Annotated in this window: 53 protein-coding genes, 1 tRNA gene and 1 other RNA gene (1 of these 55 cut by a window edge); 40 read left to right on the forward strand and 15 right to left on the reverse strand. The window is 63.3% G+C overall.

Annotation, left to right across the window (positions count from 1 at the left end; genetic code table 11):
- Window positions 1-34: 34 nt before the first annotated feature.
- Window positions 35-2,080, reverse strand: a complete 2,046-nt coding sequence (locus ABD283_RS00760) for a DUF6541 family protein (protein WP_344223166.1) — start codon at window positions 2,078-2,080, stop codon at window positions 35-37.
- A gap of 135 nt (window positions 2,081-2,215) precedes the next feature.
- On the opposite strand from ABD283_RS00760, the gene ABD283_RS00765 reads away from it, so the two are divergent.
- From ABD283_RS00765 to ABD283_RS00820, 12 genes are all read left to right on the forward strand, one after another.
- Window positions 2,216-2,881 (forward strand): glycosyltransferase family 2 protein, encoded by a 666-nt coding sequence (locus ABD283_RS00765; protein WP_223286442.1) that lies wholly within the window; start codon window positions 2,216-2,218, stop codon window positions 2,879-2,881.
- Window positions 2,882-2,897: 16 nt separating this feature from the next.
- Window positions 2,898-3,344 (forward strand): DUF2304 domain-containing protein, encoded by a 447-nt coding sequence (locus ABD283_RS00770; RefSeq protein ID WP_223286443.1) that lies wholly within the window; start codon window positions 2,898-2,900, stop codon window positions 3,342-3,344.
- 94 nt (window positions 3,345-3,438) lie between these two features.
- Window positions 3,439-3,879 (forward strand): DoxX family protein, encoded by a 441-nt coding sequence (locus tag ABD283_RS00775; protein WP_344223167.1) that lies wholly within the window; start codon window positions 3,439-3,441, stop codon window positions 3,877-3,879.
- Window positions 3,880-4,086: 207 nt separating this feature from the next.
- On the forward strand, window positions 4,087-5,391 hold the full coding sequence (locus ABD283_RS00780) for a TadA family conjugal transfer-associated ATPase (RefSeq protein WP_344223168.1): 1,305 nt from the start codon (window positions 4,087-4,089) through the stop codon (window positions 5,389-5,391).
- A complete protein-coding gene (locus ABD283_RS00785) occupies window positions 5,388-6,245 on the forward strand; it encodes a type II secretion system F family protein (RefSeq protein ID WP_016997525.1) in 858 nt (285 codons plus the stop codon). The genes ABD283_RS00780 and ABD283_RS00785 overlap by 4 nt, the downstream gene beginning before the upstream one ends.
- The gene (locus tag ABD283_RS00790) at window positions 6,242-7,189 is read left to right on the forward strand and encodes a type II secretion system F family protein (RefSeq protein WP_016997526.1); all 948 of its coding nucleotides are present in this window, start codon (window positions 6,242-6,244) and stop codon (window positions 7,187-7,189) included. The genes ABD283_RS00785 and ABD283_RS00790 overlap by 4 nt, the downstream gene beginning before the upstream one ends.
- An 86-nt stretch (window positions 7,190-7,275) precedes the next feature.
- Window positions 7,276-7,461, forward strand: coding sequence for a hypothetical protein (locus ABD283_RS00795; protein WP_223286447.1), 186 nt, complete (start codon window positions 7,276-7,278; stop codon window positions 7,459-7,461).
- Window positions 7,433-7,834, forward strand: a complete 402-nt coding sequence (locus tag ABD283_RS00800; RefSeq protein WP_223286444.1) for a TadE/TadG family type IV pilus assembly protein — start codon at window positions 7,433-7,435, stop codon at window positions 7,832-7,834. Before ABD283_RS00795 ends, ABD283_RS00800 begins: the two co-directional genes overlap by 29 nt.
- Before the next feature lie 73 nt (window positions 7,835-7,907).
- The gene (locus tag ABD283_RS00805; protein WP_344223169.1) at window positions 7,908-8,291 is read left to right on the forward strand and encodes a hypothetical protein; all 384 of its coding nucleotides are present in this window, start codon (window positions 7,908-7,910) and stop codon (window positions 8,289-8,291) included.
- On the forward strand, window positions 8,288-8,803 hold the full coding sequence (locus tag ABD283_RS00810) for a pilus assembly protein TadG-related protein (RefSeq protein WP_344223170.1): 516 nt from the start codon (window positions 8,288-8,290) through the stop codon (window positions 8,801-8,803). Before ABD283_RS00805 ends, ABD283_RS00810 begins: the two co-directional genes overlap by 4 nt.
- A 25-nt stretch (window positions 8,804-8,828) precedes the next feature.
- Complete coding sequence (locus tag ABD283_RS00815) at window positions 8,829-10,070, forward strand: glycosyltransferase (protein ID WP_016997531.1); 1,242 nt, start codon at window positions 8,829-8,831, stop codon at window positions 10,068-10,070.
- Between the two features lie 125 nt (window positions 10,071-10,195).
- Window positions 10,196-11,629 carry a glycerophosphodiester phosphodiesterase family protein gene (locus ABD283_RS00820; protein ID WP_344223171.1) on the forward strand — a complete coding sequence of 478 codons (1,434 nt, stop codon included), beginning with the start codon at window positions 10,196-10,198 and terminating at the stop codon, window positions 11,627-11,629.
- A 65-nt stretch (window positions 11,630-11,694) separates the two neighbouring features.
- Here the strand turns inward: ABD283_RS00820 and ABD283_RS00825 are convergent, their stop codons facing one another.
- Window positions 11,695-12,513 carry a DUF4352 domain-containing protein gene (locus tag ABD283_RS00825; protein WP_344223172.1) on the reverse strand — a complete coding sequence of 273 codons (819 nt, stop codon included), beginning with the start codon at window positions 12,511-12,513 and terminating at the stop codon, window positions 11,695-11,697.
- Between the two features lie 306 nt (window positions 12,514-12,819).
- Between ABD283_RS00825 and ABD283_RS00830 the strand changes: the two genes are divergently transcribed.
- Entirely contained in the window at window positions 12,820-13,503 is a 684-nt protein-coding gene (locus ABD283_RS00830; RefSeq protein ID WP_344223173.1) for a hypothetical protein, read from the forward strand.
- Window positions 13,500-13,856: a GntR family transcriptional regulator gene (locus ABD283_RS00835; protein WP_344223174.1), complete on the forward strand. Its 357-nt coding sequence runs from the start codon at window positions 13,500-13,502 to the stop codon at window positions 13,854-13,856. Before ABD283_RS00830 ends, ABD283_RS00835 begins: the two co-directional genes overlap by 4 nt.
- A gap of 104 nt (window positions 13,857-13,960) precedes the next feature.
- Here the strand turns inward: ABD283_RS00835 and ABD283_RS00840 are convergent, their stop codons facing one another.
- Window positions 13,961-15,133 carry a glucose-1-phosphate adenylyltransferase family protein gene (locus ABD283_RS00840; protein ID WP_344223175.1) on the reverse strand — a complete coding sequence of 391 codons (1,173 nt, stop codon included), beginning with the start codon at window positions 15,131-15,133 and terminating at the stop codon, window positions 13,961-13,963.
- Window positions 15,134-15,215: 82 nt separating this feature from the next.
- Between ABD283_RS00840 and prfB the strand changes: the two genes are divergently transcribed.
- The 4 genes from prfB to ABD283_RS00860 all read left to right on the forward strand — a co-directional run bounded on the left by prfB (window position 15,216) and on the right by ABD283_RS00860 (window position 18,359).
- Window positions 15,216-16,334 carry a peptide chain release factor 2 gene (prfB, locus tag ABD283_RS00845; RefSeq protein WP_016997539.1) on the forward strand — a complete coding sequence of 373 codons (1,119 nt, stop codon included), beginning with the start codon at window positions 15,216-15,218 and terminating at the stop codon, window positions 16,332-16,334.
- Between the two features lie 109 nt (window positions 16,335-16,443).
- Window positions 16,444-16,932 carry an SsrA-binding protein SmpB gene (gene smpB / locus ABD283_RS00850; protein ID WP_344223176.1) on the forward strand — a complete coding sequence of 163 codons (489 nt, stop codon included), beginning with the start codon at window positions 16,444-16,446 and terminating at the stop codon, window positions 16,930-16,932.
- Window positions 16,933-17,015: 83 nt separating this feature from the next.
- Window positions 17,016-17,383: a transfer-messenger RNA gene (gene ssrA / locus ABD283_RS00855) on the forward strand.
- Between the two features lie 181 nt (window positions 17,384-17,564).
- Window positions 17,565-18,359 carry a hypothetical protein gene (locus ABD283_RS00860; protein WP_344223177.1) on the forward strand — a complete coding sequence of 265 codons (795 nt, stop codon included), beginning with the start codon at window positions 17,565-17,567 and terminating at the stop codon, window positions 18,357-18,359.
- A gap of 120 nt (window positions 18,360-18,479) precedes the next feature.
- Here ABD283_RS00860 and hisN read toward each other — a convergent pair whose 3' ends face one another.
- The 4 genes from hisN to ABD283_RS00880 are packed head-to-tail and all read right to left on the reverse strand — an operon-like array spanning window position 18,480 to window position 22,314.
- Window positions 18,480-19,283 carry a histidinol-phosphatase gene (hisN, locus tag ABD283_RS00865; protein ID WP_344223178.1) on the reverse strand — a complete coding sequence of 268 codons (804 nt, stop codon included), beginning with the start codon at window positions 19,281-19,283 and terminating at the stop codon, window positions 18,480-18,482.
- A 5-nt stretch (window positions 19,284-19,288) separates the two neighbouring features.
- The gene (gene rsgA, locus ABD283_RS00870; RefSeq protein WP_344223179.1) at window positions 19,289-20,419 is read right to left on the reverse strand and encodes a ribosome small subunit-dependent GTPase A; all 1,131 of its coding nucleotides are present in this window, start codon (window positions 20,417-20,419) and stop codon (window positions 19,289-19,291) included.
- A complete protein-coding gene (gene aroA, locus ABD283_RS00875; protein ID WP_344223180.1) occupies window positions 20,409-21,761 on the reverse strand; it encodes a 3-phosphoshikimate 1-carboxyvinyltransferase in 1,353 nt (450 codons plus the stop codon). The genes rsgA and aroA overlap by 11 nt, the downstream gene beginning before the upstream one ends.
- A gap of 16 nt (window positions 21,762-21,777) precedes the next feature.
- Complete coding sequence (locus ABD283_RS00880; RefSeq protein ID WP_344223181.1) at window positions 21,778-22,314, reverse strand: DoxX family protein; 537 nt, start codon at window positions 22,312-22,314, stop codon at window positions 21,778-21,780.
- A gap of 218 nt (window positions 22,315-22,532) precedes the next feature.
- Here ABD283_RS00880 and ABD283_RS00885 point away from each other — a divergent pair, with 218 nt between their 5' ends.
- Together ABD283_RS00885 and rsrA are read left to right on the forward strand one after the other, a co-directional pair.
- On the forward strand, window positions 22,533-23,213 hold the full coding sequence (locus tag ABD283_RS00885; protein ID WP_344223360.1) for a sigma-70 family RNA polymerase sigma factor: 681 nt from the start codon (window positions 22,533-22,535) through the stop codon (window positions 23,211-23,213).
- A 4-nt stretch (window positions 23,214-23,217) separates the two neighbouring features.
- Window positions 23,218-23,484 carry a mycothiol system anti-sigma-R factor gene (rsrA, locus tag ABD283_RS00890; protein WP_095797376.1) on the forward strand — a complete coding sequence of 89 codons (267 nt, stop codon included), beginning with the start codon at window positions 23,218-23,220 and terminating at the stop codon, window positions 23,482-23,484.
- 79 nt (window positions 23,485-23,563) lie between these two features.
- On the opposite strand, the gene ABD283_RS14355 is transcribed toward rsrA, so the two are convergent.
- From ABD283_RS14355 to ABD283_RS00900, 3 genes are all read right to left on the reverse strand, one after another.
- The gene (locus tag ABD283_RS14355) at window positions 23,564-23,638 is read right to left on the reverse strand and encodes a 50S ribosomal protein bL37 (RefSeq protein ID WP_098054049.1); all 75 of its coding nucleotides are present in this window, start codon (window positions 23,636-23,638) and stop codon (window positions 23,564-23,566) included.
- Between the two features lie 105 nt (window positions 23,639-23,743).
- Window positions 23,744-24,343, reverse strand: coding sequence for a GDSL-type esterase/lipase family protein (locus tag ABD283_RS00895; protein WP_344223182.1), 600 nt, complete (start codon window positions 24,341-24,343; stop codon window positions 23,744-23,746).
- A 117-nt stretch (window positions 24,344-24,460) separates the two neighbouring features.
- Window positions 24,461-28,369, reverse strand: coding sequence for a multifunctional oxoglutarate decarboxylase/oxoglutarate dehydrogenase thiamine pyrophosphate-binding subunit/dihydrolipoyllysine-residue succinyltransferase subunit (locus tag ABD283_RS00900; protein ID WP_344223183.1), 3,909 nt, complete (start codon window positions 28,367-28,369; stop codon window positions 24,461-24,463).
- Window positions 28,370-28,634: 265 nt separating this feature from the next.
- Here ABD283_RS00900 and ABD283_RS00905 point away from each other — a divergent pair, with 265 nt between their 5' ends.
- The 4 genes from ABD283_RS00905 (at window position 28,635) to ABD283_RS00920 (ending at window position 33,142) form a co-directional block, all read left to right on the forward strand.
- Window positions 28,635-30,092: a GuaB1 family IMP dehydrogenase-related protein gene (locus ABD283_RS00905; protein WP_344223184.1), complete on the forward strand. Its 1,458-nt coding sequence runs from the start codon at window positions 28,635-28,637 to the stop codon at window positions 30,090-30,092.
- A gap of 131 nt (window positions 30,093-30,223) precedes the next feature.
- On the forward strand, window positions 30,224-31,258 hold the full coding sequence (locus ABD283_RS00910) for a metal ABC transporter substrate-binding protein (RefSeq protein ID WP_344223185.1): 1,035 nt from the start codon (window positions 30,224-30,226) through the stop codon (window positions 31,256-31,258).
- Between the two features lie 7 nt (window positions 31,259-31,265).
- Window positions 31,266-32,171, forward strand: a complete 906-nt coding sequence (locus ABD283_RS00915; protein ID WP_344223186.1) for a metal ABC transporter ATP-binding protein — start codon at window positions 31,266-31,268, stop codon at window positions 32,169-32,171.
- A complete protein-coding gene (locus ABD283_RS00920; RefSeq protein ID WP_344223187.1) occupies window positions 32,168-33,142 on the forward strand; it encodes a metal ABC transporter permease in 975 nt (324 codons plus the stop codon). Before ABD283_RS00915 ends, ABD283_RS00920 begins: the two co-directional genes overlap by 4 nt.
- Here ABD283_RS00920 and ABD283_RS00925 read toward each other — a convergent pair.
- Window positions 33,047-34,012 (reverse strand): diacylglycerol/lipid kinase family protein, encoded by a 966-nt coding sequence (locus ABD283_RS00925; RefSeq protein WP_344223188.1) that lies wholly within the window; start codon window positions 34,010-34,012, stop codon window positions 33,047-33,049. The genes ABD283_RS00920 and ABD283_RS00925 overlap by 96 nt on opposite strands.
- A 2-nt stretch (window positions 34,013-34,014) precedes the next feature.
- Complete coding sequence (locus ABD283_RS00930; protein WP_344223189.1) at window positions 34,015-34,434, reverse strand: Fur family transcriptional regulator; 420 nt, start codon at window positions 34,432-34,434, stop codon at window positions 34,015-34,017.
- A gap of 81 nt (window positions 34,435-34,515) precedes the next feature.
- Here ABD283_RS00930 and ABD283_RS00935 point away from each other — a divergent pair, with 81 nt between their 5' ends.
- Together ABD283_RS00935 and ABD283_RS00940 are read left to right on the forward strand one after the other, a co-directional pair.
- Window positions 34,516-35,172, forward strand: coding sequence for an MBL fold metallo-hydrolase (locus tag ABD283_RS00935; protein WP_344223190.1), 657 nt, complete (start codon window positions 34,516-34,518; stop codon window positions 35,170-35,172).
- A gap of 51 nt (window positions 35,173-35,223) precedes the next feature.
- Window positions 35,224-35,649 carry an HIT family protein gene (locus ABD283_RS00940; RefSeq protein ID WP_344223191.1) on the forward strand — a complete coding sequence of 142 codons (426 nt, stop codon included), beginning with the start codon at window positions 35,224-35,226 and terminating at the stop codon, window positions 35,647-35,649.
- Window positions 35,650-35,724: 75 nt separating this feature from the next.
- Here the strand turns inward: ABD283_RS00940 and hrpA are convergent, their stop codons facing one another.
- Window positions 35,725-39,849, reverse strand: a complete 4,125-nt coding sequence (gene hrpA, locus ABD283_RS00945) for an ATP-dependent RNA helicase HrpA (protein ID WP_344223192.1) — start codon at window positions 39,847-39,849, stop codon at window positions 35,725-35,727.
- A gap of 161 nt (window positions 39,850-40,010) precedes the next feature.
- Between hrpA and ABD283_RS00950 the strand changes: the two genes are divergently transcribed.
- The 4 genes from ABD283_RS00950 to ABD283_RS00965 are packed head-to-tail and all read left to right on the forward strand — an operon-like array spanning window position 40,011 to window position 43,183.
- Complete coding sequence (locus ABD283_RS00950) at window positions 40,011-41,000, forward strand: ABC transporter substrate-binding protein (protein ID WP_344223193.1); 990 nt, start codon at window positions 40,011-40,013, stop codon at window positions 40,998-41,000.
- Window positions 41,001-41,006: 6 nt separating this feature from the next.
- On the forward strand, window positions 41,007-41,966 hold the full coding sequence (locus tag ABD283_RS00955) for an ABC transporter permease (RefSeq protein WP_344223194.1): 960 nt from the start codon (window positions 41,007-41,009) through the stop codon (window positions 41,964-41,966).
- A 3-nt stretch (window positions 41,967-41,969) separates the two neighbouring features.
- The gene (locus ABD283_RS00960) at window positions 41,970-42,803 is read left to right on the forward strand and encodes an ABC transporter ATP-binding protein (protein ID WP_344223195.1); all 834 of its coding nucleotides are present in this window, start codon (window positions 41,970-41,972) and stop codon (window positions 42,801-42,803) included.
- Between the two features lie 5 nt (window positions 42,804-42,808).
- Entirely contained in the window at window positions 42,809-43,183 is a 375-nt protein-coding gene (locus ABD283_RS00965; protein ID WP_344223196.1) for a hypothetical protein, read from the forward strand.
- A gap of 126 nt (window positions 43,184-43,309) precedes the next feature.
- On the opposite strand, the gene ABD283_RS00970 is transcribed toward ABD283_RS00965, so the two are convergent.
- A tRNA-Arg gene (locus ABD283_RS00970) sits at window positions 43,310-43,382 on the reverse strand.
- Between the two features lie 122 nt (window positions 43,383-43,504).
- On the opposite strand from ABD283_RS00970, the gene argS reads away from it, so the two are divergent.
- The 9 genes from argS (at window position 43,505) to ABD283_RS01015 (ending at window position 55,761) form a co-directional block, all read left to right on the forward strand.
- Window positions 43,505-45,175: an arginine--tRNA ligase gene (argS, locus tag ABD283_RS00975; protein WP_344223197.1), complete on the forward strand. Its 1,671-nt coding sequence runs from the start codon at window positions 43,505-43,507 to the stop codon at window positions 45,173-45,175.
- A 4-nt stretch (window positions 45,176-45,179) separates the two neighbouring features.
- A complete protein-coding gene (gene lysA / locus ABD283_RS00980) occupies window positions 45,180-46,619 on the forward strand; it encodes a diaminopimelate decarboxylase (RefSeq protein ID WP_344223198.1) in 1,440 nt (479 codons plus the stop codon).
- Between the two features lie 23 nt (window positions 46,620-46,642).
- Window positions 46,643-47,959, forward strand: coding sequence for a homoserine dehydrogenase (locus tag ABD283_RS00985; protein ID WP_344223199.1), 1,317 nt, complete (start codon window positions 46,643-46,645; stop codon window positions 47,957-47,959).
- An 82-nt stretch (window positions 47,960-48,041) separates the two neighbouring features.
- Window positions 48,042-49,151, forward strand: a complete 1,110-nt coding sequence (thrC, locus tag ABD283_RS00990) for a threonine synthase (RefSeq protein WP_344223200.1) — start codon at window positions 48,042-48,044, stop codon at window positions 49,149-49,151.
- 8 nt (window positions 49,152-49,159) lie between these two features.
- Window positions 49,160-50,137: a homoserine kinase gene (gene thrB, locus ABD283_RS00995; protein WP_344223201.1), complete on the forward strand. Its 978-nt coding sequence runs from the start codon at window positions 49,160-49,162 to the stop codon at window positions 50,135-50,137.
- A 298-nt stretch (window positions 50,138-50,435) separates the two neighbouring features.
- Window positions 50,436-52,598 carry a transcription termination factor Rho gene (gene rho, locus ABD283_RS01000; RefSeq protein ID WP_344223202.1) on the forward strand — a complete coding sequence of 721 codons (2,163 nt, stop codon included), beginning with the start codon at window positions 50,436-50,438 and terminating at the stop codon, window positions 52,596-52,598.
- Between the two features lie 48 nt (window positions 52,599-52,646).
- On the forward strand, window positions 52,647-53,741 hold the full coding sequence (gene prfA / locus ABD283_RS01005) for a peptide chain release factor 1 (protein ID WP_344223203.1): 1,095 nt from the start codon (window positions 52,647-52,649) through the stop codon (window positions 53,739-53,741).
- A gap of 6 nt (window positions 53,742-53,747) precedes the next feature.
- Window positions 53,748-54,647 (forward strand): peptide chain release factor N(5)-glutamine methyltransferase, encoded by a 900-nt coding sequence (gene prmC / locus ABD283_RS01010; RefSeq protein ID WP_344223204.1) that lies wholly within the window; start codon window positions 53,748-53,750, stop codon window positions 54,645-54,647.
- A 10-nt stretch (window positions 54,648-54,657) separates the two neighbouring features.
- Window positions 54,658-55,761, forward strand: a complete 1,104-nt coding sequence (locus ABD283_RS01015) for an L-threonylcarbamoyladenylate synthase (RefSeq protein ID WP_344223205.1) — start codon at window positions 54,658-54,660, stop codon at window positions 55,759-55,761.
- Between the two features lie 76 nt (window positions 55,762-55,837).
- Here ABD283_RS01015 and ABD283_RS01020 read toward each other — a convergent pair whose 3' ends face one another.
- Window positions 55,838-56,806 (reverse strand): NAD-dependent epimerase/dehydratase family protein, encoded by a 969-nt coding sequence (locus ABD283_RS01020; RefSeq protein WP_344223206.1) that lies wholly within the window; start codon window positions 56,804-56,806, stop codon window positions 55,838-55,840.
- Between the two features lie 155 nt (window positions 56,807-56,961).
- On the opposite strand from ABD283_RS01020, the gene ABD283_RS01025 reads away from it, so the two are divergent.
- Window positions 56,962-57,671, forward strand: the 5' portion of a protein-coding gene (locus tag ABD283_RS01025) for a glycosyltransferase (protein WP_344223207.1). The gene runs 217 nt beyond the window's last position; 710 of the gene's 927 nt are visible here — the first part of the coding sequence; the start codon lies at window positions 56,962-56,964; the stop codon falls past the right edge of the window.

Here is a 57,671-nt window from a genome sequence, read left to right on the forward strand (position 1 = left end):
TGGTCTCGCAGCGCCGTCGTCATGACCGGGACCGTTATTGGCCGCAGCCCACGATCTCGTAGAGCTTGGCGTCCGGGCCTTCTTGGTCGATCAGGATGAACCCGTTCTCGGGTCCGAGCTCATCGCTACCGGCCGCGTTGAAGTACGCGTAGGGATTGACCTGCCGGGTGCCGAAACCCAGGACGAACCGCACATTGTGTTTCTCCAGCGCGGGGCACACTTCCGGATTGGTGGGGAGATCCTCCAGATGATGAACGATCGTGGATGCCTCCCCGTCCGCAATCAATCCGTTGTGCGGAATCAGCACCTCGGTGTCGGTGATCGCGTAGGCCAGGGAGGTGCCGGTCAGCGGGTTGCCGAAGACCACCTCGTCCTCCGCCACATGTTCGGGAAGACGTTCGATGAGGGAGGCCTCATCCTTGGAAAGCAGCGGCATGGAACGGTTCATGCCGTATTCACTGCGTCCGTAGTTGACCACTTCGGTCATGGCTTCACCTTGCAGGGCCAAGAAGCCGACAATCACCGCAATGAGGCCACCGGCAGCGCCGGCCACGCGGGAATGGCGCACGCGCTGCGCGGGGGTTGCGGAAGGCCCCTCACCCGCGGTGGCAGCGGCGGTCCGAGCCGGGGTTATACGGTCGATCAGGGTCAGTAGCTTACGGGCGACCCACGTGACGATGGCCGCACAGCCAGCCGCAGCCAGGGGCACGGCCGCGAGGGGAATCAATGCGAGAAGACGGTTGGAGTCGTTGTACCAGACACCGGTCCAGTCGTATCGGAATGTGGTGTCCAGGGACGAGGCGACCAGGACATACATCCACACCAGCATTGCCCAGGCACCCACGATCCAGCGCGCACGGGTGCGCAGCACCACGGAGGCACCCAGGAGAGTGACGATGACAATTCCCCACGGCAGGTGAGAGGAACCGGGGAAGACCGGCCCCAATGCTTCCCCCAGGGCTCCGGAGGAGGTGATGTGGGTTTGCCACGTGGAGGCATCCTGGCTGGCTCGTGCGGAGAACCAGATCTGCTGCAGCACGAAAGCACCTAGAACCAACCCAACGGCGCCCAGCCCGATCAGCCACCAAGGGCGGTGACCGGCCACGGCACGCCACCAGACGGTCAGCAGCATGATCAACACGATCAACAGTGCCAGCAAAACGCTGGAGGGGTGAGCCAGACCGGTGGCACCGATGACCAGCAGGGTCCCGAGCCACAGGGGCGTGCGTGCTTCGTTACGTGATTCGTGGGCGAGCCCCAAGGCCTCGCACAACATGCCCAGCAGTACGGGCAGGAACGCGATGGACATGGTGTTGGGGAACAGGTTGCCGTAGAAGCTGAGCAGGAACGGGAACGCAGGGAAGCATGCCGCGACCAGGCCCGTGGACACGGTGATCACGGGACGGTAGCCGAATAACCGAGTGGCTAGGTAAAGGCATCCCAGGGTCCACACCAGCGCGCAGAACACGAAAGTCATGGCGTTGGCGATGATCCAGGGGGAAATCTCTGTCACCGTGGCCACCATGGCCGCGGCGTTGTGCCAGGCCGCGGGATAGAAGGTGGCTTCAGGGGTGACGCCCAGCCCGCCCAAGGTCAGCGATGACGCGTTGCCGGTGTCGTGGATGTACTGGACGGCGTTGTAGTGGAAGTTCGCGTCGTAGGTCTGCGAGATGGCATCCGGGGTTTCCAGGATGAGCTTGAGCCGGTGGGCGATCAGACCCGCCCCCACGATGAACGCGCACCACAAAGCGATGCTCTGGGAGGTCATCTGCTCACGGAGCGCTCCCCACCTGATCTGGCCCAATCGAGGGCGAGGGTGCCGCCGGCGGACGGGGATCAGAACCGCCCAAAGCCCCGCGCCCACGACCACGAAAGCAATGGCCACAGTGAGCGGGTTCCACGGAATTCCCACCAGACCGAAGATCACGGCGGACGCCGCAAATCCGGCCACCGTCAGCGGAACGGCCATGGCTGCTCTCAGTAACCCCCGCAGATTCAGGGCGAATGTGAGTAGCAAGCCCGGGAGTACCAGGACGAGCATCACCAGGAAGTACAGGGGAATGGCTTCGAGCCAGCTCAAGACATCAGAGCTCCAGAAAATAGACGCGCGGTGGCGGGGGAAGGTTCTTGTGGAAGTTTAGTCGCTCGTCATAGTGCTTACCGGCACACAACGGTCTACAGGGTTCGGTCGGTTGCTTGTGGGAGAATACTTCGCGTGAGTCGTGCGTGGATCGTGATGCCTGTGTACAACGAAGGCCAAGTGGTGGGAGAAGTCCTGGAGAACCTCCGGAAGACTTTTCCCCACGTGGTCTGCATTGACGACGGTTCATCCGATGACTCCGCCCGGATTTGCCGTGAGGCCGGTGCCGTCGTGGTCAGCCATCCCATCAATCTGGGGCAGGGTGCTGCACTGCAGACCGGTTTCGAGTACGCGCTGCAGGACCCGGACATGGACTGTGTGGTGACCTTCGACTCAGACGGTCAACATCGCGTGGTGGATGCCTACGACATGGTCCAGCGCATTCGCTCCGGCGAGGCTGACGTGGTGCTCGGTTCCCGCTTCCTGGATGACCGCACGCAGGTCTCCAAGCTCAAGCGGCTGGTGCTGCGCACAGCGGCATTCGTGTCCAAGTTCACCAGCGGCATGGACCTCTCCGACGCCCACAACGGGCTGCGCGCCATCAACCGCAAGACACTGCAACAGATCGACCTCAAGCAGAACCGCATGGCCCACGCGTCTGAGATCGTGAACCAGTTCGCGGAAATCAAACCGCACTGGGTGGAGCATCCCGTGGAGATTATTTACACGGACTACTCCAAGGGCAAGGGTCAGTCCCTGCTCAACGGCGTGAACATCCTGACCGAACTGTTCGTGAAGTAACCGGGGGCTATCCACAGTGACGATTATTGTTCAGTTACTTCTGGTGCTTGCCGTGGGCTACGGCGCGCTCACGCTGGTGCGCGGGGGAGTCAACGCCAAACACCAGGCCATTCGCCGCCTGGTCGGTCTTGCGTTCTTCGTGTTCGCCGCACTATCCATTTTCGTGCCGGACATGGTGACCCATATGGCGCGCTTTCTGGGTATCGGCCGCGGTACTGACCTAGTGCTCTACGGGTTGATCGTGTTGTTCATGATCACCCAGTTCACGAGCGCGCATAATCGCCGCATCCAGGAAACCAATACCACGCGCTTGGCCCGTCACATCGCCATTTCCGAGGCCGAGAAACCCTGGCAACCCACCCGTGATCACTCCGACCGCCGTTCGGTGCGCGCCTTTAAACACACCTCGCCTTTGGGACCGCCACCCGCCGAGGCCGCTCGCACCGGTTCCACGGCCGTCTGAGCCGGGGTTCCCGGCTGGCTTGTACGGCCGTGTCCAGGGAAATCAGAGGCTATCGACCCACGTCGTTAACATCTGACCGGTAGCTTTGTTCGTCATGAACTCTTCGCGAAAAACCCGTACCTCCGTCAATTTTGGGCTGCTGATTCTCCGCGTAGTCGTGGGCATCACCTTTGTGATGCACGGCTGGCAGAAGTTCAACGAGTGGACCATTAGCGGCACCACCTCCAACTTCGCCGAGATGGGTGTTCCCCTGCCGGAGATTGCCGCGCCCTTTGCCGCTTTCACCGAGCTGATCGGAGGTATCGCGCTGATTGTGGGACTGTTCTCCCGCATTGCCGGCCTGTTGCTGGCGGTGGTGATGGCCGGCTCCATCTACTTCGTGCATGCACCCGCGGGCTTCTTCGTCTCCGACGGTGGCTTCGAGTTCGTCATGGTCCTCGGTGCGGCTGCGCTGGCCATCGCGTTCGCCGGTCCGGGACGTATCGCCCTGGGTGGTGGGCTGACCCATCGCCGGGGCCTGAGCGTCTTCGCGTAGTGGTCACAGGCAGCGTCCGAACTCTTACACAGGTGTATGCGTTTTCATTTTTGGTCAGTAGATGACAGCCCAAAGAGGCTGATTTTGTCCTGAATGGGCGGGTTTTCCACAGGTTCCAAGCCCTGGAATAACGGCTCGCGGAGTTTTCCCCTAGGTTCGATTACGAACTAGCCACTCAGTTGGGTTCGGGGAACCCCAGGGGGAATCATGGTCACAGTGGTAGCTGAAGACGCTATTGGGTTGATCGAGGCGGACGTCAGGGAGCAGATTCGCAGGAGCGGGCTGGACCCGCTGCACGAGGTTGAATCCACGCGCCGCATTGTCGATGCCGCCGTCGAGGACTACGACCTACGTTCGGCCCGCGCGGGACTTCCACGCGTTGATGACCTTGCCGCCGTGCGCAAAAATGTGCTGGACCTTGTGGCTGGTTACGGGCCACTTCAGCCGTATCTCGATGACCCCGACATCGAAGAAATCTGGATCAACGGTCCGGCAGAGATTTACGTCGCCCGGGCTGGTGAGTCGGAGCTCACCAGCTTGGTGCTGAGCGAAGCACACGTACGCACTCTCGTTGAACGGATGCTCAAATCCTCCGGGCGCAGGCTGGACCTCAGTTCACCGTTCGTAGACGCAGCGCTTCCGGACGGTTCCCGTCTCCACGTGGTGATTCCGGATGTGACCCGCAAGCACTGGGCCGTCAACATCCGAAAATTCGTCGCCCGTGCTCGCCGCCTTCAGGACCTGGTTGCCCTGGGTTCACTCAGTACTTCCGCGGCCAAGTTCTTGGAAGCCTCGGTCGCCAGCGGACTCAATATTCTGGTCTCCGGCGCGACTCAGGCCGGAAAAACCACGATGCTCAACTGCCTGTGCTCGTCCATAGGTCCGCGGGAGCGGGTGGTCACGGTGGAAGAGATCTTCGAGCTCAAGGTGGCGTTGCGCGACGTCGTCGGCATGCAGTGCAGGCAAGCGAATTTGGAAGGCGCGGGAGAGATTCCGCTGCGGCGCCTCGTGAAGGAAGCGCTGCGCATGCGTCCGGATCGCTTGATCGTCGGTGAGGTTCGTGAGGCCGAGAGCTTGGACATGCTCATTGCGCTGAACGCTGGGCTCCCGGGGATGTGCTCCTTGCATGCCAACTCTGCTAGGGATGCAGTCACCAAGATCTGTACGTTGCCCCTGTTGGCCGGCTCGAACATCAGTACCGCGTTCGTGGTTCCCACCGTGGCCTCGTGCTTCGACATGGTCGTGCATTGCCACCGCAACAACAATGGACATCGGTTCGTGGCCGAGATTCTGGCCGTGGGCAATCGAGTGGAAAACGGCATCATCGAGACGTATCCGCTGTTCCGCCACATCGACGGTGAACTGGTTCCGGTTGCTGCGGAAGTCCCGTCGCCGGACAAATTCTTGAGATCCGGATATCAGCCATCCACCCTTCTCGAGGGAGCTCCCGCTGCCAATAGGTCCTCCCAAGGGCGGACGCAATCGAAGAAGACTCGAGCGAAAACCTCATGAGTGCGCTGTTGGGGGTCCTGATGGGCGCCGGGGCCTTTCTCATGTGGTGGTCGTTCTGGAACCAGCCGGCCACCAAAAAGACTCGGCATGCGCGCACTGGCCGATTGAAGATTCAGCTGCTGCGCGCAGGTCTTCCCAACATGGCCCCGGCGACATTGGTGGCCGTGAGTATCGCGGTCGCTGTAGTGACGGGGCTGGCGGTCACCGCACTGACATCGGCCCCGGCGTTCGGACTCTGCGCGATGCTGGTTGCTGGCTACATTCCGCTCTGGTTCGTCAAACGGCGCGGGGACCGTCGTTCCGCGGTGCTGCGCGAGGTATGGCCCGATGTAGTGGACCACTTGCGATCAGCCATCCGTGCGGGCATGGGATTGCCTGAAGCACTCATGCAGTTGCAGTACCGCGGTCCCGAGGTTCTCCGCCCCGCCTTCGGGCAGTTCGCGGCGGATTACCGGGCCAGCGGTCAGCTCCACGGTTCGCTGACGCTGCTGAAGAACCGCCTGGCGGATCCGGTGGCGGACAACATCGTGGAGGCCCTTCGTGTGACTCGCGAGGTGGGCGGCACCGATCTGGGCAAGCTGCTGGGAACCTTGTCATCGTTCCTTCGAGAGAACGAACGGACCCGAAGCGAGCTCGAAGCCAGGCAATCCTGGACCGTGAACGCCGCCCGACTCTCAGTCGCAGCCCCCTGGCTCGTGCTGGCGTTGATGTCTACGCAGCCGGCCGCCATCGAGGCCTATAACACTCCCACCGGCGCGTTGGTGATGTTGGGCGGACTGGCGATTTCCGTTGCTGCCTACCGACTGATGCTGCGACTCGGGGCCCTGCCTACCGAGCGGAGGGTCCTGCGATGAACACATGGACCACGGGAGTCCTCATCGCTCTTGTGCTCGCCGGCGGACTGTGGCTCATGCTCAGTGCTGCTCGGGCTGTGGGCGCGCCCAGCTTTGCCGATCGAATCGCGCCCCAGCTGCGTATGGTTCACGTCAGTTCGGCCATGAACAGACGCGGAGTCGTGAGAGCCAGCCGATCAGCGGGTAACGACCGCATCGGACCCGCCCTCCGGCAAGCATTGACATGGGCTACCGACAAGATTGCTCCCTTCGCCGGAAGCGCTTTAGTCCTTGAGCGTCGACTCATTCGAGCCGGACAGGAGAAATCGGTAGTCGACTATCGAGCGGAGCAGGTGGTCTTTGCAGTGCTCGGTGTCCTGTTCGGCAGTGTGCTCAGTATCGGGCTCATTCTGCGGGGAAACGTCAGTGTCGCGATCGTCATGGTCGGTGCCGTCCTGGGTGCCTTCTGCGGTGTATGGGTCAGGGATTTCCTTCTCAAACAACGCATCGCCAAACGGGAAAAGCTCATGCTCGCTGAGTTCCCCGCGGTGGCCGAGCTCATGGCCTTGTCAGTGGGAGCGGGGGAGAGCGCCGTCGGCGCACTGGAGCGGGTGTGCCGCGTCGCGGAAGGTGAGCTCGTGGATGAATTCCGGCAAGTACTGGCGCAGACCCGCGCTGGTTCCGGACTGGTCACGGCGCTACAGGATTTCTCTTCCCGCACCGATGTGATCCCGCTGGGGCGGTTCGTGGACGGCATCATCGTGGCCATCGAACGCGGAACACCGTTGGCTGAAGTCCTGCGCGCTCAGGCCCAGGACGTTCGCGACCACGACAAACGCGTACTCATGGAGATCGCCGGCAAGAAAGAAATCGCGATGCTGATTCCCGTCGTATTTTTCGTCCTTCCGCTCAGCGTTGTCTTCGCTGTGTTCCCTGGACTGGCCGTGTTGGAAATGGGCTTTTGACCGCGACACCCATGAAGAAGAGTTAGCAAATATCAAAGGAGCTAGACATGAAGAACTATCTATTCCTCACCGCACCGTTGCTGGCCATGTTGACTTTGAGCAACGCCGTGCGCTCGAGGTTGAGCGACGAGGACCGCGATCGCGGCGACGTGCCCGGCTGGGTCATGCTGACACTGATGTCCGCGGTCCTCGTGGCCGGATTGCTGCTCATCGCCCGCCCCGCACTCGAAGGCCTGTTCCAGGATGCGATCAACCGAGTCTCCGGTCTCTGAGGACTCTCGGGACGCAGGTAACGCCATCGCCGAATACGTGATGGTCCTGGCGCTCGCCGTGATTATTTTCGCCGGCATCCTGCAATTGGGTTTTGCTTTGCACGTTCGCAACACCCTAATTGACGCCGCGGCAGCCGGCGCGCGGTACGCCAGTTTGGCGGACCGCACCGACGGCGACGGCGTGGCTCGCGCCCGCGGCATCATTGCCAATTCGGTGGGGGAGAGCTACGCCCAAGACATCAGCATCTCCCGAACCCAAGTGGGGTCGTTGCCAGCCGTCGAAGTCACGGTTGTCGCGCCTCTACCCGTGGTGGCAATGTTCGGGCCCCCGGAAGCATTGAATGTGAGTGGTCATGCAGTGGCCATGGACTAGCGGTGTACCACTGGGGCAGAAGGCCCGGAAGACGGCCGGGGAGCCGGATCATCCGGATCGGGGCAGTGCCATCGTGGAATTTGTCGCATTGGGTTTGCTGCTACTCATCCCGGTGATCTATTTGGTGGTCACGGTGTCCCGCGTGCAGGCGGGTTCTTTCGCCGTTGTCGCGGCGTCGGAGCAGGCGGGTCAGGCAATCTCGGTGATGGAAGCGGATAACTTCAATCAGGCTGCTATTCATGAGATCGCCGCGGTCGCCGCGCTGGATCACGGGTTCGATGCGCAGGACCTTGCCCTCGAGGTGAGCTGTTCTGATGGCTCGTGCACCTCACCCGGTGCTGTCGCGACGGTTCATGCACGACTCACCGTGGGGCTGCCCGCCGTTCCGGGCTTTGTGACGGCCAACGTGGCCACGCTCAATTCGGACGTGACGGTTGTGTCCGGGAGGTATTCATGAAGATGCTGCATGGACTTGAACGCCCATCATCCGTCACGAGCACTGTGGCGGGGCTGTGGCGGCGGTTTCTCGGGGATTCTCGTGAACGGGATTCCGGACAGACCACCATCGTCCTGCTGGGTTTCACCCTGGTGACGCTGTTGCTAGTCATTACGATCATGGCCATCACGAGCGTGTATATCGGGGAGCGGAAACTTCAGTCGCTGGCCGATCGCGCATCCAGTGCTGCTGCGGATACCTTCACCGACCTGGATCGGACGGAGGTCGCGGCGCCGTCGCCAATCCTGACGCACGACGGGGTGGCGGGCGCGGCGTCGAGCTACCTTGGAACCGTGGGAGCATTCGACGAGGTGCAGCAGCTATCGCTGGGTGCACCGACCGGAACCCCCGACGGGCTCACTGCGCAGGTCACCTTGAACGCCGTGGTCCATCCGCCGGTGGTCAATTACATAATTCCCGTGGGCGTGCCGATCACTGCCACCGGTGACGCTCGAGCGGTGATGGGCCGCTAGTAAGGAGTGGAGGGAAGGAAGGCCTATGGCGCGCATTCTATTTGTCCCTGAAACGTTCAACCTTGGTGAAACTACGCGCGCCATTGAAATCGCCCGAGCAGTGCGGAGGCTCGGACACGACGTCCACTTCGTGGGCTACTCCAGGCGATTTTCCTCGCGGGTGACTAATGCGGGATTCTCGTTCGACCTGCTCAACCCGGAACTGTCCGAGGCGCAGGCCGACATGTTGATCGCAGCCGACCAAGGGCGTTCCATCCGGCACCCTTTTACTACGGCCATGCTCAGGCAACGAGTGGCCAGCGAGCGGGCCGTTTACGACCAGTGGGAACCGGATGGGGTGGTTATCGGTTCCACGTTCAGCACGTTCATTTCCGCCCGCGCAGCAGGCATACCGCTCATCTATGCGAAGCCGTACGCCATGAGCCTGGGGCATCTGGGCACTCTGCGGAGTTATCCGCTGTGCGCGGAGACCAACCGCGCACAGCGGCTGGTGAACCAGGTCGCTGGCTCTGTCACCCGGATGATGGCTGATTACATGACCTGGAAACCCAGAGCGTTCCGGCAGATAGCCCGAGAGAACGGTGTGGAGCTGCCGCGTCGTACCATCGACGCGATTTCGGCTGACCTGAATCTGGTGTGTTCGCTCCAGCCTGTACTATTCAGTGCCCCGATGGGACCACGCGAAGCCCCCGTAGGCCCTGTGTATTCCCGGAGCGACGAGGAGCTCCCGACCGACATCCTCGACCTCGCGAGGAAGCGAAGTCGGCCTATCGTCTACGTGGGAATGGGGTCCTCCGCGAGACCATATCTGGTGAAGTCCGTACTTGAGCAACTGAGTGCTTTGAACGTAGACGTCATCGCTGCGGTGGGCAAGTATTTCGGTGAAGGCCAATTACCCGAGCTACCAGCGAATGTTCGAGTTTGGGATTTCCTACCCGCGCAGAAATTGGCGGGAATCATCGATGGTTCGGTCATCCACGGGGGAGAAGGAACCGTGCAGACTGCCTGTGCTTCGGGAGCGCCCTTTGCTGGCATGGGCCTACAGGCTGAGCAACGGTGGAACGTTGAGATGTGTGTGAAATTCGGAAACGCTGTCAGCTTCAATCAGCGGTCGGTGAAGAGAAACGAGCTGCCCCTACTCGTGACTGAGATGGTCCAGGACAGTGACCTTCGAACTGCCGCACAGAGGATGAAGGAGCACATGGATCAGCTGAACGGCGCGGCTGAGAGTGCGCGTCTAATCATGGATTTTATTGACGGCGGTTGACGTTGTGTGGCGCTTGCCTACAGGCATCTGAGCAGGAATCCGGCACACCCTTCTTCATGAAGAAGATTCCCCAGGGTCACCTGATGGTTCAACTCTCCTCACCGCCCCAGTTTAGGTTGTGCCCTATGCGAAATAACTTTCTGAGCAGCGCCGTTGCTGCCTCCGCCGCAGCCGCCTTTTGCTTCTCTTCAGTCTTCACACCAGCCAACGCAGCCCCCGACAACCCTCCGAGCCCTGCGAACATCGGCCAGGAGGAACAACACCTCCAACTTCCCCAGTCCGACAAGGCCTACCCCTGGATCGCCTCACACCGTGGTCAGTGGCGCATCGCACCGGAGAACTCCATCAAGGCCGTTACAACCGCCATCAACGACGGCGCCGAAATCGTTGAAATTGATGTCCGACGTACCGCAGACGGTCACTTGGTACTCATGCACGATGAAACCGTGGACCGGACGACCAACGGGTCTGGCAAAGTCTCCGAGCTGTCCCTCGCCGAGATCAAAGAACTTCGTCTTCAGGAAGGACTGGGCAACGGTCCGGCGCCCCTGACAGACCACCAGGTTCCGACGTTTGAGGAGGTGCTGGAAGCTGTCGAGGGCAAAAACGTGCTTCTCAACCTGGACAAGGGTTGGGACGTTCGCGAACAGATGTACGAGGAACTTGCCGCGCGGGACATGGTCGACTACGGCGTGTTCAAGGGGGCACCCAATGTGGAAGAGGCCAACGAATTCATGGCCGCACACCCCGAGGCCCACTACATGCACGTGGTCAACGACGCTCAGGCAGGGGATTTCGAGCAGTTCACCTCCCACATGCCGGTGGCCTTCGAGCTGGTTTTCGATAACCCGAACGATCTCCAGGCTCAGCAGGAGTACTGGGACAAGGTCGACGCCGTCTCGGACATCTGGATCAACACGATGTGGAGCTCTCTTGCGGACGGGAACACGGATGAGGCCGCCCTCCGCGGCTCAACCAAGGGCTGGCAGGCCATGGTCGACCGTGGTGCCGACATGCTGCAGACCGACAACGTCCGCACCGTGAATGCTTGGCGTGAGGGGCGTGACGTCACGAAGCTCGGTACCAAACCTTCATCCATCCGAGTGCAGGCCGAGGATTACATCGACGATCCCGCGCTGTACCACGATGCGAATCCGCGCAATGAGTGTGGTACCCGTGCGATCCGCAGTAGCTCCAGTCCCGTGGACGCTTGCGATTTGGACGGTGCTCACATCATTCAGTACATCCGCGACGGCGAGTGGTTCACCCTTCCCGTCACGGCCACTCAGCCAGGGAATTACCGACTGAGCATCCGCCATTCCTCGGATACGGAACCCGGCGGTACCGTGTCGGTGGATACGGGCAAGGGTTTCGGAAAACCGATTGCTCTACCCAACACCACTCACAATCGAGCGTTCCAGGTGACCGACCTGGGCAAGTTCAAGCTCGACCGCGGGACCCAACAGATCAAGCTCAAGTTCACCCATGCGGACTACGCATCCGTGGACTGGATTCAGCTCAACCGGGGTCAGCGGGCCGATGTCGAACTTATGAGGTAATCAAATAATGGGTGGAGGGGCGGAGCCGACTGAGATCGACTCCGCCCCGAAAAATGGACAGTAATTCAGTCGCCGATATACTCACCCGTTACTGCGTCAACAGTGCCTGCCTGAATACCCTCGCATTGAGACACCCCGCCATCCGTCGTCGGTATGTAGTTCTCGCAGAAGGCCTCGTAGTAAGGCATACCGCCTTCCCACGCAGCATAGGCCTCGGCGTAGGTGAACTTGTCGCCACCACTTTCACCCGGTGCGGACGGTGCGCTCGGGGGTTGCTGGGCTGAGGCTGGGGACTTTGGGGCCGCGGCGGGAGCGGGGATTTCGTAGATTGCCTGTCCGAAGCCCAATACTCCCGGCGAGAAAATGAGCTCCCACTGCTTGTGATCCGAGCTCACCGTGTAAGCGAGTTCCCCTCGCATCGAGCGACCCGGACCGAGTTCTCCGTCCAGGCTCCCGCGCTCATCACCCGTCATTGCGATGTCGACACTGCGGTTCTCTGGATCGTTCAGAGTCCACATCATGACCGAAGAGATAGCCTGTGAATCAGACGAATTGTTGGTGACCTCAACGTCCAATACGAGCCATTGTGTCCCTGACTCGGGAGACATTATTTCGTCGCCCGAAGAGTACCGAACTCCGTGCACCGTATGTTCGAGATCGCCCATCGTGACGGTGTCTCCGACTTGATGCAGTGTGGAATCGGAGTCCGGCGTAGCCGCGGCTGAGGGCTGAGAGCTTGAAGAAGTCGGCTGATCATTTGTCGTTTGCTCAGGGGTGTTGGTGCTGGGTGAGCCGCACCCGGTAGCCAATGACACGCATAGGAGCGCGGCGCCAGCCCGGGCGATTATTTTCCAATGTTGTCTAAGTGGGGGATTTTGCGACATGTGATCTAGCCCTTTGCAGAGGTGTGTCAGGAGACGATGTGAATAGAGACGGCCCGACAAGGGACCGCATTCGAAGACCCCCGTTTCATCGGGATAGTCATATTCACAGCGCTGAGGTAGTAATCGGATTCTCTCCCAAACTCGAGTCAAATAGCTGGAATGTACATAGTTTCTCGACACAAGTTGGAGAACCAACAGTCTTGCTCTGCTACCCGCCCGCCCTTGACTTGCAACGACGTCACGGAAAGACTCTTCCTACATCATCTGTATCAGTACAGCTGATACAGAGTGAGGGAAGGTTTCGAGATGCTTGTCGTTGTCACAGCAGTCGTCGCGTTGGCGGTGCTCTACTTCTGCACCTGGCGGATCTGTCGCAAGGCGGAGAACGCGCTCGGTCATGCGAGGGACCCTTCGGAGACGGATGGTCTGAGATACGAGAAACCCGTCATCTGGAGCTTCATCCTCAGCCTTGTGCTGCTCGCGCCCATGGTGATCCCCTTGGGGCAGTACACAGGAGTGCGCGGAGGACAGCTTCCGGCCGAGTTCCAGTTCTTCACCAATGACTTCACGCTTCAGGCTCTGGCTGTGGTGATTTCCAACAAGGCCATGCTCATTACAGCTGCGATTTCGGGAGTGCTTTGCCTCGTTATTCCGGCCGTCTCCTACATCGCAGCGCGGTCGGTGCTCAACTACTTTGTCCCAGTAGCGGATCGAGACACCGCCGAGGTGGGGGAGTTCTACAAAGCCAATTCGGTCAATGCCATGCTGGCGTTGTCGCTGGCCGTATCCGGCGCGGCGCTCGTCGTGACGAGCAGTATGTTGGTTGGATCGGCCAGTGAATTATCGGAGTTATTCGGCGCTGGGTTGTTCGTGGCGGTGACATTCACACTCGGGTTCGTCATCGTGGCCGTGTATGCAGTCCGTCTGTCGGAATCGAGCCGGTTGGCGTACTTGAGGTCGATCCGCACCGAGTCCGTACCGCAGTCATGATCGAAATCTCTCAGGCAAGTTCACTGCCCATTTACGTACAACTCATCAACGGGGTACTTGATGAAATCCGCAACGGTGAGTTGACCGCGGGGGACAAGGTCATGTCGATCAGGAGTCTGGCCTCCCAACTAGAAATCGCACCCAACACGGTGGCACGCGCCTACGGGGACCTGGAGAAACTGGGCCTCATCGTTTCGCGGGGGCGTAAAGGTTCCTTCGTCACGGGTGATGCCAAGGTGACAGCAGAAACTGTCAGTAACGAGGCACTCCTTTTCGTGGAATCGCTGTCCAACGTTCCTGACGCGACCAGAACGGCTGTGCTGGCACAGATCGTCCGTTTACTGGGCGGATAAACGCGTGAACGAGAAGTCCGGCTCACCGAAGCGATCTACGGTGCCTCAAGATCAATACCTATTAGGGTCTGCAGCTCAACGACTCCGACAACCCATGAAACAACTCAGTACTTCTCCCACCCCCGCGGCAGCGCCGCTTCGTGATCGAACTCATCCCGCTGGCTGACCTTGCCCTCGCGGTCGATCAGCGTGATTGCCTGGGACGATCCGCGCTGAGTACCACCGGTAATTTCCGCGCCTGAGTCGGCCACCACGTTGATCAGTTCCACCGTGGATCCCACGTGCACGTCGTCCAGTAGCACGCTGTTGCGCACTACGGCACCGGCTTCGACCACGCAATTCTGGCCGATTACCGAGTGCTCCACCGTGCCGGCCACGCGCGCGCCGGGAGCAATGAAGGAGTTGGTGACAGCGGCGTCGTCGTTGACGAAACCGGGCAGGAGCGGAACCTGACCGGTCCAGATGGGCCACCCGAGGTCGTCGAGAGTGGCGCCGTTGCCATCGATCAGCTGCATCTGGGCGGTCCAGTAGGACTGCACCGTGCCCAGGTCCATCCAGTAGCCCAGGTGGCGGTGCTCGAACACCTTGTGGTGCTCCATGAAGTAGGGGATCAGGTCCTCGCCGTAGTCGGCGAGCTGACCGAGCTCGTCCTGCAGGGTGTCCAGGGCGGAGAGCAGCTTGTCCGTATTGAAGAGGAACATCTCACCGGCCACGATCTGGCTGGCCGGCTCCTCGGGTTTGTACGCGAAGGAGGTCACTGTTCCGGACTCTTCAGTGGTCACCACGCTGTAGCGAGAGGTGTCCTCGTCCACGTGGGTGGTGACCATGGTCAGATCCGCTCGCTTGGTCAGGTGAGTGTCGATCACGTCGCGGAAATCTACCGTGTAGAGATGATCGGCGGAAAGCACGAGCACCAGGTCCGGGTCGGCCTCACGAATCAGCTCGGTCTGGCGGTAAATGGAATCCGAATTGCCGGAGGCAAAACCCTCACCGTTGCGGCCCTCGAACGGCGGAAGGATCTGTAATCCACCGTGGGAGCGGTCCAAGTCCCAGGGGCGGCCGTTGGCCAGGTACTTGTTCAGGCTGTGGGGGAGGTACTGCTGCACCATCCACACGTCAGGGATGTGAGAGTGGGCCAGGTTGGACAGTGAGATGTCGATCAACCGGTAGGTGCCACCCACGGGGAGAGCGGGCTTCACCACGTGATCCGTGAGCGCCCCCAACCGCGATCCTTTACCTCCGGCAAGAACAAGTGCAAGAACCGTGGGACGATCCATAGTCACCCTCCTGATTGATTGTGGCTATCCACCAGAATAACGGCACTGAAGGACCCGCACGTATGCCGTAAAGTGGTGTCCCATGGCCTCTATTGATTTTGCAGCTGAAATTCGCGATCTGCGCTCCACCTATGCGTCCGTGGAGGCCGTCACAGACGTTGCCGCGCTCGAGCGGGAAATCGCCGAGCTCTCGCAGCAGGCCACGGCCCCGGACCTCTGGGACGATCAGGACCGTGCGCAGAAAGTCACCTCGCAGCTGTCCCACAAGCAGTCCAAGATGGACCGCCTCAAGAAGCTCAACGAGCGCATCGATGACCTTGAGGTCATGGTGCAGTTGGCCGAAGAGGAAGACGACCAGGACACCCGCGACGGCACGGTGGAAGAGCTTGAATCCATCCGCAAGGCGCTGGGTCAGCTCGAGGTCCAGACCTTGCTGGCTGGCGAGTACGACGAGCGCGAGGCTGTGGTCACCATTCGCTCCGGCGCCGGTGGCGTGGATGCCGCTGACTTCGCGGAAATCCTCATGCGCATGTACCTGCGCTGGGCCGAGCGCCACGGCTACCCGACCAAGGTGCTGGACACCTCCTACGCGGAAGAGGCGGGCCTGAAGTCCGCCACGTTCGAGGTCAAGGCCCCGTACGCGTTCGGCACGCTCTCGGTCGAGGCCGGCACCCACCGACTGGTGCGCATCTCGCCGTTCGACAACCAGGGCCGCCGCCAGACATCGTTCGCTGCGGTGGAAGTGATTCCGCTGATCGAATCCGATGACACCATCGAGATTCCGGAAGCTGAGCTCAAGGTGGACGTGTTCCGTTCCTCGGGCCCCGGTGGGCAGTCGGTGAACACCACGGATTCGGCGGTGCGCATGACCCACATCCCCACGGGCATTGTGGTGTCCATGCAGAACGAAAAATCGCAGATCCAGAACCGCGCCGCCGCCCTGCGTGTGCTGCAGTCCCGACTGCTATTGCAGCGTCAGGAAGAAGCGGACGCCAAGAAGAAGGAAATGGCCGGGGACGTCAAGGCATCCTGGGGCGATCAGATGCGCTCCTACGTGCTCAACCCGTACCAGATGGTCAAGGACCTGCGCACCAACTACGAAGAGGGCAATCCCTCCAACGTGTTCGACGGTGGCATCGACAAGTTCATCGACGAAGGCATTCGCTGGCGTGCCGACGCGCGCCAGCACGACGAAGACTAACGAGCTCTCGTCCAACGACGACGCCGCCGCGCCCAGCAGGTGCCCCAGGGCACCAGGGCGGGGGAGCGGCGTCGTACTGGGTGAGACCCGCTGAAGGAAGTAACGGCCCATGGCCAAGAAGAAGAACGATGACGGCCGCCAGATCGTGGCCAACAACAAGAAAGCCCGGCACGACTACAACATCTACGACACCTATGAGGCCGGTCTGGCGCTCATGGGCACCGAGGTGAAGTCGCTGCGCATGGGGCGCGCGTCCCTGGTGGATGCGTTCTGCCAGTTCGACCGCAGTGGTGAGCTGTGGCTGGAGCACGCGCACATCCCGGAGTACCTACAGGGTTCGTGGACCAACCACTCGGCCCGGCGCCGCCGCAAACTGCTGCTGCACCGCTCCGAACTGGACAAGATCGCGGGCAAGACCCGCGAGGCCGGCTACACCATCATTCCGCTGTCCCTGTACTTTGTGGACAACAAGCGCGTGAAGGTGGAGATCGCCGTGGCCCGGGGTAAGCGCGAGTACGACAAGCGCCAGACCCTGCGCGAGAAGCAGGACAATCGCGAGGCCCAGCGGGCCATGCGCTACCGCAACATGGGGATATAATGCCGCCTGTTGACGCGTAACAACTAGCAGGCGTAAGCTGATGTGTCCGCGACCGAGAGGGAGCGGATTTGGTAATTGCATACGGGGATGATCGGTTTCGACGATGTGAGTTGAGACAAGGGAAGCGGGTCGAGGACGCAGAGTTATCTCGTAAACGCTCTCTGTAAAACAATAAGTGCCAAATCCAAGCGCACTGACTTCGCTCTCGCTGCGTAAGTAGCGACAGCAGTCTGGCAGCCCAGGTTCACCTTCGACCTGGATCCTGCCATCAGCTAGAAGGTCACTGCTGCGAACGCAGGTTACGGGCGTTCGTGGGACTTTTACGTAACTGAGTTCGGCGGTCACTTGTGTGCGAGATGACCGGAACTGAGAAACCTATTAGCACACTGCACCCGGAGAAGCCTTGACAATGCTGCATCGGACGGGGGTTCAATTCCCCCCATCTCCACAAATTTCCCGTATCGGGAGAAAGCCTCGCGTTATATACGCGGGGCTTTTTTCATGAGCTGTCGCCACGCTTGCACGCTGATAGAAAACGATCAGGCGGAAGCACTGAACCTATCGGCGCCCTGTGGAAGACTTGGCAGCAGATCCCACGAACAGTCAGCTAGACAGACAGGTAGGTGCATCCCATGGGTGATCGTCCCAACGAGCCGCAGTCCGGTTCTTCCTCCGCTTCCGGACACACCTCGGGCAACAACCAGCCCGAGTACGGTCAGCGCGTGGAGGGCAACGACCAGGCCTTCGGCCAGAACGCCTACGACCGGTCGCAGCAGAACTACGGCTCGCAGCAGCCCGAGTACGGCCAGTACGGAGATTCCCAGCCCAACGGTCAGCAGTACGGTAACGACCAGTACGGCAACCAGGGCTACGGCAACCAGCCCCAGTATGGCGACCAGCAGTACGGCCATGACCAGTACGGCTACCAGGGCCAGCAGGGCTACGGTAACCAGGGCTACGGCAACGATCAGTACGGCAACCAGGCGTACGGCCCGGGCGGGGCGAACAACGCCACGTACTACCAGAACGATTACAACCAGCAGCCCTACGGGGACCAGAACTACTACGGCAACGGCAAGCCCGCGGGTAACGGCCTGGGCATCGCGTCCCTGGTACTGGGCATCATCGGGATCCTGACCTTCTGGTTCTTTGGTTTGGGTGGCCTGATCGGTTTGGTCGGTCTGATCTTGGGTATCGTCGGGCTGGTCAAACTCCGCAAGACTCCCGGATCCTCCAAGGCGCTGCCGATCGTGGGTATCGTGCTCTCGATCCTGGCGATCATCGGCGGCATCGTGATGGCCTTCGTGTTCTTCTGGGCCTTCGACATGGTCAGCGAGTGCGTGCCGCTGCTCGAGTCCGGTTCCCAGACCGCTTACGAGCAGTGCGTGAATGACGCCGTCAACCAGAACATGGGCCTCGACAGCTAACGCGCCCTCCACAGCATCGTGCCCCGGCACAGTCGACGACGCCGCTCCACGCGGTGGTCTCGTCCGTCCGGGGCACGAGTTGGTTAAGACGAGCGCATCAGTCCCGGCTGAGGCTTGGCACTAGGAACCTTCGCGAGTGCCCAGGACGTCCAGAGCGGCGTCGTGGAGCACGCCGTTACTCGCGACCGCGTTGGCACCGAAGGGGCCGTCCTGGCCCTTGAGTGAGGTGAAGCGGCCGCCGGCCTCGGTCACGATGGGCACCAGGGCCGCCATGTCGTAGAGGTTGAGCTCGGGCTCGGCTGCGATGTCCACGGCGCCCTCGGCCACCAGACAGTAGGACCAGAAGTCGCCGTAGGCGCGCGTGCGCCACACGGAATCGGTCAGTTCGATGAATTGGTCTCGCACACCCAGGTCTCGCCAGCCGGTCAGGGACGAATAAGACAGCGACGCGTCGGAGAGCTGATTCACGGATGACACCGACAGCCGGGTGGCCTGCGACAACGAACGGCCCGTGAAGGCACCAGAACCCAGGGCGGCCCACCAGCGACGGTTGAGCGCGGGAGCGGAGACGACGCCGGCGACCACCTGGTCGTCCTCGACAAGGCCGATGAGGGTGGCCCACACGGGGACACCGCGGACAAAGTTCTTGGTGCCGTCGATCGGGTCGATCACCCATTTGCGGGAACCGGATCCGGACGTGCCGAACTCCTCGCCGATCACGGCGTCGCGGTTACGCACTCGACCCAGCTGCGCACGGATCACCGATTCGGCCTCGCGGTCCGCGTCCGTGACGGGGGTGAGATCCGGCTTGGTCTCCACATGGAGATCCTGGGCCTTGAACCGACGCATGGTCAGCCCGTCCACAGAATCGGCCAGGATGTGCGCGAGACGGAGGTCATCCGTGTAATTGCTGGGTGATCGCATGAGCTTTACGTTATCGCCTGTCCTAGTTGCTTTTCGTCGGCACCCGACTGTGTTTCCCCGCGCGACGCCCCCAGTAGCCTGCGTAGCGACTCGAGCCTGAGCGGGGCGGCAGGGGAAGCCTCAGGGCGCTGTACCCACTCGTCCAGTGCGCAGCCGGGGGAATCCTGGGTGTGCAGACAGCCGCGCGGGCAGTCTGCGGTTGCAGGCACCAGGTCCGTGAACGAGTTGAGGAGTTCTTCCTCGCTCACATGGGCCAAGCCCAAGGAGCGGATGCCTGGCGTGTCGATGACCCACGTCCCGGGGGAGGTGTCCGGCATGCGGAGGGCGCGGGCGGAGGATGAGGTGTGTCGGCCGCGGCCCGTCACATCATTGACGCCGCCGGTGGCCCGCTCAGACCCGGTGAGTGCGTTGACCAGTGTGGATTTTCCGACCCCGGAGGGGCCCAGGAATACACTGATGTGCCCGTCCAGGATCGTGCGCAACCGATCGATGGAGGCGTTCGATATTGCCAGCGATTCTTCGTGAACCCCCGCCGCAGGGCGACCGCCATGGGTGTCAGAGGGCTCGGTGCTCACGGTTTGAACGTCCAGAGCCTCCACGTAGGTCAGGAATTCGGCCGGGTCCTTGAGGTCTGTCTTGGTCATACAGATGACCGGGGTAATGCCCGCGTCCGACGCCGCCGCGAGACCGCGGTCCACAAAGCCGGTGCGGGGCGTGGGGGATTCGGTGGCCAGGACCAGCACGAGCCGGTCTGCATTGGCAACGATCACTCGCTCGACGGGATCGGTGTCGTCCGCGCTACGACGCAGGACGGTGGCGCGGGGTTCGATGCGCACGATCCGGGCGAGGGTGTCCGGGTCTCCGCTGACATCGCCGACGACGCCCACCTGGTCGCCGGGGACGATCGGTTTGCGGCGTAGTTCCTTGGCCCGGATGCACACGACGGTTCGCTGATCGTCGCTCTGTTCATTGACCACACAGGTGTACCGGCCGCGATCCACCGCGATCACGCGAGCAATGACGGCGTCCTCGTGGCGCGGGCGCTGCTTGGTGCGCGGGCGGGAGCCCTTCTTATTGGCCCGCACCCGGACATCCGACTCGTCCCACTGCCGCTGTGCGCTGGAATTACGCGCCATGGCTGACCAGGGTGGTCCACATCTGGGGGAAATCGGGCAGCGTCTTGGACGTGGTGCCGATGTTCTCCACGCTTACGTCGGGCACCTTCAGACCGATGATGGCGCCTGCGGTAGCCATGCGGTGATCCTCGTAGCTGTGGAACAGCCCGCCGTGCAGCGGAGCGGGAGTAATGACCAGACCGTCCTCGGTCTCTTCCGCGTTGCCGCCCAGCCGGTTGATCTCTGTGGTCAGAGCTGCGAGGCGGTCAGTTTCATGTCCCCGCAGATGCGCAATGCCACGCAGTTGTGACGGGCCGCTGGCCAAGGCGCACATGGCCGTCACGGTGGGAGCGAGTTCGCCGGCCTCTGAGAGATCGAGGTCCACCCCGCTCAGCTGAGCGGGGCCGGTCGCGGTCAGCACACCGTCCACCACATCAACGTTGCCGCCGAACTGCGGCAGGATGCTCCGCCACTGATCACCGCCCTGTGTGGTGCTGGTGGGCCAATCAGGGATGCTGACGGTCCCGCCGGTGACCATGGCAGCCGCAAGGAACGGGCCCGCGTTGGAGAGGTCTGGTTCCACGGTGACATCCAGTCCGGGCGCGGCGGTGGGTTCCACCCGCCACTCGGTGTCGCTCACGCGCGTGGCGTTCACCCCGGCTTCGCGGAGCACTTCAACGGTCATGGCAACGTGCGGCAGAGACGGGACACCAGCGGCGTCGGACTCGTGTTTGAGGACGAGCGGTGCCTCGAAACGCACGGCAGAAAGCAAGAGCGCGGAGACGAACTGGGACGAGCCGCTCGCATCAATGCTCACGGAACCGCCGGCCACGCGACCGGTTCCGGACACGGTGAGTGGCAAGGTACCCCGACCGTCGTCATCGACCGTGACGCCCAGATCGCGTAAGCCTTGGATCACGGGGCCCATGGGGCGCACGCGAGCGTGCGGATCGCCGTCGAACCGGGTGTCTGCGTTAAGGAGCGCGGCCACGGGTGGCACGAAACGCATGACTGTGCCGGCCAGGCCGCAATCGATGTCGCGGGGCACAGGACGGTGAACGTCAGCTGCGGGACCCGCGGGAATGGGAATGATGGTGAGATCCGAACCGAACGGACCGGGCACTCCGGTGGGTTCGATCACCGCGCCCAGCTGTTGGAGCGCGGTGATCATGAGTTCACTGTCGCGTGAATACAACGGCTTGCGCACCGTCGAGGTCTCGGAGGCCAAGGCCGCCAGGACCAAATATCGATTGGTCAGCGATTTGGAACCGGGAATGGCCACGGTTCCGTTCACCGGGCGATCACCCGTGAAGGGTGCAGCCCACTGGGATTCGGGGTGCGACAAGCCGTTGTCTGTATTCACTGTGTGCTTGACCCTCTTAGTGGCTGACAGCGTCCTGCACGGCCTTCTCAGCCTGGGCGAACTTCTTCTTGGTGTCCTTGGAAACCTTGGCGGCGTTCTTGCGAACGTCGTCCGCCAGGTGGCTGGCGCGCCACGCGAGGGAGGGGTTACCGGCGGTGTCCACAGAAGCGATCATGACAGCGCCCACCAACGAGAGGTTCTTGAACACGTTGTTGCGGCGATTGGACTTGGCTTCCTTGGTGGAAGCATCCGCGGACTGGTACTGCACGTAAGTGTTGATCGCGGTGGTGCCCAGCAGCACGGACGCGGAAAGACGGGGCAGCTTGCTCAGCGCGAGGGCGGAAGCGGCCAATACCTGCGCCGCAGCAATGCCCTGAGCCACCTGGGCGCGGTTGGCGGTCACGGGACGGACCTGCGGCAACACCTGCTCCACCTGCTTCAAGACCGGATCCAACTTCTCGGCGGTGGCCGAGGAATTGCGGAATGCTTCGACACCGCCGGCAACGTAGCCGGTGGCGAGCAGGGGACGGGCGAGACGACGAACGATGCTCATGGTTCCTCCTTATGGTCCCGGCATTTCCGGGAGGGCACGTCTTTCATCCTAACGGGGTGCCGCTGAGCCGCGCACGGGAATAGGGGAGCGGGTCCGGCGTGTTATTTACCAATAGAAAGGAAGCGCCACACAGGTGGCTCCCAAGTTGGACGGCATCGCGACCCACGGAAGGCAGGTAGAGCATGACGAGCACCGCCCCGACCGTAGACTGGGCCGTGATGAACGATCACGATGAGCCTGAGCTGCAGGAGCAGGACACTGCCGAACCCGCGGACGTCAGCAAGGAAACCACCCAGCAGCGCCGTGCGCGCTTCGAACGCGATGCCATGCAGTACGTGGACCAGCTGTACGCGGCGGCCCTCCGCATGGCACGGAATCCGGCGGACGCCGAGGACCTGGTCCAGGAGGCCTACACCAAGGCTTTCTCCGCGTTCCACCAGTACAAGCCCGGGACCAACCTGAAGGCTTGGCTGTACCGAATCCTGACCAATACCTACATCAACCTGTACCGCAAGCGGCAGCGCGAACCGCGCCAGGCCAACACGGACACGGTGGAGGATTGGCAGCTGCATCGCGCTGAATCCCACACGTCCAAGGGGTTGCGCTCAGCCGAGGCTGAAGCCCTGGACCACCTACCGGATTCGGACGTGAAACGGGCGCTTCAAGAACTTCCCGAAGAGTTCCGGCTCGCCGTGTACTTCTCCGATGTCGAGGGCTTCGCCTACAAGGAGATTTCCGAGATCATGGACACGCCCATCGGCACCGTGATGTCGCGGTTGCACCGAGGCCGCAAGCTGCTCCGGGAGAAACTGGCCGACTACGCCACCGAGCGGGGTTTCGACACCTCCAAGGGGACCAAGAAGTCCAAGGGCGAGACAACATCGAAGGACCGAGGCTGAACCAATGGCTGACAACGACTGCCAGAACGGCTGCACCGACGAACGCATCCGTCGCATTTACGAATACCTTGACGGCGCGCTGACCAAAGAGGATCTCGAAGAGATTCACGCGCACCTCACGGACTGCCCCGAGTGCGAGCGGGAGTACAACCTGGAGTGCGTGATCCGCACCGTGATCAAGCGATCCTGCACCGAGACTGCACCCGCGCAGCTCAAGCAGTCGATCCTCACGCGCATCGAGGCGCAGTGTAGTGATCACCCGGCGGCCTGATCCCCACCGCCATCTCACGGCTTAAACAACAACGCCCGCAACCGAAAAGGTTGCGGGCGTTGTTCACGCTGCACAGAGCTCAGGAGTTGGGCCGCTTTCCGCGGTTCGCTGAGTTCTTGCGGCGGTCCTTGCGCTTACGTCCACGCTTGCTCATGGTGTACCTCCTGCGTTGATTCGTCTGGGCACCGTCCGCCAGTATCTCATAATCTTGCGTTTACTCCGAGTTGACCGGATCGCAAGGGCCGACGGCGCTTGCGGGCTATCGGGGCTCGGGCAGGTTCAGCCAGTTGTACCAGCCGCGATGGAGAACCAACCATGCCATCAGGCCGTAGCCTGCCTGGCCGGGGTGACCGTGGTTGGCCGCCAGATCCTTGCGCCACTGCTCGTGATGCTGCAGCGGATTGAAGGTGTCCACGTACACGTGCTGACGGCGGGTGGTGACATCACCGAAAGCGGCCGAGAGATCCGCGATCTTGCGGTTACGCTCCGGGTCCAACGTGGGCGGGGGACCGACCACCAGAACCTTGATATTGTTCTGGGTGGCCTGATCCACGATGTTCGCCATGTTCAACCGCGAGCGTGCCGAGGTGATGTCCAGATCCACGTCCATGGCGGACGGGGCAATGACCAAGCGGTTGTCGCACATGGAATCGAAACGGCGGGAAGCCTCGTCGAACCACCGTTCGTTGAGGGTCTCGCTGCCCTCACCGGGCGCGGCCAGGTTGTAGGCGTCCACCGGCACGATGTCCCGCGGAGTGCGGGCCAGAACTCGACCGAACCAGCCCAGGGCACGGGGGTCTTCCACACCGGCTAGCAGTTCGTCACCGACGGCCACAATGCGGATCCTGCGTTGGTCCACTGTTCCTCTTCCTTTGCTCATAACGTGTCTCGGTGGCCACCGTAAACCACGATGACCACCGAGGGGAAAACGTGCGGGTTGCGGCCCCGAATCACGGGGCCGCAACGTGGTGATGGATTACTCGCCGCGGTCGAAGGCCTGCTGGACCAAGGTTTCCAGTTCCTTGGCGTGCCGCTTGGCGGAACCATTGGCCGGGGAAGCCGACGCCGGACGCGAGGCCAGAGTGACCGGACGGTCCAGCTGCGGCACCAGGTTAACGGCCATGAACGGCCACGCACCCTGGTTGGCCGGCTCGTCCTGGGCCCAGATGACGCGTGCCTCGGGGTAACGGGCCAGTTCCTTCTTGATCTCGTTCTCGGGCAGCGGGTAGAGCTGCTCGACACGGATGATCGCGGTGGAGTGGTCCTCGGACTTCTCACGCTGTGCCGCGAGATCGTAGTACAGGCGACCGGACACCAGGATCACGTCCGTGACCTTGGAATCATCCAAGTTGCCGACATCCGGAATGACCTGCTGGAACGTGCCCTGCGTGAAGTCCTCGATGGGGGAGGCCGCAGCCTTGAGGCGCAACAACTGCTTGGGCGTGGCCACGATCAGCGGACGGCGCGGGCGCGAGTAGGCCTGACGGCGCAGCAAGTGGAAGTGGTTGGCCGGGGTGGACGGATTAACCACGGTCATGTTCCGCTCGGCGCACAAGGTCAGGAACCGCTCGATTCGTGCCGATGAGTGGTCCGGGCCCTGTCCCTCGAAACCGTGGGGCAGCAGCAGTACCAGCGAGGATCGCTGGCCCCACTTCTGCTCGGCCGAGGAAATGAACTCGTCCACGATGATCTGGGCACCGTTGGTGAAGTCACCGAACTGCGCCTCCCACACGGTGAGTGCCTCCGGGCGTTCCACCGAGTAGCCGTACTCGAAGCCCAGCACCCCGTACTCGGAGAGTAACGAGTTGTAGATGGACAGCTTGGCCTGGTCACCGGACAGGTTGTTCAGTGGTGCCCACTCAGTGCCGTTCTCGGCGTCGAAGAACACTGCGTGGCGCTGCGTGAAGGTACCGCGGCGCACGTCCTGGCCGGAGAACCGGACCGGGACACCCTCCATGAGCAGCGAACCGAAGGCCATGAGCTCGCCCATGCCCCAGTCCACGCCGCCCTTCTGGGTCATCTCGTTGCGACGGTTGAGCAGCTTCTCCAGCTTGCGGTGGGTAGTGAACCCGTCGGGGGTGTCCACGTGAGCCTCGCCGATCCGCCGAGCCACTTCTTCCGTGATCGCGGTGGATTTGGGGATCGAGACGCCCGAGTCCGCCTGCTGAGCGGAGGGACGCTCGATGTTGGCGATAGCGGCGGCGTCGCCGGTGACCAACGGGACCGTGGAGGTTTGGGCCTCGTGGGACTCCGCGAAGACCCGCTCGAGACGTTCCTGGTAGTCCTTGAGCGCGCGGTCGGCCTCTTCCTGGGTGATGTCACCGCGACCCACGAGGTTCTCGGTGTAGATCTTGCGGGTCGAGCGCTTGCCGTCGATCAGGGAGTACATGAGCGGCTGGGTCATCGAGGGATCGTCGCCCTCGTTGTGACCGCGGCGGCGGTAGCAGACCAGGTCGATCACGACATCCTTGTGGAATCGCTGACGGTACTCGAAGGCCAGCTGACCCACGCGGGTCACGGCCTCGGGGTCGTCCGCGTTCACGTGGAAGATCGGCGCCTGAACGGTGCGGGCCACATCCGTGGAATACGTGGACGTGCGTGCACCGGAGGGCGAGGTGGTGAAGCCGATCTGGTTGTTGACCACCACGTGGATGGTGCCACCCACCTTGTAGCCCTCCAGCCCGGACATCTGCATGACCTCGTACACGATGCCTTGGCCGGCCATGGCGGCGTCGCCGTGGACCTGGATGGGCAGCACGGGGAAGGAGCCGTCACCCTCGGGGCCGGCGCCCAGGACATCGGTCTTGGCGCGGGCGATGCCCTCGATCACGGGATCGGCTGCTTCCAGGTGGGACGGGTTAGCGGCCAGGTAGACCTGGGTCTCGTTGCCGTTGTCGGAGGTGAAGACACCTTCCGTGCCCAGGTGGTACTTCACGTCACCGGAACCCTCGATGGACTTGGGATCCTGGCTGCCTTCGAACTCGCGGAAGACCTGAGCGTAGGACTTACCGGCGATGTTGGTCAGCACGTTCAAACGGCCGCGGTGGGCCATGGCGATGCCCACACCGGCCAAGGACTCGTCAGCGGCATCGGAGATGATCGCGTCGAGCAGCGGAATCAGGGACTCGCCGCCCTCCAACGAGAAGCGCTTCTGACCCACGTACTTGGTCTGCAGGAACGTCTCGAAGGCCTCGGCCGCGTTCAGGCGGCCCAGGATGCGGAACTGTTCCTCGCGGGCGGGCTTCTGGTAGTCGTGCTCGAGCTTGTCCTGGAACCACTCGCGTTCTTCCGGGTCCTGCAGGTGCATGTACTCGATGCCCACGGTGCGGCAGTAGGCATCCCGCAAGCGACCCAGGATCACGCGCAGGGTCAGTAGGTCCTGGCCGCCGAAACCGCCGGTGGGCCACTCGCGTTCCAGATCCCACAGGGACAGTCCGTAGCTGCGAATGTCGAGGTCCGGGTGCTTGCGCATCACGTACTCGAGCGGGTTGGTGTCCGCCATGAGGTGACCGCGCACGCGGTACGCGTGGATCAACTGCTGGATGCGCGCAACCTTGTTGATCTGAGTTTCCGGGTTGACCTGGTTGTCCACGGCCCAGCGAACGGGCTCGTAGGGGATGCGCAGGGCTTCGAAGATGTGATCGTAGAAGTTGTCGCCGCCGAGCAGGTAGTGCTCCACGAGCTTGAGGAACTCACCCGAGCCGGCGCCCTGAATCACGCGGTGATCGTAGGTGGAGGTCAGGGTGATGATCTTGGAGACACCCATGCGTGCGGTGGTGCGGGGTGAAGCACCCTTGTACTCGGCGGGGTAGTCCAGCGCACCCACGCCCACGATGCAGGCCTGGCCCTTGGACAGACGCGGCACGGAGTGCACGGTGCCGATACCACCCGGGTTCGTCAGGGAGACCGTGGTGCCCTGGTAATCATCCATGGTCAGCTCACCGGAACGACCGCGCTTGACCACGTCCTCGTAGGCGGTCCAGAACTGCATGAAGGACATGTCCTCGGCGCCCTTGATGTTGGGGACCACCAGGTTGCGGGAACCGTCCTTGTTGGGGATGTCGATCGCAATGCCGAAGTTCACGTGGGCCGGCTGGATCGCGGCGGGCTTGCCGTCCACTTCCCCGTAGACCACGTTCTGCGACGGGTAGTTGGACAGTGCGCGGATCACCGCGTAGCCGATCAAGTGGGTGAAGGACACCTTGCCACCGCGGTTGCGGGACAGATGGCTGTTGATCACCAAACGGTTGTCGATCAGGAGTTTGGCCGGCACAGCACGCACGGTGGTGGCGGTGGGCACGGTCAAGGACGCATCCATGTTGGCTGCCACGGCCTTTGCGGGGCCGCGCAGCTTGGTCACCTTGTCCTCAGCTTCGCCCTGCTCCTGCTGTTCCTTGGCCTTGGGCTTGGCAGCACCCTCGGGCTGTGCCCGAATGGGTCGCTTGGTGGCCGAACCGTCGGAGCCGTTGGACTCCTGGTCCACGCCCTCGGGCTTGCCCTTGGCCTTGGAACCCCCGGTGGTTGCCGATGGCGCTGCGGCGCGCTTGGGTTCGTCGGACTCGGAGCGGGGCTTGGCTTGGGCCTTGGCCGCCGGGGCGGTCTTTTGCTGGGTCACCTTGGGCTTGCTCTCCTGTGTGGATGAAGAAGCAGCCGCCTTGGACGGGGCGGCTGCGGATTTCTTGGGTGCAGCACCGTTCGAGTTCGAAGCGGTCTGCGAAGGGGAAGCGGAGTCGGAGTCAGAGCCCTTGCTCATTTCCTCGAAAATGGGCCACCACTTCTTGTCCACGGAATTCTTGTCGTCCTGGTACTTCTCGAACAGCTCGTCGACGAGCCATTCGTTACCGGCGAATTCTTCGGGGATCAGGTGGTGTGGCTGCTCTGGCACGGGAGATACGCCTCTTCCATATGAACGGTGTGCTCCGGTGGTTGCTCGGTAGACCACCACCGGTCGGTGGTGCCCGAGGAATGTCTCTCCGCGGGCGGACGTGGTGGCCTTATTCCCATAAGGCCGTACTGTGTCAATAGTCTAATGAGGCGGGCAGCACCTGGCCAGTCCACCCCGACCGCTCGGTAGGTTTTTTGTGCCGCTCATGACAGGCCCTCAGTGGAGTACCTGACGAGCTCTCTGCGGGCCCGTAGTATGGGGTCTCGTGCGATTCCTCACGACTCCTAATACAGACCTGACGTACAACGACGTCTTCCTGGTTCCCTCCATCTCCCGGGTGACATCACGCTTCCACGTTGACCTGTCTCCGGCGGATGGTACGGGCGGCACCATTCCGCTCGTGGCCGCCAATATGACCGCGGTGACCGGCCGCCGAATGGTTGAAACCATGGCGCGCCGCGGAGGATTGGGCATTCTGCCGCAGGACATCCCGCTGGACGTCATCTCCAACGTGACCAACTGGGTCAAGAGCCGCTCACCCCAGTACGAGACGCCGGTGGCGCTGCACGAAACGGACACGGTACACGACGCCCTCGGGGTCATGCACAAGCGTCCCCACGGGGCCGTGCTCGTCACGGACGCCGACGACAACTACCGCGGTCTGGTGCTCGCCGCGGATTGCCAGGACGTGGATCGGTTCACCCAGCTCGCGGACGTGATGCGCACGGACGGCCCGGTCTTCCAAGTCACGGACTTCGACGGCCAGGATGCCGACACTGCAATGCGTGCCGCATACGACAAGCTCGCGGCATCGCGGCTCAATGCGGCACCCGTGCTGCGGGACCGCACGATCGAAGGGGTCCTCACTCAGAAGGGAGCGGTGCGCTCCACGCTTTATCAGCCCGCGCTCGACAAGCAGGGGCGCCTGCAGGTCGGTGCCGCGGTGGGAATCAACGGCGACGTGGCCGCGAAGGCCGCGGCGCTGCTCGACACCGGGATCGACGTGCTCGTGGTTGACACCGCCCATGGTCACCAGATCAAAGCCATGCAGGCACTCGAGGCCGTGCGCGCCCAGGACCCGCAGGTCCCCATTGTGGCCGGCAACGTGGTCACCGCCGATGGCGTGCGCGACCTGATCGGGGCCGGGGCGGACATCGTGAAGGTGGGCGTGGGCCCCGGCGCCATGTGCACTACCCGCATGATGACGGGGGTCGGCCGCCCGCAGTTCTCGGCGGTCGTCGAGTGCGCTGAAGCTGCGGCGGATCTCGGCAAGCACATCTGGGCCGACGGCGGTGTGAAGCACCCGCGCGACGTGGCCTTGGCTCTGGCGGCCGGTGCGAGCCAGGTCATGATCGGCTCCTGGTTCGCGGGCACTCACGAAGGACCGGGCGACCTCAACATTGACGCCAACGGGCGCGCCTACAAGGAGAGCTTCGGCATGGCTTCGGCGCGAGCCGTGCGCCACCGCACCCGCGGTGAGGATGAGTTCGCTCGTGCCCGCAAGGCCTTGTTCGAGGAGGGCATCTCCAACTCCAAGATGTACCTGGACCCCCAGCGGCCGGGAGTCGAGGACCTGGTCGACCACATCACCTCCGGCGTGCGCAGTTCCATGACCTACGCGGGTGCTACCTCGCTGGCGCAGTTCGCGAACCGTGCGGTCGTGGGAATCCAATCGCAGTCCGGCTATGACGAGGGGCGTCCGCGCTCGGAATCCTGGAGCTGACAAGGTCTTTCCTCGGGGGTTTTCTCGCCGGGGCTTATTGAGAATGATTAGTGATATGCTCTCCGCAGATCACATGCAATCCATTCTCAATAAGCCCCGTGTGTTGAGAATGACCCGAAGGAGATGATTCCGTGTCCGCACGCGTCCAGGGCGTATCCGCCCGCCCGTTCGTCCGTTCCGCCGCTGCCGTCACTGCGTTGAGTGCTCTGGTGCTCACGGGCTGCTCGGCGAACTCGGGCGATGTTCAGGAAGGTGACGCCGCGGCGTCGGACGGGGACAAAGTCATCGTGGTGACCTCGACCAACGTTTATTCGGATCTCGTGAAGCAAGTCTCGGGGGACCAGGTGGAGGTCACGCCCATCATCGACTCCGCTGCGCAAGATCCCCACTCGTACGAGGCCTCCCCGCAGGATCGCCTGACCATCGAGAAGGCGGATGTGGTGATCCTCAACGGCGGCGGCTATGACGCGTTCATGGAGGACATGACCACGGATTCGCAGAAGGTCGTCAACGCCGTGGATGTGTCCGATCTAAAGGGCAAGGACGAGGCCGCTGACGAGCACGACCACGCCGAGGAAGAAAAGGGCCATGCCGAAGAAGAAGGCCACGCCGAGGAGGAAGAGGGCCACGAGGGCCACCACCACGAACCCGGTGGTTTCAACGAGCACGTCTGGTACGACCTGGACACGGTTCAGAAACTGACGGACCGCATTGCCGAACAACTGGGCGAGGTCGACCAGGACAATTCCAAGCAGTACACCGACAACGCGGCCAACCTCAACGGCGAGCTGTCGGGAATGAAGGAAGACCTTGATGCGTTGGAGGCCTCGGGTGGTTACGTGGCCACCGAGCCGATGCCGGGATATCTCTTGCAGGACGCGGGACTGCACGATGACACCCCCGCTGACTTCATGACCGCCATCGACTCGGAATCGGACGTGGCCCCCGCCGTCATGAAGGAAACTACGGACCTGGTCACGAGCGGTCACATTGATCTGCTCGCGTTCAACCAGCAGACGTCAACCGGACAGACCGAACAATTGCGCAAGGATGCCGAGAATTCGGGCGTGAGCGTGGTGGAATTCTCCGAGACCCTTCCTGACGGCAAGAACTACCAGGAATGGATGCGGGACAATATCGACCGCGTCTCCCAGGCAGTGAAGTAATCGCCGTATGACCCTTCCCACCAAGGTGGCACGAACCATTCACACTCCAGAGGCCCAGCCCGCCACTCACACCGCGCCGTGGTCCGCACCCGCGGTTGCCGGGCAAACGGACAAAGCGGTGGTTGAACTCCGGAACGCGGAACTCACCTTCGGGGACCGCGTCCTGTGGCGTGACCTCGACCTGACCATTCGCGAAGGGGAGTACTTCGCCGTGCTCGGTTCGAACGGGACCGGCAAGACCAGCTTCCTCAAAGTGCTTCTCGGCCTACTTCCGCTGACGCGGGGGACGGTCTCCGTGACGGGTGAGCGCCCCGGTGTGGCGTCGCGGCACGTCGGGTACGTCCCCCAGCAACGCGGTTTCTCACCCCGCACTCCGTTGCGCGCCAGAGATCTGGTGGCACAGGGCATCGACGGGCACCAGTGGGGCATCAGGCTCCGTCGCCGTGCCGTCAACGAGCGCGTGGACGAACTCCTCGAAAAGGTTGGGGCCAGCGATTATGCCAACGCGCCGGTCGGGTTGCTCTCCGGCGGTGAGCAACAGCGACTGCGCATTGCCCAGGCCCTGGCCACGGACCCGCAAGTCCTGCTGTGTGACGAGGCGCTGCTGTCGCTGGATCTCAATCACCAGTACATCGTGAGCGAGCTGGTCAATCAGCAGCGGGTCGACTCGGGCAGTGCCGTGGTGTTCGTGACCCACGACATCAATCCCATCATCGATCACGTGGACCGCATCCTGTACCTGGCCGGCGGTTCTTTCAAGATCGGCACTCCCGATGAAGTCATGCGTTCCGAGGTGCTCTCCGAGCTCTACGGGGCGAAGATCGAGGTGCTGCGCAGTAACGGTCGCATCATCGTGACGGGCCGCCCGGACAACACCCACCACATTTCGTCCCAGGAAGGTCTCATCCCGTGATCCCCGCAGCCGTTGATTGGGATTCGATCGTCAGCTCCGTGTTCGTCTTCGACAACTACGGTGAGCTGCTGGTCCTGCTGAGCAACTCGTTGTGGGCCGGCGCCCTCCTCGGATTGGTGGGTGGGTTGGTCGGCACGTTCGTGATGATGCGCGACCTGGCCTTCTCCGTGCACGGCATTGCGGAGCTCTCCTTCGCGGGAGCGGCCGCCGCACTGCTGATCGGCGCGGACATCGTGACCGGTTCCCTGCTGGGCTCGGTCGTGGCGGCGCTGATCATTGGGTTCATGGGTTTGCGCGCCCGGGACAGCAACTCGTTCGTGGGCGTGCTCATGCCCTTCGGACTGGGTCTGGGCATCCTGTTCTTGTCCCTCTACGAGGGCCGTTCCTCCAATAAGTTCTCCCTGCTGACCGGTCAGATCGTGTCCGTGTCCCCGGTGCAGCTGACGTCCATGATCGTGCTGTCCATCGTGGTGGTGGTCGGGCTGTTGATCGTGTGGCGCCCGCTGACGTTCGCCAGCACCGATCCGGTGGTTGCGGAGGCCCGCGGGCTCCCCGTGCGCACCCTGTCCATCGTGTTCATGGTGCTGCTGGGCATTTCAGTGGCCATGTCGGTGCAGATCGTGGGGGCGCTGCTCGTGCTCGCCCTGTTGATCACCCCGGCGGCGGCCGCCATGAATCTCACGGTGGCTCCGGCGAGGATCGTGGTGCTGTCGGTGGTGTTCGCGGAGCTGTCCATCGTGGGCGGCATCCTGTTGGCGCTGGGTGGATCCATTCCGATCAGTCCCTACGTGACCACCATTTCGTTTGCGATCTGGCTTTTGACCCGCGTGATTCGCGGCATCAAGGAACGCGGTTCCTCCTACCGTCCCGGCAACTCAGAAAAGCACCCGCACGGCGGCGGGCAGAATCCGAACCTGCACGGGCAGGGGGCCCAGGGGCTCCCCGTCTCCGTGAGCAACGTGCGCGGGTAAATCCTCTGACGGGGTCTCGTGCGGGATCACGGTCACCGAGGTGACGGGTTCAAGCGCGACCTCCGCGAGGTTCTCGTGAGTCTTCAGCAGTAATCGCGGCAACAGGAACAAGAGCCGCAGCGGGCGCGCATCGGATACGGCAAACAGTTCGGCCTGTCCGTCCCGATGGTTCGCACGCGGCACGATGGTGAGGCCGCCCCCGTACGAGGACGTGTTGGTCACCGACAAGAACGTGGCCCGGCGATCGATCAGGCTCCGAGCGCCGTCGGCGGTGGTGTAGTCGATGGTGTAGTCACGAGAGGTGAGCCGCAGAATTTCCCACACGAGGGCCACCGCGTATTTGGCGGAGACACGGATTCTGCTCCAGCGGTTGGCTCTGGCATTGACGCGCGCGTCCAGGCCCAGGCACACGGTGGTCGCGCACACGTGCGAGGTGCCGTCCGCGCAGTCCACAGCCAAGAGATCCATGTGCTCGGGCGAGGTTTCCAGGCCGCGCAACACCCTGCCGGCGGCGCGTTCGGTGTCCCGGGTGGGAATCCCGCAGAACCTGGCCAGATCATTGCCGGAACCGGCGGGGATCAGACCGAAAGCGACGTCCACGCCCTGTGCACCCACGGCGCGCAGCACCTGAAGAACCAGGTGGGCCATCCCATCCCCACCCACCGCCACCACGGCGGCCACGTGCAGCGCCCTGGATCGCAGTGTGTCAGTCAGCCGCTCCGAAAGTTCCCGCGCGGAGGGGGCATCAAGATAGACGGTGGTGCAGCCGTCCGCCGCGAAAATGCCGCGGGCGCGATCACAGGCTTCGCGAGCCAGGGGAGAGGCCCCGTTGCGGACCAGAAGGATGTCGCGGGGACGGTCGTCTACCACCGTCAGCGTGACTCGCGCGCGCAGTTACCGCAGATGCCGGTGATCTCCACCGTGTGGTCCACATCCGTGAACCCGTGCTCCGCCGCGGTGTCATCGGCCCACTGCTCGATCGCGGGCGCTTCCAGTTCCACGGCGGCACCGCACGAACGGCACACCAGGTGGTGGTGATGGTGTTCGGCCTCGCACCGGCGGTAAATGGCCTCGCCCTCAGCGTTGCGCAGGACATCCACCTCGCCCGTGTCGGCCATGGACTGCAGAATTCGGTACGTGGTGGCCAGGGACACGGACTGGCCCTCATCCTGCAGACGGCGATGCAGATCCTGGGTGGAAATGAAATCCTCGAGGCTCCGCAGTGCCCCCGCAATGGCCCGGCGCTGCTTGGTATTGCGCACCTCGGGTTGCCCGGTGGTTTGTGTGCTCACGCCCGTCCCTTCCACGTGCTTGCTTCTTCAACCATGCTAACGGTTCGCATCTACGGGCTGTTCCCGGGCTAGGCTGAAGACATGTTGTTGACCAAGTTCACACACTCGTGCGTCCGGCTGGAGAAGAACGGCACATCCCTGGTGATCGACCCCGGGTCCTTCTCTGAAGTTGAGGAAGCCCTGGAGGGCACCCACCTGGTGCTCATCACCCACGTGCACCCGGACCACTACGACGCCAAGCGACTGACCGCGGCGCTCGCGGGAGACCCCGAGCTGAACATCTACGCGCCACAGTCGGTCATCGACGAACTCGCGGAGGCCTCGGGGGAGGCCGCCGGTAGGTTGCACGCCGTCACCGCGGACTCCACGCTGTCGCTGGGCCCGTTCGAGGTAAAAACCTTTGGCGGCCAGCACGCCCTGATCCACCCGCTGATTCCCACGGTGGACAACGTGGGTTTCGTCATCGACGACGCCGTGTTCCACCCCGGCGACTCCTTCACCGTTCCGCACGGGCTCACCGTGCCCACCGTGCTGGTTCCGCTGCATGCCCCGTGGTCCAAGATGTCCGAGGTCATTGATTTCATCATCGCCACCCGGGCCACCCACGTGTACCAGATCCATGACGCGCTGCTCTCCGACATCGGGTTCGGCATTGTGGAGAAGCAGGTGGCCAAGTTCTCCGAGATGTACGGCACGCAGTACCGCCACCTGGAACCCCGCGAGTCCGTGGAGGTCTAGTCGGTTTCGCCAACCCACAGGACCGAGAAGTTCGATCGAAAGGAAGTCACCGTGAGTTCAGTTTTCACCAAGATCATCGAGGGCGAACTGCCCGGCCGATTCGTGTGGTCGGACGATCAGTGTGCCGGGTTCCTGTCCATTGCTCCGCTCGCGCAGGGACACGTCCTGGTGGTGCCCAAGGAAGAGATCGACTCCTGGCTGGACCTGCCCGATGAGTTGGCAGCGCACCTGATGACCGTGTGCAAGACCGTGGGCCAGGCCATTGACGAGATCTTCTCACCCAGGCGAGTGGGCCTCATGATCCAGGGCTTCGAGGTGCCCCACGCGCACCTGCACGTGTGGCCCACCAACACGATCGAAGAATTCGATTTCGACCGGGTGGACAAGGATCCGGACCCGGAGGTCATGGAAGAGACGGCCCGCAAGGTTCGGGCCGCACTCGTTGCCGCCGGCCACGAAGCCAACGTGCCCGAATAACAGCGCCACCGGTGTCGTGCCGGGCCCCTCGGCGCCCGGCACGACACCCTGGTGAAGTCACTCTGGCGGGTTCGCTCAGCGCTGCGTCACATCGCGCAGCGCTTTGCGGACCCGCTTTTCCGATACCGTGCGCGCGGTGCCCAGCTCCTGGGCGAATAATGACACGCGCAGTTCTTCCAGATCCCAGCGCACCCGTGTGAGTGCCTCGGGAACGGGAGCGGTGGAGGGGACTGCCGCCCGTGCGCCACGGTAATCCTGTTCGATGTCCTGAACCAGCACCATGTTCACGCTGTCACGCTGGATGTGCCCCGACAGCTTGTCGAGGCGTGCATTGATGGCTTTCACATAGCGGGGCAGATGCTGCAGGGCGTGCCAACCGGTTTCGGCCACGAAGCCCGGGTAGATCAGGCGGTCGATCTGCTCGGCCATGTCCTTGAACGCGGGCACCGCGGCCAGGGACCCCGGCTTCTTGAGCCGCTTGCGCAGCGAGGTGGCTTCCGCAAGTGTCTCGGTAACCAGGGCGGTTACGGCGAACACCGTGTCGATCAGTTCGGCGCGCACGTGCACGGCCAACTCGTCGAACTCGGCCTGGGTGAAGGGCGGTTCCTCGGGCACCAGACGGTCGATTGCGGCCACGGTGCAATCGCGGATGAGCGCGTCCACGGAACCGTGCGGATTCTGCGTGAAGATCAGCCGTTCCCGCTGACTCAGGTGATCCACCACGTAGCGATGCACGGATGGCAGCGTGCGTTCCAACAACGCAATCACCCCGTGGCGCTGCGCGGAACGTTGTTCGTCCTGCTGGGTGAGGATACGCAGGTCCACGGTGGGTTCTTGCGGTGCGCCCTTCCCGGTCTTGGCGTCGGGCTTGTCCCGGCGCACCATGAGCGTGGGATAGCCGGTAATGGTCTGCCCGGCCACTTGGGTCTGCACCGACCGCGGCGGGTCCTTCTCGGGCCACGCCGTCAGCCCCGTGCGTTCCAGGCTGTCCACCGACGACGCCGCTCCGCCACCCTTACTGCCTGGCCCACCGCGTCCCTTCGCGCCCGGGCGCGGTGTCCCGGGCTTGCCGGGTTGCTGCGCACCTGAGGTACCACCGGCGGCGTCGGCGGCGTTGGCGAAGTCCGCCAGTTGGGAAGCCGCGCTACCCAGGGAATCGGCCAGGGCACGGCGGATCTGTGGGCGGAGCCGTTCCTTGAGTTCGGTGAGGTCCTCGCCGGTACCGAGTACCTTGTTGCGGGCGTCGCGCACCTCGAAGTTCATACGCAGGTGAGCCGGGAGCACCTCTGGCTGGAAGTCCGTGGCGTGCACCTGGTGCCCGCGCAGTCTGCGCAGCACCGTGGCCAGGGATTCCAGCAGGGAGTCCGTTTCCGGCGAGAACTCCGCGGACAGCACGTCCACCGCGGTGGCCGCCATATCCGGTGCGGGCACGAAATTGCGTCGCACGGCCTTGGGCAGGGACTTGATGAGTGCGGTGACCAACTCGGTACGCAGACCGGGGATGTGCCACTCGAACTGCTCCGGGGCCAGTCGATCCAGGAACAGCACGGGCACGCGCACTGTCACACCGTCCGCGGTGTCCGAACCGGGGGAGAACTCGTAATCCAGGTCCAGCGACAGGATGCCGTCCGGGGACGCCACATTCCAGGCCCGCGGGAAGGATTGGGTGTCGAGTTCTGCGACCTCGGGGGCGATCAGCGCATCCGGGTCCAGGTCCAGCAGATGTTCATTGCTGCCGCGGGTTTTCTTCCACCACGCGTCGAAGTGGCGCTGGGACACCACATCCGCGGGAATGCGCTCATTGTAGAAGTCGAACATCACCTGATCGTCCACGCGCAGATCTTTTCGACGCATGCGGTTCTCGAGTTCTTCCACGCGCTCCAGGCGTTGCTGATTGCGTTTGTAGAAGCGGTGCCGAGTCTGCCAGTCACCCTCGACCAGGGCATGGCGGATGAACAGTTCACGGGAGAGCTCCGGGTCGACCTTGGAGAACTGCACGGCCCGTTCGGTCACGAGCGGCAAACCGTACAGCGTGACCTTTTCGTAAGCCATTACGGCGCCGCGTGAGCGGGACCAGTGTGGCTCCGAGTAATTGCGCTTGACCAGGTCCGGGGCAAGTTCCTCGACCCATTCTGGATTGATGCTCGCGTTGGTGCGCGCCCACAGTCGCGAGGTCTCCACGAGCTCGGCGGAGACGACCCAGTCCGGGGAGGTCTTGAACAACGCCGAGCCGGGGAAGATCGCGAACTTGGTGCCGCGGGCCCCTCGGTAGTCGCGCGTGCGTTCATCGCGCACACCGATCTGGCTCAGCAGACCGGACAACAGGCTCTGGTGAATGGCGTCCTGATTGCCGGCCACGTCGATCTCACGCGATTTACCGGGATCAATTCCCACCTCACGGCCGATCTGCCGCAGCTGGGCGTAAAGATCCTGCCATTCACGAATGCGCAGGAAATTCAGGTACTCACGCTTGCACAGTTTGCGGAACTGCGAGGATGACAGCTCGTGCTGCTGCTCCTGGATGTATTGCCACAGCAGTCCGAAGGACATGAAGTCGGACGTCTTGTCCTTGAACCGCTTGTGGAACTCGTCCGCGGCCTGGCGATGTTCCAAGGGCCGTTCTCGCGGATCCTGCACGGTGAGCGCGGCGGCAAGCACCATGACCTCTCGAGTGCAGCCACGGCGCTGCGCCTCCACGATCATGCGCCCCAGCCTCGGATCCACGGGCAGAGCCGCCAGGACACGACCGGCCTGGGTGAGCGGCGAATTCTGCCGACCACGGCGGCGTCGTCCCCGGGACCGGCCGCGACCGGGCGACGTCGCCTGCTCGCGTGGCTCGCTCTGCCCGCCGGAGCGCAAGGCCCCGAGTTCGCGCAAGAGCACCACGCCGTCCTTGACGGCGCGAGAATCCGGTTTTTGGACGAAGGGGAAATCGGAGATGTCCGAGGGCTCACGCACCACGCCCACGGAGATCATCTGCAAGATGACCGCGGCCAGATTGGTGCGCAGGATCTCGGGATCGGTGAATTCGGGACGGGACTCGAAGTCCTCCTCGGAATACAGCCGGATGCACACACCGTCCGAGACACGGCCGCAACGACCGGCCCGCTGCCGCGCGGACGCCTGGGAAATGCGCTCGATGGGCAGACGCTGGACCTTGGTGCGCGCCGAATAGCGGGAGATCCTGGCTGTGCCCGGGTCGATCACATATTTGATGCCGGGAACCGTCAGCGAAGTCTCCGCCACGTTGGTCGCGAGCACGATCCGGCGTTTGGAGGACTGCGCGAACACCCGATTCTGCTCGGCCATGGAGAGCCGCCCGAACAGCGGGAGTAATTCGGTGCCGGCCAACGAACGATTGCGGTCGATGACCTTGGCCAGCGCGTCCTGGGCGTCACGGATTTCGCGCTCGCCGGCGAAGAAGATCAGGATGTCGCCGGGCGGCTCGGCAGCGAGTTCCACCACGGCGTCGCATACGGCGTCGATGGGATCGCGGTCCTCGTCCTCCAGTCCGTCACCGGTATCCGCCTCGTCATCGCCGCCGTCCCCGGTGCGGGGCTGGGCGAGGGGGCGGTAGCGGACCTCGACCGGATAAGTTCGACCGGAGACCTCGATGATGGGCGCGGGCTGCTCATCTCCACCGTCCTGGGCGGGCTCAGCGAAGTGCTCCGCGAACCGCTCGGGGTCAATGGTGGCGGAGGTAATAACGAGTTTGAGGTCCGGGCGGCGGGGGAGCAGCCGCTTGAAGTACCCCAGCAAGAAATCGATGTTGAGCGAACGCTCGTGGGCCTCGTCAATGATGATCGCGTTGTAGCGGCGCAGCATGGGGTCGTGGCTGATCTCTGCCAGCAGGATGCCGTCGGTCATGAGCTTGACCTTGGAGTCCTTACCGACCTCCGAGGTGAAGCGGACCTGGTATCCGACGGTTTGCCCGACCGACTCGCCCATCTCCTGAGCAATGCGCTCGGCGACCGAGCGGGCTGCGATCCTGCGCGGTTGGGTGTGGCCGATCAAACCGTTCTCACCCAGGCCGAGCTCCAGGCACATTTTCGGCAGCTGTGTTGTTTTACCGGAACCGGTTTCGCCGGCCACGACCACCACTTGGTGATCGCGGATGGCAGCGCTGATGTCGTCTCGGCGGGCGCTGACCGGAAGATTCTGGGGGTACACGATGCGGGGCGTGGTGCTGGACTCAGTCATGTCAACGCCCCAGTCTACGGGCCCCGGGCGGCACACGACGCTCCGCATGGTGCCCGGTCAGAACACGATCGCATATCAAATGTGTGCCACGTCTCATTTTTAGACCGAACGGCAGGTAATATCCAGGCACCATCATTTGTCTTGAAAGGACGCCCACCATCATGAAGCGCACTCTTTCGCTCACGGCAGCGGCCGCCGCTTCCGCTCTGGTCCTGACCGCTTGCGGTTCAGGCGGCGGCGACGGCCAGTCCGAGGGACCCCAGGAAATCTCCGTGGGGATCGCTCAGTTCGTGGAACACCCATCGCTCGATGCCGCCCGCGAGGGCTTCGTCTCCGCCCTGGATGAGGGCGGCTACACCGAAGGTGACAACCTGACCCTGGACGTACAGAACGCCTCGGGTGACCAGGCCACCGCAACCAACATCGCCTCAAACTTCGCTTCGGCAGATAACGATCTGATCCTCGGTATCGCCACCCCCACGGCCCAGTCCCTGGCGCAAGCCGTCACCGACAAGCCCGTGCTGTTCACCGCCGTCACCGATCCCGTGGACGCCGGACTCGTGGACTCCATGGACGCGCCCGGGGCCAACATCACCGGAACCACGGACATGAACCCGGTTGACGAGCAGATCAAGCTCATCAAGCAGTTCGACCCGGACGCCAAGTCCGTGGGCATCATTTACAGCTCCGGTGAGACCAACTCGCAGGTTCAGGTGGAGGAGGCCAAGAAGGCCGCCGAGGCCGAGGGCCTCAGCGTGGAAGAGAAGACCGTGACCACCACCGCGGAGGTCGCACAGGCCGCCGAGTCCTTCGACACGGATTCCATTTACGTGCCTACCGACAACAAGGTGGTGGCCGGTCTCGAAGCAGTGGTCGGTGCCGCCGAATCCAAGAAGATCCCGCTGATCGTGGGCGAGGGCGACTCCGTGGACCGTGGTGGCTTGGCGACCCAGGGCATCAGCTACGAGGAGCTCGGCAAGCAGACCGGTGAAATGGCCCTGCGCATCCTCAACGAGGACGCGGACCCCGCCGAGATGGCCGTCGAGTCCCAGAACGAGACCCAGCTGATCATCAACGCCAAGGCCGCTGAAGCCATGGGCATCGAGATCCCGCAAGAACTGCGTGATTCCGCCGACACCGTAATCGAGTAAGCATTCATGATTGCTGGAATCGAACTCGGCCTGATCTACGCCGTGATGGCCCTGGGCGTCTACCTCACGTTTCGTGTGTTGGACTTCCCGGACCTCACGGTGGATCAGTCCTTCACCACTGGGGCCGCCACCGCGGCCATGATCATCCTGGGTGGTGGCAGCCCTTGGCTGGGCACCATTGCGGGATTCTTCGCCGGTGCGCTCGCGGGTCTCATCACGGGTCTGCTGCACACCAAAGCCCACATCAATGGCTTGCTGGCCGGCATTTTGACCATGACCGCCTTGTACTCCATCAACCTCAGGGTGATGGACGGCAAGGCCAACCTCGCCCTGCTGCGTGAAGACACCGTGTTCACGCCGCTGCGTGATGCGGGCCTGCAGGGATCCGTTGTGGGTGTGCTCCTGTTGCTGGCAGGGGTTCTACTGGTCAAGGTCGTGCTCGACTGGTTCCTCTACACGGATGCCGGACTGGCCATGCAAGCCACCGGTGACAACCCGGACATGATTCGGTCCTTCGGGGTGAACACGGACAACCAGAAGATTCTGGGATTGTGCCTGTCCAACGGCATGGTGGGCCTGTCCGGCGCCCTGGTGGCCCAGTACCAGGGCTTCGCGGACATCGGCATGGGTATCGGTCTGATCGTGGTGGGTCTGGCCTCCGTGATCCTGGGTCAGGGCATCTTCGGAACGCGCACGGTGGTCATCGCGACCGCTGCCGTGATCTTCGGATCCGTGTTGTACCGACTGGTCATCACCGCGGCCCTGCAACTGGGACTCAACCCGTCCGACATGAAGTTGATCTCCGCCGTGCTGGTGGTCATTGCGCTCGTGTTGCCGCAGTTGACGTTCTTCAAACGCTGGAACGCGCGTCGCAAGGATCGCGAAGCGCGAAAGGTTCAAACCGACGTGGAACCCGGTGCAGGGACACCTGCCACCGTGGGCGGCCGAACCGGAGAGGGGCGATAACCCATGTTGACCATCAACGACGTGCGAAAAACGTTCTTCGCCGGCACCGTCAACGAACGCGTGGCCCTGGACGGCGTCAGCCTGACCGTGGAACCGGGGGACTTCGTCACCGTGATCGGCTCCAACGGCGCCGGAAAGTCCACGATGCTCAATACCGTGTCCGGGACGATCATCCCGGACACGGGGAGCATCGAGGTCTCCGGTGAGCAGGTCACCAAGCTGGGAGAGCACCGGAAGGCCCGCTGGATCTCTCGAGTGTTCCAGGACCCCATGAAGGGTTCCTCACCCAACCTGACGATCGAACAGAACATGGCCATTGCCTCACGGCGCGGCAAGTCCCGAGGGCTGTCCATGGGCGTCACGCGCTCGCGGAAACAACAGTTCCGGGATGAACTGGCCAAGTTGGAACTGGGACTGGAAAATCGGCTGGGCGCCAAGGTCGGACTGTTGTCCGGCGGCCAGCGCCAAGCGCTGTCCCTGCTGATGGCCACATTCTCCTCACCGGAGATTCTGCTCCTGGACGAGCACACCGCCGCGTTGGACCCACAGCGTGCCAAGCACGTGACGGAGCTGACCGAGCGCATGGTGGCCGAACAGCATCTGACGACCATCATGGTCACCCACAACATGGAACAGGCCCTGCGTCTGGGGAACCGGTTGATCATGATGCACGAGGGCAAGATCTTGTTCGAGTTGAATGAGGAGCAGAAGTCCAGATCCACCGTGTCCGATCTGCTGTCCGAGTTCCAGAAACTGCAAACGGTCAGCGGGGAACCCACACTCGATGACGCTACGCTGCTAGAAACAGTCCGCGTCACAGAGCAAGGAAAACAGTAGTCACCGTGAACACGAACAGGCGCCAGCGCACCACATCAATGATCTCTCTGGCTGGTCTGCTGGCCCTGTTCGTGTGTATCTTCACCCTCCCGCCGGCGCTGGTGCACCTGGGGAGGGCAGCCTCGGAAACCGCGTCCGTGCCACTCACGGGCAGCGCGCTGGCCACGATCATCGTGGGTTTCGGCACCCTGCTGATCGGCGGGGTGCTGAGCATCATCGGCATGGCGCGGCGGCGCACCTCCGCCCCGGCGCACAATCCTGAGGACGACTACGTGGCCGAGCAATTCGGCGAGGGGGAGATGCTCCACGACTACGACCCCCTGGAGCTGAACCCGCAGCTGCGAGCCCGGCAGCGCCACAGCGACAACGATCGCGACTGAACGATAAAACCCCCGAACGAACGGTTCGGGGGTTTTCTACTCGGTACGTCAGCGCGCAGGCGAGGTGAGCGGGGCGGGGTGACGCGGCGGCGTCGTCGGCGCCAGAAGGGCCGTTAAACGAAAAAGTGCCCGCGATAGGAATCGAACCTACGACCTTCTGCTCCGGAGGCAGACGCTCTATCCCCTGAGCTACGCGGGCGGGGGCTGTCTTGCGGTCCCTTGGATCGGGCCGTGAACAACTCGATCGATATTAGCAGGTTCGTCACCGCAGTCGAATTGACTCGAATCGGTGGGCGCGGTTCGTCCCGTTACACTGGTCCGGTGACTCCTGAAGAACTTTCCGCTGCCGTATCCGCATGCCTGCACGAGGCCGTAGCCGCCGGTGATCTGACCCTGGTGGACGGTGCAGAGCTTCCCGAAGCGAAGGTCGAGCGCCCCAAGAATCGTGAACACGGGGACTGGGCCACCACCGTGGCCATGCAGGCGTCCAAGAGATTCGGTCGCAAGCCCCGTGAGATCGCCGAGATCCTGGTCGAGCGCTTGAGCAATGTGCCCGGCGTGGCCGCCGTGGACATCGCCGGTCCCGGCTTCCTGAACATTAAGCTCGAGGCCGCCGCGGCCGGTGAGCTCGCGCAGTCGATCGTCGAGCAGGGCGTCTCCTACGGCACCTCTGACGTTCTGAGCGGCACTGCCATCAACCTGGAATTCGTCTCCGCCAATCCCACGGGTCCCATTCACCTGGGCGGTACCCGCTGGGCTGCCGTGGGCGATTCGCTGGCCCGCGTCCTGCAGTCGCAGGGTGCCCAGGTCACTCGCGAGTACTACTTCAACGACCACGGTGCGCAGATCGACCGGTTCGCGCGTTCACTGCTGGCTCGTGCCCGTAACGAGGACGCACCCGAGGACGGTTACGGCGGACAGTACATCTCGGACATCGCCCAGCGTGTGCTTGAGCAGCACCCTGACGCCTTGGAGTCCGAGGATCCGCAGGAAGTCTTCCGCGCCAACGGTGTGGAGCTGATGTTCCAGGAGATCAAGTCCTCACTGCACGAGTTCGGGGTGGACTTCGATGTCTTCTTCCATGAGAACTCCCTGTTCGAAGGTGGACAGGTCGAGCAGCTGGTCGAACAGCTCAAGGACTCGGACGCCATGTACTTCAAGGACGGCGCCTGGTGGCTGCGGTCCACGGACTACGGCGACGACAAGGACCGCGTGGTCATCAAGTCGGACGGTAACGCCGCCTACATTGCCGGTGACATCGCCTACTTCAAGGACAAGCGCGGCCGCGGGGCGGATTTGTGCATCTACATGCTGGGCGCGGATCACCACGGCTACGTGGCTCGGCTGAAGGCTGTCGCCGCAGCGCTGGGGGATTCCCCGGAGCGCGTGGAGGTGCTGATCGGCCAAATGGTCAATCTGGTCCGCGAGGGCGTGGCCGTGCGCATGTCCAAGCGTGCCGGCACCGTGGTGACCATGGAGGACCTCGTGGAGGTCGTGGGGGTGGACGCCGCGCGCTACTCCCTGACCCGTTACTCGGTGGACTCCAATATCGACATCGACCTGGATGTGCTGACCAAGCGCTCCAACGAGAACCCCGTGTTCTACGTCCAGTACGCCCACGCCCGCACCTGCGCCGTGCAGCGCAACGCTGAGGCCGCCGGGGTGCGTCGCGTGGCAGAGGACGGATCGGATCTTTTCGACGCCGCTCTGCTCGATCACGCTCGCGAAGCAGACCTGCTCGCCGCATTGGGGCAGTACCCCTCCGTGGTCGCCCAGGCCGCCGAACTGCGCGAACCGCACCGCGTGGCCCGCCACCTGGAACTTCTGGCGGGCACCTATCACCGCTGGTACGACGTGTGCCGCGTGGCACCCCAGGGCGGCGGCCCGGTCGAACCGGTACACAACTCTCGCTTGTGGCTCAACGACGCCGTGCAGCAGGTCCTGGCCAACGGCCTGACCCTGCTGGGCGTCGGTGCGCCGGAACGGATGTGATGTCGTGAGTTCAACAGACAACGCCCACCCGCTGGCGCCGGGATGGCTGACCGTCCCCGAAGACAACGCCGCACTGGACCCCAAGGTCTTCACCGGGCAGTACGACCGTGATGATCGCGGCTGCGTCACCGTGGACGGCGTGTCCGTGACCGAACTGGCGGAGCGTTACGGCTCACCGAGCTACGTGATCTCGGAAGACACTTTCCGCTCCCGCGCCCGCGGGTTCCGCGAGGCTTTCGAAGCCGCGTTCTCTCCCCTGGGCGTTGACGTGGAGGTCTACTACGCGTCCAAGGCACTCTTGAACACGCACGTGGCACGGTGGGCCCAGGACGAGGGTCTCAACGTGGACACCGCGTCCGGCGGTGAACTCGAAGTCGCGCTGCGCGCCGGAGTGGATCCTTCCAAGATCGCGTTGCACGGTAACAACAAGTCTGCCGCGGAGATCACTCGCGCGCTGGACACAGGTGTGGGGCGCATCGTGGTGGACTCCCTTCCGGAGATCCAGCTGGTTGCGGACCTCGCGCAGAAGCTTGCGGTGCGCGCTCCCATCATGTTGCGCGTGACCCCGGGTGTGCACGCCTCGACCCATGAGTTCATCGCCACGGCCCACGAGGACCAGAAGTTCGGGCTGTCGCTCAATCCTTCCGTCGAGGGGGAGGACTCGCCCGCACTGCAGGCTCTCGCCCAGTGCGTGGCGCTGCGGGAACACCTGGACCTACGCGGACTGCACTGCCACATCGGATCCCAAATCTTCGCGGCGGAAGGTTTTGGCCAGGCCGCCGAGCGCGTGCTGGCCCTGCGCGAAACCGTGGCCGAGCGCTGGTCAACGGTGCTGCCCGAACTGGATCTGGGTGGCGGTCACGGTGTGGCCTACACGAGTGCGGACGAACCCCGTACGGCTGAGTCGATCGCCACGGATCTCGCTGAGCACCTCGCCGGTCTGCTCAAGAATTCCGAGTTGCCGCTTCCGCACCTTTCGTTCGAGCCCGGCCGCTTCATTGCGGGTCCTTCCGGTTGCACCGTGTACACAGTGGGCACGGTGAAGACCGTGACCGTCAGCCCCGGTGTGGAGCGCCGCTACGTCTCCGTGGACGGTGGCATGAGCGACAACGCCCGCCCGGTCCTCTACGACGCCGATTACACCGCTGTGCTCGCCAACCGCGTCTCGGATGCGGATCCCGTGCTCAGCCGCGTGGTCGGGAAACACTGCGAATCCGGTGACATCGTGGTGCGGGACGTTTACCTGCCGGCGGATGTCACGGCCGGTGACCTGCTGGTGGTACCCGTGACCGGTGCGTACTGCTGGGCTCTGTCCAGCAACTACAACTGGCTCACGCGACCAGGAATGATCAGCGTGGACTCTCAAGGACGGGTCCAGGTGCTGATCCGTACCGAGACCGTCGACGATCTGCTGGCCCGGGACACCGGCGCGAGCGCCGAATAAGCCCCCAAGGAATATCAGGAGCAATGACTACTTCAGCGACTTCGCACCAAGAGACACCCCACTTGAAGGTTGCCCTCCTGGGCGCCGGCACCGTGGGTTCCCAGGTAGCCCGCGTGCTGCTCGATTCCAAGGACGAGCTGGCCCTGCGCTCGGGCGTCACGCTCGATCTCGTGGGCGTGGCCGTGCGTAACGTGGACGCGCCGCGAGATTATGAGATTCCGCGCGATTTGTTGACCACGGACGCGGATTCCGTAATCGACGCCGCGGACATCGTGGTGGAGCTGACCGGCGGCATCGAGCCCGCCCGGACACGTATTCTGCGTGCGCTCAACGCCGGTACCAGCGTGGTGACCGGTAACAAGGCGTTGCTTGCCGCCCACGGCCGTGAGCTCCAGGACGCCGCCGCTGCGTCCGGTTCCCAGCTGTCCTACGAGGCCGCCGTGGCCGGCGCCATCCCGATCGTTCGCCCCATGCGGGACTCGCTGGCCGGCGACAAGGTCACCCGCTTCCTGGGCATCATGAACGGCACCACCAACTTCATCCTGGACCAGATGGACACCACGGGCGCGGCGTTCGACGACGCCCTGGCCGAGGCCCAGGAGTTGGGTTACGCCGAGGCCGATCCCACCGCCGATGTCGAGGGTCACGACGCCGCCGCCAAGGCCGCCGTGCTTGCCTCGCTCGCTTTCCACTCGACGTTCACCCTGGACGACGTCCACTGTGAGGGCATCACCGCGGTTACCGCGGAAGATGTCGCCACCGCGGCCGAAGCCGGTTACGTCATCAAGCTGCTGTCCGTGGGTGAGCGCACCGAGGAGGGCGTGAACCTGCGCGTCAACCCAGTGATGATTCCCCGCAATCACGTACTCGGGGGAGTGCACGGTGCGTACAACGCGGTCTTCGTCGAGGCAGAGAACGCCGGCTCGCTCATGTTCTACGGCCAGGGCGCTGGAGGTGAGCCCACGGCGTCGGCCGTTCTGGGCGACCTGGTGTCCGCCGCTCGCGCGATTGCGCGCGGTGCCGAGGGCATCCCGCTGAGCGATCACGCCAAGCTGCCCGCCGTGTCCATGGACAACGTGACCACGCGCATGGCCATCACCGTGACCGTGAAGGACCGATTGGGTGTGCTGGCTCAGATCGCCCAAGTCTTCGCGGACCACGGGGTTTCGATCTCCACCATGCACCAGACCGAGGACACCAAGGACCAGGCCATCTCCGTGCTGCGTCTGGTGACTCACACGGGCCGCCACCGTGATCTGATGGACACCGTGGGCGCACTGCGAGAGTTGCCCGTGGTGGCCGAGGTGCTCTCGGTGATTCCCGTGGAGACCGGCGACTAATTCCACCGCCCCGCGGGGCGTCCAACAATTTGAAACGGGTGCTCAGCCACCCACCGTCACACAGCGTCGAGGAGAAACCGGCATGGCACACGTCTGGCAGGGCGTCATCAACGAGTACAAGGACCGCTTGCCGGTCACCGAGGCCACCGAGGTCATCACCATGGGTGAGGGTGGCACGCCGCTGATCCAGGCTCGTGCCCTGTCCGAGCTGACCGGCAGCTCCGTGTGGCTCAAGTTCGAGGGTATGAATCCCACCGGCTCCTTCAAGGACCGCGGCATGACCATGGCCATCACCAAGGCCAAGGAAGAGGGCGCGGAGGCCGTGGTGTGCGCCTCGACCGGCAACACCTCCGCGGCTGCCGCGGCCTATGCCAAGCAGGCCGGGATGCGCTGTGCCGTGCTCGTGCCCGAGGGCAAGATTTCCATGGGCAAGATGTCCCAGGCCGTTGCACACGGTGCGGACATCATCCAGATCGAAGGCAACTTCGACAATTGCCTGGAAGTCGCGCGCAAACTCTCGGAGTCCTACCCGGTGTTCCTGGTGAACTCGGTCAACCCGTACCGCATCGAAGGTCAGAAGACGGCGGCGTTCGAGGTTGTGGACACCCTGGGCGACGCCCCTGACATCCACGTGCTCCCGGTCGGAAACGCGGGCAACATCACCGCGTACTGGAAGGGCTACAAGGAATACGCGGCGGAGACCCCGGCAACCTCCGGCGAAATCCTGGACCCCGTGTCCACTCACACGCCCACCATGTGGGGTTTCCAGGCTGCCGGCGCTGCCCCGCTCGTGCTGGGTCACCCCGTGACCGAGCCCGAGACGATTGCCACCGCCATCCGGATCGGCAACCCTGCCTCCTGGGACACCGCAATTGCGGCTCGTGACAAGTCCGGCGGATTGATCGATTCCGTCACCGATGAGCAGATCATCGAAGCCCACCGCTGGTTGTCCTCGCGCGAGGGCGTGTTCGTGGAGCCCGGTTCCGCCTCAGGCGTGGCCGGCCTGCTCAAGAAGCAGCGCGCGGGCGAGGTGCCCAGCGGCAAGACCATCGTGATCACCGTGACCGGTCACGGCCTGAAGGACCCGCAGTGGGCCATCAAGGGCGCGGAGGCCGAGGATCCCAGCGCCGTGGAGCCCAAGCGCGTTCCGTTCGACGTCGTCCCCGTGGCGGCGGCCCTGGGGCTGGAGTGACCGACGTCGTGAACGAACAGGCAGTGGCCGGACCCGGAACTACCGTCTCGGTGCGGGTTCCAGGATCCACCGGCAACGTGGGACCGGGCTTCGACACCCTGGGACTTGCCCTCGGGTACTACGACGAACTCGCCGTGACCCGTATCGACTCCGGTCTCGAATTCGAGCTTTCGGGCGAAGGTTCGGAGAACGTGCCGCGGACCGCGGATCATTTGGTGGTTCGCTCCATGCAGGCGGTTTTCGACGCCGCCGGTGCAGGTTCGTTGCCCGGCCTCCGGTTGAAGGCACACAACCAGATTCCCCACGGGCGCGGCATGGGCTCGTCCGCTTCAGCCGTGGTGGCGGGTGTACTCGCTGCCAATGCATTGCTCTCCGAGGGCACACGACTGGACGACCACGCCGTGCTGCAGGTGTGCTCCCAGCTGGAAGGCCACCCTGACAACGTGGCGCCCACCCTGTACGGGGGGCTCACGGTCTCCTTCGAACAGGACGGTCAATTCGTGAGCGTGCCCGTGCGCGTCCACGAGGACGTCATTCCCGTCATGGCAATTCCGGACTTCGAGGTGGCCACTTCTGTGGCACGAGGATTGCTGCCGGATTCGGTGGCCCACCGCACCGCGGCGGTCACCGCCGGGCGCGCCGCACTCTTGGTCGAGGCGCTGAGTCATCGTCCGGAATACCTGTTGCCCGCCACGTTCGACCTGCTCCATCAGCCGTACCGTGCCCAGGCCATGGGCCCGAGCTTCGAATTGATGACGCAGCTGCGTGAGCGCGGGTTCGCGGCATTGATCTCCGGTGCCGGACCCACTGTCCTCACCCTTGCCAACGGCACACAGGAAGCGGAACGGGTGATTTCGGCGATCGAAGAAATCACCTCGGATCCGGAATCTGAGGCCCATACCCACAACAGTGCGGACGTGTCGTGGCGTGTTATGGCACTACGCGTTCCCGCTGAGGGTGCTAAAGTGGGCGTATCCACGCAATAGGCCCTGGGTTCGCCCACGCGGTTCAAGCGGAGTCCCGCATTCGAGTCAGCAATCGTGACCGGGCGTCACTGTTGTTCGAATGCGTCGCCTCAATGCGATTCCTTTTCCTGCTGACCAGGTCACTTCTCTCATGTGACCGGCACTGGTGCAGTAAAGGAATCAGAGGACCTCATTGCTGATTTCTCGCGTGCACTCTGCACGCATTCAACGTGGCCCGCAGTTGGCGGCCCACAACAATATCGTCGGGTCAGTGTGCGATGTCATTGCCACGGCCCCCATCGAGTCAGAAGGAACCTTCGTGACAGAAACCACCGCCCCCGAACAGGGAACGGAAAACTCTAAGCCCCAGAACACTGGTTTGTCCGGGCTGAAACTTGCTCAGTTGCAGGCCCTCGCCTCCCAGCTGGGTATCACCGGCGCTCGTCGCATGCGCAAGTCACTGCTCGTGGAGGCCATCGAGGCCCACCAGCGTGGCGGAGCCGTAGCCGAACGCGACAAGGCCGTGGAGGAAAAGATCTCGGAAACCGCGCGCAAGGCATCGACCCGCCGTGCGTCGTCGTCGGATTCCGCGGACTCCAAGGACGCGCCCAAGGAAAGCGCCGCGCCGGCTCAGGACGAGAAGTCCGCCGACGCCGCTTCGGGTTCCGCGAACCAGGGCGATGACCAGAAGAGCGACTCCCAGGGCGAGAACCGCTCGGGACAGAACGAGCGTCAGTCCGGTTCGCGCCGTTCCCGCCGTGCATCCGCTTCCGGCCGCGGGGATCGTTCCCGTAATCAGAACCAGAAGGATTCGGACCAGCAGGACAACCAGGATCAGCAGTCCAAGGACTCCGGTCAGGAGAACCAGGGCGAGCAGTCCGATAACTCTCAGAACCAGCAGAACGAGGACTCCAAGGATTCCTCGAATCGTGGCAACCGTAACCAGCGCTCGCGCGGCAACCGCAATGATCGCAATGATCGTGGCGACCGCAAGGACGGCAACAACTCCCGCGATGACAAGTCCGGGTCCAACGACCAGGACAACTCGTCCCGCGATGACAAGGGTTCGCACGACGACAAGCAGGACTCTAACCGCAAGGATTCCTCGCAGGACGGTCAGAACCGTAACGACCGTAACGAGCGCGGTAACCGCGGCCGCAATGATCGCAACGACCGTCACAACGACGGCAACGATCGTGATGGCAACTCGCGTCGCAACCGTCGTAACCGCAATCGCAACGATCGCAATGACCTTAACGATCGCAACGAACGTCGTAACCGTCGTAACCGCAACAACGGCCCTGACGTGGATGACGTGGAGATCACCGAGGACGACGTCCTGTTGCCCGTGGCGGGCATCCTGGACGTGCTCGACAACTACGCGTTCGTGCGCACCTCGGGTTACCTCCCGGGCCCGTCCGACGTGTACGTGAGCCTGTCCCAGGTCAAGAAGAACAACCTGCGCAAGGGCGACGCCATTGTGGGTGCCATCCGTGCACCGCGCGAAGGCGAACAGCACAACAGCTCGCGTCAGAAATTCTCCGCGCTCGTGCAGTTGACCTCCGTCAACGGCCGCAAGCCCGAGGAGAACAAGGACCGCACCGACTTCTCCAAGCTGGTACCGCTGTACCCGCAGGAGCGTCTGCGCCTGGAGACCGAGCCCAAGAAGATCGGTCCCCGCGTGGTCGATTTGGTGGCACCCATCGGTAAGGGCCAGCGCGGTTTGATCGTGTCCCCGCCCAAGGCCGGTAAGACCCTCATGTTGCAGGCGATCGCCAACGCGATCACCACCAACAACCCCGAGGTGCACCTCATGATGGTGCTCGTGGACGAGCGTCCCGAGGAAGTCACCGACATGCAGCGCACGGTCAAGGGTGAAGTCATCGCTTCGACCTTCGACCGTCCCGCAGACGACCACACCACCGTGGCCGAGCTGGCCATCGAGCGCGCAAAGCGCCTGGTGGAAATGGGTATGGACGTGGTGGTCCTGCTGGACTCCATGACCCGCCTGGGCCGTGCATACAACCTCTCCGCTCCCGCCTCCGGACGCATTCTGTCCGGTGGTGTGGACTCGGCGGCGCTGTACCCGCCCAAGAAGTTCTTCGGAGCCGCACGCAATATCGAGAACGGTGGCTCGCTCACCATTCTGGCCACGGCTCTCGTGGAGACCGGTTCCAAGATGGACGAGGTCATCTTCGAAGAGTTCAAGGGCACCGGCAACATGGAACTGCGCCTGTCCCGCCAGCTGGCGGACCGTCGTATCTTCCCCGCGGTGGACGTCAACTCTTCCGGCACCCGCCGCGAGGAGAACTTGCTCTCCGCAGACGAGATCAAGATCATGTGGAAGCTGCGTCGCGTGCTGTCCGGTCTGGAACAGCAGCAGGCTCTGGAACTGCTCACCAACAAGTTGCGTGACACGCAGTCCAACACTGAGTTCCTGCTGCAGGTTCAGAAGACCACGCTGGCCAACGGCAAGGACTAGCGAGAACTCGTCGCAGTTCCGTTCCACCCGTCGATAGGAGACCCTTCAATGTCCGATCCCGTTCAGCCGCTGCTGGATGAGCATGCTCAGCTGCAGCGTGAACTGGCGGATCCCGCCGTGCACGCAGATGCGGGCAAGGCCCGCAAACTGGGCCGGCGGTACTCCGAACTCAACGGCATTGTCGAAGCCCATCGACGGGTGGAACAGCTTTCCGAGGACCTTGAAGCAACGCGTGAGCTCGGCGACATGGACCCGGAACTGGCCGCGGAGGTTGCCCCTCTGGAAGCCGAACTGGAGACCGCCCAGGAAGTGCTGCGCCGCAAACTGATCCCCAGGGATCCGGATGACGGCCGCAATGTGATTCTTGAAATCAAGGCCGGTGAAGGCGGGGACGAGTCCGCGCTGTTCGCCGGTGACCTGCTGCGCATGTACATGCGTTATGCGGAGTCGCTCAAGTTCAAGACCGAGGTGCTCTCGTCCACCCCCACCGAGTTGGGCGGTTACAAGGACGTGCAGCTGGCTGTGAAGTCCACCTCCAACGACCCCGAGCACGGTGCGTGGGCACGGTTGAAGTACGAGGGCGGTGTTCACCGCGTGCAGCGTGTGCCCGCCACGGAATCCCAGGGGCGCGTCCACACCTCGGCAGCCGGTGTTCTGGTATTCCCGGAAGTCGATGAGCCGGATGAGATCGACATCAGCCAGAACGACCTGAAGATTGACGTCTACCGTTCCTCCGGTCCCGGTGGCCAGTCCGTGAACACCACCGACTCCGCCGTGCGCATCACCCACTTGCCCACGGGCATTGTGGTGGCCATGCAGAACGAAAAGTCCCAGTTGCAGAACCGCGAAGCCGCGATGCGCGTTTTGCGGGCCCGCATCCTGGCCCACCAGCAGGAGCAGATCGACGCGGAGAACGCGGCCGTGCGTAAGTCGCAGGTGCGCACCGTGGACCGTTCCGAGCGCATCCGCACCTACAACTACCCCGAGAACCGCATTGCTGATCATCGCACGGGGTACAAGTCCTACAACCTGGACCAGGTACTGGACGGAGCCCTGGAGCCCGTGGTGAACTCCGCGATCGAGTTGGACGAGAAGACCCGTTTGGAACACCTCGGTCAAGACCAGGCTGGACAGCAGGACTGACCCGCGGTGGAAGCTACCCTTGCCCAGGCTCTGCGTTGGGCGCACGGTGAGCTTGCGGGAGCCGGTGTGCCGTCACCCGAGACCGACGCCGTGCTCCTCGCAGCTCACCTCATGGGGCTGAGCAGGGGAGAGGTCGAGGCCAAGGCCATCCTGGGGGCGCCCGAACCCGCGGGTTTCCGAGAACTGGTGGCCCGCCGCGCGCAGCGCATCCCGTTGCAGCACCTGACCGGTCACGCCCCGTTCCGACAGCTCGAACTATCAGTGGGGCCCGGGGTGTTCGTGCCCCGCCCGGAAACTGAGCTCCTGGTCCAACTGAGTTTGGACGAGGCCCGGTTGTGGCGGGAAGCCGGAGTTCCGCGTCCCCGGGTCGTGGATCTGGGAACGGGTTCCGGTGCCATCGCACTGGCCATTGCCACGGAGGACCCCACCACACGCGTCTTCGCGGTGGAAAAAGAGGAATCCGCCTTCGAATGGGCACAGCGAAATCTCCGCGGTTCCAAAGTCACGCTCACCCGAACCGACTATCGGGAGTACGACTCCGAGTACGCCGGGACTTTTTGCGTGGTCGTCAGTAATCCCCCCTATGTACCGCCCGAGGACATCCCCGCGGATCCCGAGGTCAGGGATTACGACCCTCCCACCGCCCTGTACGGGGGAGCGGACCACGGCATGGCCCTGCCAAGCGCTGCCATGGACACAGCGGTGCGGTTATTACGGCCCGGTGGCGCCCTGTTCATGGAACACGCCGAATCTCAGGTGGAGGCCATGGAACGTGAACTCGCCGCCCGAGGGTTCGTGGACATCCAATTACACTACGACCTCGCCGGAAAACCCCGCGCGACCGGCGCGCGCAGGCCGGGGCCCGGGCCCGATTCGACCTCCGACCAGCACCAGACGTTGAGCTAAGGAGACGCTCGTGAGTGCCACGTACAAGTGCGCAGACCAGGAATCCATGGGTGCCGCGATCGATCACGCGGCCCGTGTGATGGCGGACGGCGAATGCATCGTCCTGCCCACGGACACCGTGTACGGCATCGGTTGCGACGCGTTTTCCCCCATGGGTGTCCAGACACTACTCGGTGCCAAGGGCCGTACCCGCCAAATGCCCCCTCCCGTGCTGATTGCCAATCCCGGAGTCATGGAGGGGCTGGCCGACCAGGTGTCGGACGAGGCCCGCGCCCTGGCCGATGCATTCTGGCCGGGTGCCCTCACTCTCGTGTGTTGGGCCCAGCCGACCCTTGGCTGGGATCTTGGCGAGACCCACGGAACCGTGGCGCTGCGGGTTCCGGACGATCCCGTCGCTCGCCAGGTACTCGAACGGGTCGGCCCCATGGCTGTGTCGTCGGCGAACCTCACGGGCATGCCGGCCGCGCTCTCGGCGGATGACGCTCAGGACATGCTCCAGGACAGGGTAGCGCTCTACCTCGACGACGGTCCTCGCCCCAGCGCTGACCACCAAGCTGAAAATCCCGACGGCCTTCCGTCGACCATTATCGATTGCACCGGTGAAGTTCCCGTGGTGTTGCGCCTGGGCGCCATCGGTCTCGATGATTTACGGAACGTGGTTTCCACCGTTGATGGTGGGGACGATTCGGTGGGTGGTTCCAATGATGCATCGGCGGAGCACGGTGATGGGGGCGAAACCGGTGAGCATGACCATGTCGATGCACCGAGCGAGGGAGCCGGTGACGACGACACACACGGTGCAGCGGGGGAGACCACGGCCGACGTGACCGTGACCGCGTCGCCGTCGCGAGCCGAAGTGGAACGCACGATCGACCGGTGGCGCCAACAGGGCGATGCGAGCGACCGCGTCTCTCGCGGGACGGCCGCTGAGCCGTTGGTCGAACCCGGAGCCCCCGAGGCCGAGGTCGCTAGGGCGTTGGTGCAGAACGCGACTGCGAAACCCGGCGCGCGGGTGGACCAGAATCGGAACAGAGCGGATATTTCTCAGCCCCGATGGGGCGGCACCGCCGCCCTGAGTGTGGACGAGGCCAATCGCTTGGTCAACGGCGCCTGAAACGCCGCGCAACTTCCGACGATAAGACCAGGACCGCAACCGAAACGGTTGCGGTCCTCGTCTTTGTTATCCGGGGTTATTTACCCAGCGACAAATGCGCCTGACGCAGCACCTCTTGCACATTGGGCTCGGGAATCACGCCGTTCTCGTGGGCCCACCCGGGCACCTGCCGTTGACCGAACCAGGTGACCTCCAGGCGGCGGATTGCTCCGTTGAAACGATTATTGGCCAGCCGAGAAACCCAGTATCCGGCGTCGATCACGGCACGGCACAGGAACGGCGGCAATTGCAGCGGATGGCGGTGACCGGCGTCGCGCAGAACGGACCCGGTGGTCGCACCCTCCCACGGCTGCAGAATCACGGCTGGCAACGGCTCCGGGAACTCTCCCGCGGCCACCGCGAACTGGGCGAGGGCCTTGACCGAGGTCACGGGCGTGGGTGCGGTGCCGTCACCTGCGACTGAGGAGAACACCGAGGACGCGAACTTGGCGAGCAAGCGCGTGGTGCGTCGGCCGCTGCCCATGACCGAGGTTGCCCGCAACACCGTGATGTGCGGCGCGTGTGGCTGGTCCTCCCAATCGGCGCGCAAGCGGTACAGGGCGGATTCACCGAGCGCCTTGGACAGGGAGTAAGCAGAGAACGGCGCGGTGCGGATCGATTCGTCCAGTACCGGGGCGTCACCCTGGACGGAGGCCGAGCTGATGTGAATGACCCGGCGGACACCGGTGCGGTGCGCGGCCAGAGCAACGAGAACGGGGAGCAGAGCATTAGCGCCCGTCAAGGACTGCTGATGAGTCTGGTCGGGCGCGGCCAGGCCAGCGGCGTTGACCACGATGTCCGCGCCGGCAAACGAATCGGCCAGGTAATCGATGACCGACTCCAGTCGATGGGCGTGCTCGATCACGTGGTGCACGGTCGTGGCCGGTGAGGCCAACCGGGGCGTGGACACCGGGGTCACGGCAATGTTCTTGGTCTGCAGGGCAGTGGTGATGGCCGACCCCACAAAGCCCGTGGCTCCGAGTACTCGCCAGCTACTAGCTGTCACGGTGAATCTCCTCCCGACATTGGTTTCTTCATCGTACGGCAGCAACCACGCGCTGACCGTGTCCGGGAGATTGTCAGCCGCGCGTTGATAGAATCCGTGAGTCCATCGGGGCCTGAATTTGTAGGTCCCTCACAGTACTTTCCGCGGGAGCAATCATGACTCGAGCCAGTTCACGCCCGGCGCAGAGCCAACGCGTCAGTGTCGCGTGCGTGACGCAGGACCGTCCCCGCGATGTTGAACAGCTCATCGTTGGCCTCAGGAGCCAATCCGATCCGATCGACAGTCTGTGTCTGGTGGACGCGGGCAAGGCGGCGCTGGACGCGGCTCATCTCCGCGAGTTAATCGACGGTGCCTTTGAGCTTCGTTACCTGCGTTCGGAAGCGAACCTGGGTGGCGCGGGTGGTTTCTCGCTCGCAATTCTCACCGCCCTGTCCACTGGCGCGGACCAAGTGTGGCTCATGGACGATGACGCGCATCCGGAGGACGAGAACTGCTTGCGGACCCTGCGCCGAGCTGCCGCCGAACGGAGTCTGGCGGTGGTGTCCCCGCTGATCGTGGCACCGCAGGATCACGGGACGCTTTCCTTCCCGTTCCGCCTCGAGGGGAGCATTACTCACTCTCGAGATGACATTGAACCTTTAGAGTTTATTCCTTCCTACGCGGCCTTTTTTAATGGCGCACTCATGGACGAGTCGGTGTTCTTCACCGTGGGGCTCCCGGATCTCAAGTTGTTCCTGCGCGGAGACGAAGTGGATTTCTTGGTGCGCCTGCGTAAGTCCGGTTTGCCGTTCGGCACCGTGACCACCACCGCTGTGGCGCACCCGCCGGGATGGGACGAGGAGCAGGTTGTCATTCCCGGCAAGCT

Source organism: Kocuria atrinae, from assembly GCF_039531425.1.
Taxonomy (GTDB): Bacteria; Actinomycetota; Actinomycetes; order Actinomycetales; family Micrococcaceae; genus Kocuria; species Kocuria atrinae.

Coding starts and splice junctions, on each gene's coding strand:
- ABD283_RS00775 (WP_344223167.1), top strand. CDS start 3,439: ATGAACTCTTCGCGAAAAACCCGTACCTCCGTCAATTTTGGGCTGCTG.
- ABD283_RS00780 (WP_344223168.1), top strand. CDS start 4,087: ATGGTCACAGTGGTAGCTGAAGACGCTATTGGGTTGATCGAGGCGGAC.
- ABD283_RS00785 (WP_016997525.1), top strand. CDS start 5,388: ATGAGTGCGCTGTTGGGGGTCCTGATGGGCGCCGGGGCCTTTCTCATG.
- ABD283_RS00790 (WP_016997526.1), top strand. CDS start 6,242: ATGAACACATGGACCACGGGAGTCCTCATCGCTCTTGTGCTCGCCGGC.
- ABD283_RS00795 (WP_223286447.1), top strand. CDS start 7,276: ATGTTGACTTTGAGCAACGCCGTGCGCTCGAGGTTGAGCGACGAGGAC.
- ABD283_RS00800 (WP_223286444.1), top strand. CDS start 7,433: ATGCGATCAACCGAGTCTCCGGTCTCTGAGGACTCTCGGGACGCAGGT.
- ABD283_RS00810 (WP_344223170.1), top strand. CDS start 8,288: ATGAAGATGCTGCATGGACTTGAACGCCCATCATCCGTCACGAGCACT.
- ABD283_RS00815 (WP_016997531.1), top strand. CDS start 8,829: ATGGCGCGCATTCTATTTGTCCCTGAAACGTTCAACCTTGGTGAAACT.
- ABD283_RS00820 (WP_344223171.1), top strand. CDS start 10,196: ATGCGAAATAACTTTCTGAGCAGCGCCGTTGCTGCCTCCGCCGCAGCC.
- ABD283_RS00825 (WP_344223172.1), bottom strand. CDS start 12,513: ATGTCGCAAAATCCCCCACTTAGACAACATTGGAAAATAATCGCCCGG.
- ABD283_RS00830 (WP_344223173.1), top strand. CDS start 12,820: ATGCTTGTCGTTGTCACAGCAGTCGTCGCGTTGGCGGTGCTCTACTTC.
- ABD283_RS00835 (WP_344223174.1), top strand. CDS start 13,500: ATGATCGAAATCTCTCAGGCAAGTTCACTGCCCATTTACGTACAACTC.
- ABD283_RS00840 (WP_344223175.1), bottom strand. CDS start 15,133: ATGGATCGTCCCACGGTTCTTGCACTTGTTCTTGCCGGAGGTAAAGGA.
- prfB (WP_016997539.1), top strand. CDS start 15,216: ATGGCCTCTATTGATTTTGCAGCTGAAATTCGCGATCTGCGCTCCACC.
- smpB (WP_344223176.1), top strand. CDS start 16,444: ATGGCCAAGAAGAAGAACGATGACGGCCGCCAGATCGTGGCCAACAAC.
- ABD283_RS00860 (WP_344223177.1), top strand. CDS start 17,565: ATGGGTGATCGTCCCAACGAGCCGCAGTCCGGTTCTTCCTCCGCTTCC.
- hisN (WP_344223178.1), bottom strand. CDS start 19,283: ATGCGATCACCCAGCAATTACACGGATGACCTCCGTCTCGCGCACATC.
- rsgA (WP_344223179.1), bottom strand. CDS start 20,419: ATGGCGCGTAATTCCAGCGCACAGCGGCAGTGGGACGAGTCGGATGTC.
- ABD283_RS00880 (WP_344223181.1), bottom strand. CDS start 22,314: ATGAGCATCGTTCGTCGTCTCGCCCGTCCCCTGCTCGCCACCGGCTAC.
- ABD283_RS00885 (WP_344223360.1), top strand. CDS start 22,533: ATGAACGATCACGATGAGCCTGAGCTGCAGGAGCAGGACACTGCCGAA.
- rsrA (WP_095797376.1), top strand. CDS start 23,218: ATGGCTGACAACGACTGCCAGAACGGCTGCACCGACGAACGCATCCGT.
- ABD283_RS00915 (WP_344223186.1), top strand. CDS start 31,266: ATGACCCTTCCCACCAAGGTGGCACGAACCATTCACACTCCAGAGGCC.
- ABD283_RS00935 (WP_344223190.1), top strand. CDS start 34,516: ATGTTGTTGACCAAGTTCACACACTCGTGCGTCCGGCTGGAGAAGAAC.
- hrpA (WP_344223192.1), bottom strand. CDS start 39,849: ATGACTGAGTCCAGCACCACGCCCCGCATCGTGTACCCCCAGAATCTT.
- ABD283_RS00950 (WP_344223193.1), top strand. CDS start 40,011: ATGAAGCGCACTCTTTCGCTCACGGCAGCGGCCGCCGCTTCCGCTCTG.
- ABD283_RS00955 (WP_344223194.1), top strand. CDS start 41,007: ATGATTGCTGGAATCGAACTCGGCCTGATCTACGCCGTGATGGCCCTG.
- ABD283_RS00960 (WP_344223195.1), top strand. CDS start 41,970: ATGTTGACCATCAACGACGTGCGAAAAACGTTCTTCGCCGGCACCGTC.
- ABD283_RS00985 (WP_344223199.1), top strand. CDS start 46,643: ATGACTACTTCAGCGACTTCGCACCAAGAGACACCCCACTTGAAGGTT.
- thrC (WP_344223200.1), top strand. CDS start 48,042: ATGGCACACGTCTGGCAGGGCGTCATCAACGAGTACAAGGACCGCTTG.
- prfA (WP_344223203.1), top strand. CDS start 52,647: ATGTCCGATCCCGTTCAGCCGCTGCTGGATGAGCATGCTCAGCTGCAG.